The organism is Pseudoalteromonas sp. CNAT2-18.1 (assembly GCF_022347865.1).
GTDB lineage: Bacteria > Pseudomonadota > Gammaproteobacteria > Enterobacterales > Alteromonadaceae > Pseudoalteromonas > Pseudoalteromonas ruthenica.
This window is the reverse complement of record NZ_JAKRFR010000005.1, coordinates 1-57671: the sequence shown is the minus strand read 5'-3', so window position 1 is coordinate 57671 and position 57671 is coordinate 1. Positions and strand designations below refer to the sequence as shown.

The following is a 57671-nucleotide window of genomic DNA, read 5'->3' as shown; positions in this document are numbered from 1 at the left end:
ATTTTTACTATATGGGTATGGCGGTGTACGGTTGGTGGGCATGGCGCTATGGTCGCCAAAATAGCGCCCGCCAAGGCATTACTTCATACACCGTCCAGCGTCATGCAGTAGTAATCGCAGCGACGACGGTGGTCGCTCTCGTGGCCGGGTATGTGATGGATAACTACACCCATGCTGATTACGCCTACCTTGATAGTTTAACCACCTGTTTTGCGGTGGTAACGACCTATTTAGTGGCACAAAAAGTGTTGGAAAACTGGCTATATTGGGTGGTTATTGATGCCGCGTCTATCTATTTATATGTTGCTAAAGGGTATTATCCGACAACGGTGCTATTTGTGTTTTACACGGTGATGGCGGTGGCCGGCTATCTGCGCTGGCGGGCGCAATACCAGCATAAGAGCACCACAGGAACGGCCTATGCCTAAATCTGTTGCCTCAATTAATAGCCTAGTGCGGCGGTATAAACCCAGCACGCGCATTGAGCAAATTACCTATTTGCCACAAGGTGTGAGCAACGAAAACTATCGTGTTGATACTGCAGAGCAATCGTGGTTGGTTAAATTTTATGCCAAGCCATTACCCCACGAGGCAATTGCGGCTCAGCGCCGCTTAGCCAAACAGGCTGCTTGTCCGGCGCCCTTGTACGTAGATGAAGCGCATCAAGGAGCTATTTTTCATTATGCGCCGGGAAAGGTGCCAGAGCAGTTTGATGTCAGCCAAGCTGTGAAGTGTTTACAGCTCATCCACGCCCAGCCATGCAGCGGGCCATACCTTGATTTGCATGCCGAGCTCAAGCGCTATGAGCATCAGCCTTTTTACCAAGCATATGCGCAAGCGCTGCATCAGGTTGTCACTGATACTAAAATGCAATCTGAAGATATGCGCTTTTGTCACAATGACTTAATTCGGCAAAACATTATTAGTTACTTAGGATGTTGGCAGTGCATTGATTTTGAATATGCTCAGCCCGGCGACCGATACTTTGATCTCTCCATGCTGAGCATTAGTTTCTCTCTGACTGAGGCACAACAGCACGCGTTGCTAAGTGAGTACTTTGGCAGTGAGCAACGCATCGACTGGGTTAAGTTTACGGCTATGCAGAAGTTAGTCGCGGCGCTGAATTATTTTTGGTATCGAGCGAATAACACTGCGCATCGAGTGGATGAAGCCAAACTACAACTCGATGAGATTCTAAATGCCACCTAGGCGCTGTGCCAACTCCTTATATCTTTCCACGTCGCTTTTATCGAACATTGGGTCACCGTTATCATCTTGGCTTTTAGCGATGAGCAAATGCTCACGGGCAAGGCGTTTTACGCGTTCAATTTTTACACCAAGGTATTCGGCGACTTGTTCTGCAGTCATCAAGTTCATAGGGGCTCCAAACAGCATATAAATAGTAGTGTACATACAGTGAAACAGACGCTGTTCTTCTCAATAGCTGTGCGCTTTTATAGCGGCAGCAAGCCAACAATACTGAAATAAAAAGATGATGATATCTCAGCCCAATTACAGCTTGTTGAGGGAAGTTAACAGCAAATTTGCAACACAGTAGATATAAGTAAAGTTCAAGATAGCAGGATTGCCAGAGAAAATAACGCAAAAGTATGAGTCAAATGTAAATACCTTGAATGCCAAGGCGAAATTGCATCATGAATGAGTGAAATTTAATCGTATTGCTCGGTGCTGAGCGACAGCTGCTGAAAATATCGCCATATGATCGGCTAGGGCTAGTATTTACCTTGTGATGCCTTTACTATAAGCGCTGTCTGAACACATAGACACTGCGCTCTCGTGGTGAAATGGATATCACGTGGCCCTCCGGAGGCCAAGTTCTAGGTTCGATCCCTAGCGAGAGCGCCATTTCTTTCTGTTAATATTACCGCCCTTAAATCAATCACTATCCCTCTTTCATATTGAGCATGTCATTTTTATTTTGTGTGGCAGTTATGAGCTATCAGCCTATGCCATGCAGTTAATATCATGCATTAGAACAACTTTGCATGGCGCTGCGCTAAGTCCACGTGCAGTTATATTCGCATGAGTCGTTCATCGCTTCAGTGCGTCTAGATACCATCAAAGCGATTAACGCGCTTTAAAGACGCTTAACAATCGCTTGCCTAAGGTATAAATCACTTGCTTAGTATGGATGGGAATAATCACAAATAGTCCCATGTCAGCATGAAAGTCAGGATTCATTTTGCAGTAAAAGGCAATCTCTTTTTTGTCACTGGCGTGAAAGGCCGCAAGCTCCGAGATGCTGTAGTTACTTGCACGGTTCACAGGCTTTAAACAGCGAAGAGAGCCGCCAGGGCTTACTATTCCCTCCGCGTTAAAGTGCTCAAACAGCGCGTTGGGACTTCTGCAATCTGGGTGTGGCCAGATAATTGCTACATGCTTGGCGATGGCCCGGTACATTGCTGGACTGAGCATTGTATCGGCATAATACACAGCGCACCAAGGACGTGTAAGCCAGTAGCGAATACTGTGATACAGGGAAAAGGAGAAGGTATTGCCACCGTTTCTATATTGTGGGTAAAAAGCTGCAGAGGCTCGTATTACCGTCCTTTTGTCGTGCTGTGTGAAGGTTAACAGGCAATAGCCAACCAGCGTGCTATGGTCAAAATAAAGCCTGAGCTTACGCTGACATGCCTTGGGGTCATCAAAATAGTATTGCATGTACTCATCAGGGCTGACCCCGGCAAAGCTAGCGGCGATCACTTCTTTGAGCGCTAGCCGCTGCGCGCTACTAAGCCACTGGGTCTGCTGATCTAAATCGCGTATTTTTAAGCTCATACGTGGGCTACATCCGTGTGTGAAGGGGTAACGTGGCAAGCTAAGCAGACCACGTGGGTAGGCTTTTTATAGCCATTTTTTCATACGAAAATATAAAGCGACGGCGGCGGTTAATATCACTAGAGCGAGAACAAACAACGGGAATGCTGCTGCTGATTCTGTTCCAGGAATTCCACCAATATTGACGCCCAGTAAACCGGTAAGAAAGCCCAGGGGTAAAAACAGCGCTGCTACCACTGACATCACATACATACGCTTATTAAGTTGGTCGGATACTTGGCTGGCGACCTCTTGTTGGATTATTTGGGCCCGCTCAATATTCAAATCAAGTTCTTCTAAGTAGCGCAGCAGATGGTTAATGGTTTCATTGATGCGCGGCGTATCACTGTCAGCCAACCAACTTGGCTGTTGACTCACAAGCGCGCGCAGAGCCTCCTTTTGTGGTCTGATATAGCGCTTTAAGCCGATAGTTTGGCGGCGCACCTGTGATAGCGCATTGTGATCATGTGCTCGTTGGCTATCAACATCTTCTTCAAATTGGTCAAGTTTATCTTCGAGTTCATCTATCACACCTTGCATTCGCGAGGTTAAATTTTCGCACAATTGGCATACCAGTGCTGAGGTGGTACTCGGCCCTTTGCCTTTACGTAAAGATTCAGCAAGGGCATTCACCGACAGCAGGCGGCGGTGACGCGTAGAGACGATAAGTTGTTCACTAACGAACACGCGAATCGATACCATATCATCAGGACTATCTGCCGGGTTAAGATTGACGCCACGCAAAAACAATAAATGGCCACTGTCATCGCTGACAATACGAGGGCGTGTTTCATCGGCAATAAGGGCATCATGTGCAAATTCACTTAATGGTACCGCTGCCAAGTATTGCTCAATATCATCTTGGCAGTAATCAAGATGTAGCCACAGCACACCATCACTGGGCTTCCACTGCTTAATCGCTGATTTTTCAGTTAATTGTTCAGCGCCGCCTTGAGCGTCTAACACTAAGGCATGAATCAAAGCTGACATAACACCTTCACTTTCAATACAGAATGTTTCTTCTATCCTTGTCTATTATCGCTACAAGATCAATGAATAGTCTTTATCGACGCGAGTAATTTAATTCACTGTTCTTTATCGATAATTACCGTATAAAGCGGCTTTTACTATTGCGCTCCTCGCCGTTGGAGCATACGAGTGACTTCGCATATGACAAATAAAATAACAGTAGGTTGGCGTGAGTGGCTAGCCCTGCCTGAGCTGGGGATTGATAAAATCAAGGCTAAGGTCGATACCGGTGCCCGTACTTCATGTATTCATGCCTTTCGAGTTGAGGAGTTTACACAAGAGGAGCAGGTCTGGGTGCGGTTTTGGGTTCATCCCATTCAAGACGACAATAACACAGAGATACAGTGCCAAGCGAGGGTGATAGACCAGCGCACCGTCACTGACTCTGGTGGGCACCAGGAGCAGCGTTATGTCATACAGACGCAGTTACTTATTGGCGGCCAACAATGGCCCATTGAAGCAACACTCACAAATAGAGACACCATGAAGTTTCGTATGCTATTGGGGCGTACAGCCATGGCAGGGCGTATTGTTGTAGACCCTGAATTGTCATACCAAATACAATTATAAGGTTTATTATGAAAATCGGCATTTTATCACGCAACAAGTCGCTGTATTCCACTCGCCGTTTAATTGAGGCGGCACAACAGCGTGGCCATGAAGTACAGGTATTGGATGCTTTACGCTGTTATATGAATATCAACTCGCAAGAGCCGGAAGTACACTATAAAGGTCAAAAACTAGAGGACTTCAACGCCATTATTCCGCGCATCGGGGCTTCTATTACGTTTTATGGCTGTTCAGTGTTACGGCAATTCGAGATGATGGGGGTGTACCCTGTGAACGAATCTGTTGCTATCACCCGCTCGCGCGATAAATTGCGTTCTTTACAGCTACTATCACGCAAGGGAGTGGGTATGCCGGTAACCGGTTTTGCATCCAAACCCGATGATGTCAAAGACTTACTTGAGATGGTGGGTGGAGCCCCGGTTGTTATCAAGCTGCTAGAGGGGACACAAGGGATTGGGGTGGTGCTTGCTGAAACACGCAAGGCGGCCGAGAGTGTGATTGAAGCTTTTATGGGCCTGAAAGCACACATCATGGTGCAGGAATATATCAAAGAAGCGGGTGGGGCTGATATTCGTTGCTTTGTCATTGGCGATCGCGTTATTGCGGCGATGAAGCGCCAAGCCCAAGAAGGTGAATTTCGCTCCAATTTACACCGTGGCGGCAGTGCCAGCTTAGTACGGATTACTCCAGAAGAGCGTAAAACAGCAGTGGCCGCCGCTAAAGCAATGGGGTTAAATGTCGCTGGGGTTGACTTACTGCGCTCTGAGCGTGGCCCTTTAGTGATGGAAGTTAACTCTTCACCAGGACTCGAAGGAATTGAGTTAGCGACAGGAAAAGATATTGCTGGCATGATTATTCAATTTATAGAAAAGAATGCTAAAGAAAAGAGGACCAGAACCCGTGGCAAGGGCTAAAAAGAATCAGGCGTTTACGCTGTTAGGTGAGCAAGTCGCACCTGGGCAGCGGCGCACCTTTGAGCTTGAAGCGGCCAAGCTATATACCCATTCACCACTGACCATTAATCTTGAGGTGGTCAATGGGGTAGAAAGCGGCCCGGTATTGCTGGTGTGTGCAGCAATTCACGGTGATGAGCTCAACGGTGTTGAAATCGTGCGACAAACCTTAGCAAAGGTTGATGCCACGCAACTGCGTGGCACCTTAATTGCTGTGCCTGTTGTCAATGTGTTTGGTTTTATCCATAAATCTCGCTACCTTCCCGATAGGCGCGATCTCAATCGCTGCTTCCCGGGCTCGCAGCGAGGATCTGTGGCGGGGCGTATGGCGAATACTTTTTTTAACGAAGTGGCGATGCACTGCAGCCATATCATTGATTTGCATACAGGCGCCATCCACCGCACCAATTTACCGCAGATCCGAGCCGATTTAAGCAATGAGGAAACGGCTAAAATAGCCAATGCCTTTGGTACGCCAGCGGTGATCAATGCCTCGCTACGAAACGGCTCACTGCGCAGTGAAGCGGCAGAGCTTGGGATCCCGGTGATCACGTACGAAGCTGGAGAGGCGCTACGTTTCGATCCCATCGCTATTGCTGCGGGTGTGCAAGGGGTGGAAAACGTCATGCGTAAACTGAGGATGCTACGAGGTAAGCGGGTTCGCAAGCAGGCGGAGCCGGTTATCGCCAGTTCTACCAGTTGGATCCGGGCCGAAACAGATGGCATTATCCGCGCTCAAGTATCCCTTGGCGAGCGCGTGAGTAAAGGCCAAGTGTTGGCTTATATCAACAGCCCGCTAGGGGATAGTGAATGTGCGATTTTAGCGCCGCGCAGTGGCATTGTGATTGGACAACAAACCATGCCTTTGGTGAACGAGGGCGATGCTATTTTTCATCTTGCTTATTTTGCGCATGCCAACTCGTTGGTTGAGCAACAGCTAGAGACGTTTATTGATGAAATCAGTGACATGGATGATGAGTTAAAAACACCTGAGCTCAACAATGAATAACAGGCGCAATTGCGCCTGTTGGCATTTGCTTTAAGATTTATTTTTAGGCGCCAGTATGCGCCGTGTAGGCTTGGTTTTTTGTGGCGGTTTGTTCAATACCATCACTGGTCGGGTTACAAATAAATTGTTGGGATAGAGAACACGATGACCCTCTAGGTGCTCTAACACCACGTTCATCAACCCCATTTCAATAATCCGTCCTTCTATGAAGTTGGCGCCATCAATCACCTTGACCCAGTTGCCGACCCGGCAATCATTTTGTACAAACATCAGCAAAAACGATGTCAGGTTCGAAAGCAAAGACCAACCCGCAAACATCGCTACGCCAAGCATTGCAAACAGACTTGAGCCGACCACTAATAGCCCGCGTAACTCGATGCCCCAGAACACCAATAGGATGCACAGCAGGACAAAAGCAAGCAGCACTTTGAGTAACAATTGCGCGCGTTGTTTACGATGAGGGTCGACTCGACCCCGGATCGTTTTGTTAAAAATTTTCAGCTGCAAGCGCACCAATAAAGGGAAAAGCAGCAGCACCACAAGGGTAACCAGCCACTTATAATGTTGAGTAAGAAGATCAACCAGCGCCACAGATATGTTCCTTATAAAAACAAGTTGTTAAAGCCGCTGTATAGCATGGAAACAGCCATCAGCAAAGTGTATTTAGAAGGATTTCTTCACGGTCACCAACCACTGGACGGGGTCGACATCATCCGGGCGGTTGATAGCTCTGGCGACATCGATATGAATAACCGTTCCGGCGTTGGCGCGACTTGGTGCTAAGCGTAAACCTACCCCATAGTTGTGGCGAAAGTGGGTGTCATTGGCGGGATTGCTGTTGGTAAACCAGGCTTGTCCTGCGTCATAAAAAGCAGCCCCACCGACGCGAAATAACTGCCATAGGTTATATTCCCAATAATAGCGCTTCTCAATGCTAAGCAGTGCTCGCCGATCCCCTTGCTGATAATGCTGCGGGTATCCGCGCAGCCCGGAATCGCCACCTAGTGTAAGCTGGCGGTCTAAAGTTAACCCTTCAGCGCCATCTATACGCGCCTTTACATACCACGACTGAGCATCATCACTATTAAAGAAATACTCAGCTTGGGTGCCAAAAAATAGATTCTCAGCAGTAAACCCATCTTCGCGTAGCTGACCTTGTACATCTACTGACCAACGCCACAGACTCTGCTGATTAACGTAGTGGCTGCGCTGCACACGAAAGTCGAGCACCAAACGGTTGGTATCGCCACCCAGAGATTCGCCTGAGTAACCTAAAGTAGTATCGATTTGCCAGCCTAGGTTCAAATCTTCGGTGCGCGTGATAGAGTCGATATTGTGTACTTTTACATAATCGTCTTGTAACCAGCTGACTCGCAAATAGGGATAGGAAAGCGTACGCTCTTCGGCAAGAGGTAACACGGTTTCATCTATCGCATCAAACCGGTCTTTTTGGTAGCGATAACCGACGATGGTGCGCTGTGTCCAATTCGGGGCTGGGGAGCTTGAAACCCCATAAAAAAGATGGCTAGAAGAGGTATGTTGCGAGAACTCACTGATCTCTTCACCGCGATCATAGAGCTTCTCCTGACGGCGGTTACTGCCATTGGCAACCCCATAACTGTGTTTTGTAGACAGCGCATAAAAAGGATAAGTGACCGACAGCCAATGGCGCTTACCGTCACTGTTATCTGCATACTCAAGACGACCGCGATAACGACTGCCGAGAATATTCGGATCGTCATAGGTAAATTCGTAACCACTGCGCTCTTCATCATTGGTGCGTACTAAGGATACGCGCTTACCCCAACCAAGGAAGTTACTGTCACGAAAACCAAACGTGGATCGGTTCTCACCTCCGCTGCGGCTAAAGCTAATCTCTGGCAACAAAGTCCAGAGCTCACGGGTTTCGACTTTCACATCCACAAACTCGTCGCACCGCGTTTGCGCACTGATCCGAGCGTCATATAAATAGCCTTGTTGACGCAGCAAACGTTCTGACTCGCGTAATTGTTGTGGGCTGTAGCGATCGCCTGGTTGGAACAACAAAATATTCTCTAACACTTGCTGTTCAGTCATCACATGCATGTCGTTGGCAAGGCGGAACAGCCAGTTATTTTCGTCGTCTAATTCGGTGTTAAAGATATTTTGCTGGCTAAAGCTAATGTCTCCAATCCGTCGGCTAGGATTGGCATCAGGAAGGGGAGCTTTGTCCTCGAGTTGACGCGATAGTAAGTGGTTACTTTGCACTTGGGACTGTTCATTCTTGCACTTTTCCTGCTGCGCGGGAACAGCACTGGAAAAGGCGGCTAGGGTACTCAGTAGAACGAATAGTCGATTCATTTAACTCACTTTTTTCCATATCGTGAATTAAAGTGTATCGCACATTTATTAACTTGCGCTTAAATAATTTCCTAACTTGGTTAACTTACCTTGCGCCTCAACCCCTGTCGCGCTGATCCAAATATTATCGCCATAATGTTCAAAATGCAGCTCAAAAGGAAGCTGTTCAAAGCTAAAGCGCAGCATGTGCCTGTCTACACCTTGTTCAAACTCACCGATGGAGATGGCGTCATAATGCAAGAAAATACGGCCCCAAAAATCGAATTCATCGGCGCTGGGCATCACATCTGGAGTAATGATAATAACGTGGTGTTGGCTATCTATAGCGAGTTGGGTCACAGTTAAGCTCTTATATGGTGTTGGCGATTATTCGGGTGACAGATGATTACGAATTAAAGTCATAAAGGCACTGCCGTACTTACTGAGTTTAGTGAAACCCACACCCGATACTTTTAAAAACTCGGTGTCATTGGTAGGCATAAGTTGCGCCATTTCCGCTAAGGTTCGGTCATTGAATACCACATACGGCGGCACATCATCATCGTCCGCTAGTTGCTTGCGCAAGGCGCGCAGTTTAGCAAACAGCTTTTTATCGTAATTGAACTGGGCCAGCTTATCTTGATAAACGTGCTTGGCTTGTAAACGTGGTTCAGCAAGTTGTAACTGATATTCGCCCTTGAGCACCGGTCTGGCTGCTTCGGTAAGGTGTAGTACCGAACCTTGGGTAATATCTTGATGCAGTAAGCCCTGATGAATGAGCTGGCGCAAAATACTGAGCCAATATTCGCTGCTGTGCTCCTTGCCTATGCCGTAGGTGCTTAAGGTGTGATGATTGAGATCTCGGATACGCTGAGTGTTGGCGCCGCGCAGTAACTCGACGATATAGCCCAGCCCGAATTTTTGTCCGGCGCGATACACACAGGATAGCGCCTGTTGCGCCACCACGGTGCCATCAAAACGCTGCGGTGGATTTAAGCAGATATCGCAGTTACCGCATGCTTCGCGCTGGTATTCACTAAAGTAATTGAGCAATATTTGTCGTCGGCAGGTTTGCGCTTGGGCAAAACTGGCCATGGCATTGAAACGTTGCTCTTCGACGCGGCGGCGCTGCTCATCGTCAATGTCTTCAAAAAAGCGCCTAACTCGAGGGACATCCGCCGGGTCAAAATACATAATGGCTTCTGCGGCCAAACCATCCCGTCCGGCTCGGCCAGTTTCTTGATAATAAGACTCGATGTTTTTAGGAATATCGTAGTGCACCACAAAGCGCACATTGAGTTTGTTGATGCCCATGCCGAAGGCCACGGTGGCGACCACAATTTGAATATCGTCTTTGGCAAATGCGTTGTGTACAAAGTGGCGCGATTCGTTACTCATGCCAGCGTGGTAACCGGCGACATTAAAACCTGCTTCACTGAGTTTTTGGGCCAAATCATCAACGCGCTTGCGGCTAGTACAGTAGATGATGCCGCTTTGCCCACTTTGGGTGCGCAAATAGCGCAGCAACTGAGTGAAAGGTTTAAACTTTTCTTCCAAGGTGTAGCGAATGTTTGGCCTATCGAAGCTGCCAATATGGATATAGGGCGAGCGAAGCCCCAGTTGATTGACAATATCGACACGAGTGGCGCTGTCGGCAGTGGCGGTAAGTGCCATCATCGGTACATGGGCAAAGCGCTGTTTGAGTTCACTAAGGCGGAAGTAATGGGGACGAAAATCATGCCCCCAGTGAGACACACAATGTGCCTCATCAACCGCAATCAGGCTGATATTTAAATAGCCAAGACGCTGCATAAACTCATATTGTAGCACTTTCTCCGGAGCAACATAGAGTAGTTTTATTTCGCCGTCATGGAGTTGCTGATAGATGAGCTGCTGCTGTTCACGAGTCAGAGAATTATTAATATAGGCCGCTTTGACCCCTTGGGCGTTGAGCTGAGTCACCTGGTCTTGCATCAAGGATATTAATGGTGAAATGACCAAGGTTAGCCCGGGTAATAACATTGCCGGCACTTGGTAGCATAACGACTTGCCACCGCCTGTCGGCATGAGCACTAAGGCATCCTGAGCGCCAAGCACGGCGTTGATCACCTGCTGTTGGCCCTCGCGAAATTGGCTGTAGCCGAACACGTCGCGCAGGATCTGCTCAGGCGTTTGTTCGGAAAATAATGCGGATACACTGCTCATGGCCGCCTATTCTAGAGTCTTTTATTATTCCTGTCTGCAACTGCCTTGCTCTTTGCTTAAAAATGCATCTTCAGATAGGCTATAACTCATCTTACCAGTTGAGAACAGACTATGGATAAAGCTCAAGCCCTGAATAAGCTAAGCCAGTTATTTGCGCAAATGCCGTTCAACCAGTTATTGGCAATGGAGATCAAGGAGCTGGACGGCGAGTCGGCGAGCATCGAATTGCCATGGAGCGCGCAGTTAATCGGTAACCCGCAACAGCAAATACTCCATGGCGGAGTCATTTCGTCGTTGTTAGACACCGTGGGTGGATTGCTTGCTGCGGCATCGGTGATTGATAAATTTGGCCCGGCAGAAATGCTCAGCGCACAATCCCGGCTGGCAACCTTAGGCACCATCGATTTGCGCACAGATTATTTACGCCCGGGTAAGGGTGAGCGTTTTATTGCTACGGCTATGTTGATTCGCTCGGGTAACAAGGTGTGTGTATGTCGTATGGAGCTGCATAATGACCAGGGTGTGCAAATCGCTTATGGTACAGGCACTTATTTAGTCGGATAAACTAGCCCTTCAACAATGCGAGGCGTAGAATAGCGTTTTTACCGTTTGGGTTAGTGTTATGTCATCCGATGCTCAAGCCAAAAAAGGCATGCTATTCGCAGCCTTGGCGTTCACTATGTGGGGAGTTGCCCCGGTTTATTTCAAACAGTTGCTCGCTGTACCCGCTCTGGAAATCCTTGCCCATCGTGTGATTTGGTCGGTGCTATTTTTGTTGTTAGTGGTGGCAGTGTTGCGTCAGTGGCGTAACGTCCAAGTGATCATTAAGCAGCCAAAATACTTACTCATGCTGGTAGTCAGTGCCACCTTATTAGGGTTCAACTGGGGCTTGTTTATTTGGGCGGTGAACAATGACCACATGCTCGATGCCAGTCTTGGCTATTACATCAACCCGTTACTGAACGTATTGCTAGGTGTAACCTTTTTATCTGAGCGCTTGCGCAAGTGGCAGCTATTTGCGGTGGCTTTGGCGCTCACTGGGGTGGCCATTCAGCTGATCAGTTTCGGTTCGTTTCCGGTGGTGGCCTTTGCGTTGGCTGGCTCCTTTGCCACCTATGGTTTAATTCGTAAAAAGATGCCCGTTGAATCATTACCTGGGTTATTACTTGAAGCGGTTATCTTATTCCCGGTGGCACTGGCTTATTGGTACTTCTCAACGCCCACAGCAAGCTCCGATTTAATGGTCAATAGTTGGCAATTAAACACCTTGCTGGTTAGCGCCGGTATTGTGACCACCTTACCGCTACTGTGCTTCACCGCTGCTGCTAAGCGGTTGCAATACACCACTATCGGCTTTTTCCAATATATTGGCCCAAGCCTGATGTTTTTATTAGCCGTGGTCTTTTATGGCGAGGTATTTGATGCTGAGCGCATCGTTACCTTCGCCTGTATTTGGGCTGCGTTGCTGGTGTTTAGTTGGGATTCATGGCGCTTTAGCCGCAACGCTCGCGCGCAGCAGCAAGGCACCGTCAATCGCGCCAGCTTGCGTTAGTTTTTTAAACTCGCCCACGCCTGCTAATGGCTGGCATGGGCGTAAAGTGCGGTTTAATCGAGATCGTCGCTATCGATTTCTACTTCCACTTCAGGCGCGTCAAAGCTGCGTTTACGCCCAAACAAGGTGAAAAAACGTGCCTTACTGGTCGTCAGTTTTAAGTACTTTATCCACGCGTTCTCGACCGGGTTGATGGGCGTGGATACGCCAGTCGTGGCTGCAACGAAATGCGCTTGTGTGTCGTTAATGGGTTCAACCGTTTTTTCTTGCAAAGCTTTTAATAAGCGTCCATGTTCTTCTAAAATCTCCGATTCTAGTAGCGTAAAGTGGCCACTGCGGCTGAAACCGCGTGGGAACTTTTCATCGTTATAGAATTTGTGATCGCAAGCAAAAGCTTTGCGTAATTCGAACAATTGGTGCGCCGTCATAGCTAGCTCCTAATACAAGGGAAATCGGCTGGAGTATGGTACACAAGCGTTGTTTTTTTAAACAAAAAATTTTTATCGTGAGGATAAACACGAGTGGATATCGATTTACTGAAGACGTTCATTGAGGTCGCGCGTACTCGCCACTTTGGCCGCGCTGCAGAAAACTTATATATCACGCAGTCAGCGGTGAGCTTTCGTATTCGTCAGTTAGAGCAAAGCTTGGGTGTCAATCTATTTCTGCGCCAACGCAATAACATCCAGCTGACTGCTCCGGGAGAGCGTCTGTTACCTCACGCTAAGCTGATTGTCACCGGAGTACAGCGTGCCAAGCTGGATGTGGCGCTGGCAGATAACATGCGCCGTCAATTGGCACTCAGTGGCACAGCGAATATTTGGGATGCTTTTTTGCAATTTGGTATTGCCCATATTGTCTCGGCTATGCCGGGCATCTCCTTGGTCGCAGAAGTTAAAAATCAGCAGGAGAGCACCCGGCTATTACTCGAACGCACCTTAGATATAGCGGTGCTGTTCGATTTACCTAAGGTCGATGAGTTGTGCGTTGAACCAATTTGCACACTGGATATTATTCCGCTGTCGAGTTATGCCGATGCGACTGCTGAGTCTTTTTTTGATAACCAATATGTATTCGTGGATTGGGGGACGGCATTTTCGCTGTGGCATGCCCGCAATTTTGCCAATTCGGCACCGCCTTATTTTCGCACCAGTACAGGACGTATCGCCTTAGAGTTGATTTTACGTTGTGGCGGTAGTGCCTTTGTGCCAAGAGTGCAAGCGCAGCAATATCTGGAATCGGGAGAGCTCTTCTTAGTTGAAGGAGTGCCGCAGACCTCGCGAGAAGTGTTCGTCGCCTTTCATAAAGACAATGAACAAAAAGACTTAATTGAAAAGCTGCAACAGCAGCTACAATTAATCGGTGAAGAACTCACATAAACATCATTATTAAAGCGTTGAATGTGAAGCTTAAATGTCACCTCGGTGACACTTTGTTGAACTTTAAATGTCATTTGTCATATTTCTGTAATTTAACACTGGCAGACTGCAGGCGTTTTAATTATGTGTTGCGATTTTTAACTGAGGAAACGACTATGAGATTTGCTCCTTCTGCACTAGTGCTCGCTGTGGCGGCTGGATTGCCTTTTTACGCATCGGCTGATGTCAATATTTACGGTAAAGCGAATGTAACAGTGCAATCATCTGATGAGGGTGAGGGATCATTCACTGAAATCAAAAGTAATGCGTCTCGCCTTGGCTTTAAAGGCTCAGAGGGGATTGCTGATGGCTTGGACGTAGTTTATAAACTTGAGTTTCAGGTTGATTTGTCTGACGCTGATTCAAAAGGCGATAAAGACAACATCACTGCACGTAACCAATACGTCGGTCTTAAAGGTAACTTTGGCCAAATCGTGATTGGTCGTAACGATACCGCGCTAAAGCAATCGCAAGGTAAAGTTGACTTGTTCAGTGACCTTGAAGGCGATATTAAAAACGTATTCAAAGGTGAAAATCGCTTAGGTGACTCGGTTACATATACCTCGAATAGCCTCAATGGTTTTAAAGTTATTGCCAGTTATATTGCTGAAGACGATACCGATGCCGACAACGGCTACTCGGTTGCCTTGACTTATGGTGATAAAGGCCTGAAAAAATCCAACGTGTACGCCGCAATTGCCGCTGACAGTGAAGTAAAAGGCTACGATATTTTACGTGCTACTGTGGGCACTAAAGTCGCAGGAATAAAGCTCGGTGCCATGTACCAAACACAAGAGCCCGCAGCAGGCGGTGAAGACAGCGACGGCTTCTTAGTAAGTGCAGCATATGCGATTGATAAAACGGTATTAAAAGCGCAATACCAAACCATGGATTTTGCTGGCAACGACCGTAATGCGATGACCGCTGGCGTTGATTACAAGTTTAATAAAAGTACCAAGTTATTTGGCTTTTATACCAAATTTGATGACGATGCGAGCGCTGATGAAGACTATTTAGCTGTGGGCATGGAATACAAATTCTAAGCTTTTGCAGATGAAAAACCCGCCCATTTGGCGGGTTTTTTGTTGTCTAAATACAGTGAGTCAGCACACTTATAATGCTTTGATACAGGTATAGCTCCATCAGGCCTGGGCGTAGGCAGAGCGATCGCCTAACCAACGCCAACACAATGCCTTGGCTACCTCTGGATGCTGTATTAGAAGCTGTTTGGCGAGCGGACGAAGGTTGTTGATTAAGGCTTTGTCGCGCTCTAAATCCGCCACTTTAAAATCGGTCATGCCGGTTTGTTTTGTGCCCAACACTTCCCCTGGTCCACGAATTTGCAAATCGCGCTCGGCAATAACAAAACCATCGTTGCTATCACGTAACACTCCTAGGCGCTGCTGCGCAGTATGTGACAAAGGGGCATGATAGAGCAGCACACAATGGGAGGCTGCCGCGCCCCGGCCAACACGACCACGGAGCTGATGTAATTGCGCCAACCCTAAGCGCTCGGGGTTTTCTATGATAATTAGGCTGGCATTGGGGACATCAACACCCACTTCAATCACTGTCGTTGCCACTAGCACATCAAGTTCGCCGTCTTTAAACTCACTCATAACGCGCTGCTTTTCATCCGCCTTTAGACGACCATGAACTAGGCCAATACGCAGCTCAGGGAGGCGCTCACGAAGCTCTTCGGCGCTTAATTGCGCGGCTTGACACTGCAGCGCATCAGACTCATCAATCAGGGTACACACCCAGTAAACTTGTCTACCTTGCTCTTGTACCGCTTTGTGCACACGCGTTATGACATCGTCACGTCGGCTGTCGGGAATAGCAACGGTGGTAACTGGCGTGCGCCCGGGGGGCAGCTCGTCGATAATCGATGTTTCCAAATCAGCATAAGCGGTCATCGCTAAGGTGCGAGGGATGGGGGTGGCGGTCATCACCAATTGGTGTGGGTAGCAATCGCCAAAGCGGCCTTTCTCACGCAGTGACAAGCGCTGGTGGACGCCAAAACGGTGTTGCTCATCAATTATGATCAACGCCAGGTTATTGAATTGCACCTGATCTTGGAATAATGCGTGGGTGCCAATAATCATTTGCGCCTGGCCACTTTGAATATCGCTCAGGGCGTGCTCACGTGCTTTGCCTTTGGTTTTACCGCCAAGCAGGGTGACTTGAATACCTCGCGGGGTAAACCAACGGTTGAAGTTTAAAGCATGTTGCTCGGCGAGAATTTCTGTCGGCGCCATGAGCGCCACTTGGTAACCTTGGGCGATGGCACATAAGCTTGCCAGTGCTGCCACTAAGGTTTTCCCTGAGCCAACATCGCCTTGTACCAAGCGCATCATTGGATACGGCTGCTGCATATCCGTTTTAATCTCTGCCACTACGCGTTGCTGTGCTGACGTCGGCGTAAACCCTAAAGACGCTACAAATGGCTGCTCTAAGGCATTATTTGGCGCCAAGGCCACGGCCTTGTGAGCTTGCCCCTGTTGCCTTAGGGCCAACAAGCTGAGGTTATGGGCCAGTAACTCTTCAAATGCCAGACGTTGCTGCGCTGGATGTTCACCGAGCTCTAAAGCTTGGGTATCGCTATCAACCGGTGGTTGGTGAATAAAGCGAATGGCATCGGCGAGTGACCAACCTGCGGGACGATACTGTTGTGGCAGCAGCTCTTCTATCGGCGCGCGATTCAAGGCTTGCAGCGCTTGAAGCATTAGGTTACGCAATGACAGTTGTTTTAGTCCGTCGGTGGTCGGATAAATAGCGCTTAAATGTGTTTGTGTGGGGAGGGCTTCGGGGCTGTCGCTAATACTGTACTCAGGGTGCGCCATTTCCAGCCCGACTTTAGCGCGGCGCACTTCACCAAAACAGCGGATCACTTTGCCCTCTTGCATGGCGTTTTTTTGCGCTGCAGAGAAGTTAAAGAACCTGAGTGTCATGCGTCCACTGCCATCATTAATATGGCACACCAACATCCGCCGGCGACCAAAGGTAATGTTGGCGGATTCAATGGTGGCCTGCACACACACATGGGTATGGGGCAGAAGCTCGCAGATGGGAACAATGCGGGTGCGGTCTTCATAGCGCAGCGGCAAATGAAATAGCATGTCTTGCACGCTGCGAATGCCAAGCTTGGCAAGGCGCTCGGCCATTTTTGGGCCAACGCCTTTGAGCTCGTTAATGGGGTAGGTGTTCAGGCTTGGCAAATGGCATGTCCTTCAAACAGTTATAACCTAAGTGTACTGACTGCAGGGCCTTGCTTTCAAGTCACTTAGCGCTGACGTTTGTAGCGTAAGGTATCCCAGAACTGTTCATTGGCAATAATTTCACCGTTCTCGTCAAGAGCTGGGTAGGGGAGACCCTTTTCTTTGCATTGCTGGGCAATAATAGGGTGGCATCCTTCGAACAGTAAAGTGTGCTTGATTTGTGGATTGAGCATATCGCGTTCATACAAGCCAGCGGCTTCGCGTTGGCGCTGTGCTTCATAAAGGATTAACGCTGCAGCCACAGAGACATTTAGAGACTGCACCATACCGCGCATTGGAATAACGATATGTTTATCAGCATGGGCAAGCGCTGCATCGGAAATACCCTCGCGCTCTTGGCCAACAATCACGGCGGTGGGTTGGGTGTAGTCAATATCACGATAGTCGACGGCGTCGCTACTGAGGTTGGTGGCCAGCAACTGCACCCCAGGGATCTGCTCGCGAATACTGCCAACAGCCTGGTCAATATCGTCATGCATATGGGTGTGCACCCAGTTTTTGCTACCGCCGGAGGTGTTATTGGTGAGACGACGCTGCTCTTTAGGCCAGACCGCATGAATATGGTGACAACCGACAGCGTCGGCGGTGCGCACGATGGCCGAAAGATTATGGTGCTTATGCACTTCATCTAAGCACACGCTGAGATCGGTTTGTCGTCTATCTAAAACTTGTTTTACTCGGTGGTAACGCTTTTCGCCCATAGCCCATCTTTGCTGTTACAAAAAAGTGCGCCGATTATACGCCAATGTGGCTATGGGGTCACACTACGATTAATAGGGTTTTGCAAAGAAATCAGCGTTTCGGTTGACTGAATTGCTTCAATCGCTTGCACTTTATTGATCAGCACGTCTTGTAAGTGCTCGATGGAGCGCGCCATCACCTTAATAAAAATGCTGTAATTACCTGTGGTGTAGTAGGCCTCGACTACTTCTTCGAGCTCACGCAATAGCTCTAAAGTATGGGGGTAGTCGCGGGCATTGTTGAGGTTAATGCCAATAAAGCAACACACATCATACCCCAGGCGTTTAGCGTCAACACGTACCTGGGTGCCGGTGATCACTCCGGCTTGGCGCATTTTTTCTATGCGCACATGAATGGTCCCAGCACTGACTCCGCATTGTTTCGCCAATTCGGCGTAAGGGGTGCGGGCATTACTCATCAAGCTCTTAAGGATGGATTTGTCTAAATTGTCGAATCGATAATTTTCCATAGTTAAAACACATAAAAAATAAATGATATCTAATATATTTCAGTTAAATTGATTTTTATTTTTAAGTAAAGCTCTTTTTGTTGGATGCTATTGAATAAAACGCTCGCTGAGGTATGGTTTTTATATCGAACAAAGCAGCAGCAATGGGAATGAGGACCATGAGCACAGAGTATATTCAACAACAGCAGCAAATTAGTACGGTTAAACAGGTATTTTCACAGCACTTAGCAGCGGCTTTGAATCTTGTTGAGGTGCAGGCGCCGATTCTTGCCCAGGTAGGAGATGGCATTCAAGATGAGCTCAGTGGTCACGAAAAGGCCGTCGCCGTGCAGGTGAAAACCCTGCCTGAGCAACGTTATGAGGTAGTGCATTCATTAGCGAAGTGGAAGCGTAAGACCCTCGCTGATTACGGCTTTGCGGTGGGCTCGGGATTGTACACACATATGCGGGCCTTGCGCCCAGACGAAGAGCGTCTAAGCCCTATCCATTCAGTGTATGTTGACCAGTGGGATTGGGAAAAGGTGATTTGTGAGCGTAGCGAGCGCAGTTTAGCGACGCTAAAGGCCACTGTTGAGCAAATTTATGCTGCCATTAAAGCGACAGAAACCTATGTCGGTGAGCAGTTTGATATTGCTCCTTACCTACCTGAAAAAATTCATTTTATTCATGCCGAGAAGTTGCGTCGGGCATACCCAGATCTAAGCGCGAAAGAGCGGGAGCGTGCGGTTTGTAAGCAGTATGGTGCAGTCTTTCTCATCGGCATCGGTGGTAAGCTCGCAGACGGGCAACGTCATGACGTGCGCGCCCCGGATTATGATGATTGGTCTACTCAAGGAGATGAGGGGTTGCCTGGACTTAACGGCGATATCTTAGTGTGGAACAAGGTACTTGAAGATGCATTTGAGATTTCTTCCATGGGCATTCGGGTTTGCCCCGAGTCATTACTCACTCAGCTGGAGTTGAGCGAGCAAAGCCACAAAACGCAACTGCCTTGGCATCAAGCCTTGCTTCATAAAAAGCTACCACAAACCATTGGTGGCGGTATCGGCCAGTCTCGTTTAGCGATGTTGCTTTTGCAAAAGAGTCATATTGGTCAAGTGCAGGTAGGAGTATGGCCTGAGCAGCTAAAACAACAGCAAGCCTTATTGTAAATCTTGTGGTTAGCGTGCAGAGCCTCGTTATGAATAATGGGCTAGGCACGCTTTTTTGCTGTTTAGGAGGTTTTAAACTCAACCTCTATTTTGCTTTTCTCTAGTTTTACAACGCAGGGTGGGTACTGTCTGGCTGTTTTCAGTACCTTGTCAAAGATATGAATCTCAACGCCGGAATTTAAGCGTTGATGGGCGACAAGATTGGCGCCATCAAGCAGTGAGTGTAAGGTGTTATCTAAGCTAGACAGCTTAGTTTCAAGCTCATCTGCTTGTTGTACTAGAGCCAGTTGTGTGGCGCCAATTTTTTCAATGAGTTGCTTTTTCTTTTCCGCGTCTTTAATCGCTTCGGCTTTCTCTAATGCATCTTGCAACGACGCGAGTTTATCGTCAGTCTGCGAAAGTTGCTGCACACAGGCGTCATTGTCAGCGGTAATATCCGCGCCTCGGGCAACTAGATTAATGCGCATCTTGGCCCCCGACTCACTACCAATTTCACCGGCTTCAAGGCGGCAGGCATCGAGTACTTCACCGCCAAAGAGCTTACCATTTGGGCTCTCTTCTGGCCCCACTATGAGGCTTTCTAGGGCTTTTAATTGGCAATGGCTAGCTTGGCGTTCGATATAGATATTGGTGGCTTCTAGGTAGCAATATTGGGCGTGGCTGATATGTAAATTACCGCCTGCATTAATCTGGCAAGTAAGCTCGGCGTCATTTTGCTGGTGATTAGGGTGCCCAATGGTGCCTTGTTTGATGGTGATATCACCGGTGGCATTGAGAATGCCTGATTCCACCGTGCCCAGTACGCTAATTTCACCCTTAGCGGTCACCCGCATACCCGGCTCAACGTTATGGGTGATCACCACAGAGCCATCAAAATCGATATGGCCACTTTTAACGTTCACTTCTTTAATCGTGAAAATATCGTCAACGCGCATGCCATTGGGAGATTCCACGGGCACGCCAGAAACAGTCGCGCGCAGCTCCAGTGGGTTATCCGGATTGAGTTCGGTCCCCTCTCCGGGGGTTAAAGACAGTTGCTCACCAGGTTTGGCTTCAAGTACATCGCCGGTGACGGTGAACCCCTCTTTCCCTGGAGTTGCAGGCTTTTGGATCATTAGAACAGTGCCGGGCTGAACGCTGGCAAGTTTGCCAAAGTCGCGCATATCAACCGTGCCGTCTTCGCGGCGTTTAGGTTTATTAATGCGATCTTTTAGGGTTTGTGTTTGCTTGATTAGTTCGCTGGGCTGCCCATCTACGGGTAAGCGTCCACGTGCTAATGTGCCTTTCACTGAGCTACCAGGGGCCAATTCGAATTGCTGTTGTAAAAGCTTTTCTAAAAGCGCTTGCTGGTAGCCTCGGCGTACACCCGCCACCACAATGGCCTTTTTGCCGGCTTCCAAATCGAGGGCTTTGCCCCCTTGCGCTGTGGTTAGCCGTCCCATCGCTGACATTTTATCGTCGCTGATGGTGACCTCTAACGTGGCATCTACGCGCTTACCGACTACGATACTCGGACCTGATTCTTCACCGCTGTAAAACTTATCGAGGTGCTCGTCGTCCACTTTACAGCCAGCAAATTCGGATTGCTGTAATGCTTCTAGCATGGCTGCTTTTGATGGTGGCGCCGGTGTCTCCTGCGTCACATTAAACAGCACATTGCCATTGTGGGCCAATTTAAACACAAATAATTCCTTGCAAGCACACGACTTTATTAAGTTTTATCCTACTTTATGAGATTTACAAGGAGAATGGAAGAGAGGAGAGGGCAGAAAACTCTGCCCAAAAAGTATACCAGTGAGGTGGGCTGTCTAATTAGTGGATGGCAGCTCCATAATTCCGTCGATTTCAACTTGCGCGCCTTTAGGTAGCTCTTTCACGCCAATAGCGGCGCGAGCAGGGTAAGGCATCTTGAAATGTTGGCTCATAATTTCATTCACCGTGGCAAAGTTGCTCAAGTCGGTAAGGAAAATATTGACCTTAACCATATCTTGTAACTCACCCCCAGCGGCTTCACAAACGGCAGCCAGGTTTTTAAATACTTGCTGTGTTTGTTCCGCGAAGTCATCAGAGATCATTTCCATGGTCTCTGCCACAAGTGGAATTTGCCCCGAAAGGTATACAGCGGTGCCTACCTTAACAGCTTGGTTATAGGTGCCAATAGCTGAGGGGGCCTGGTCGGTTGATATAATAATTTTATTCATGATTGTCCTTTACTTTTTACGGTAGACCTTTTGTACATCTGGCATCACCCGGATGCGGCGCATGATATTTGCTACGTGAATACGGTCTTTCACGGTCACGCCAAGGTCAATAACATATAAATTGCTTTCTTTTTCATCAGTTGTTAGTTCAACAATATTAGCGCCTGTTGACGCCACTAAGTTGGTGAGCTTAGCGAGCACACCTTGGTGGTTGATGATTTCCACACGTAAAGCGGCAATGTATTCTTTTTCTGGGTTATCTTCCCACTTCACAACAAAGTACTTTGATGACTCGCTTTGCCAGCCGCGAATATTTTTACATTCTTGGCGGTGCACGGTCAGGCCTTTGCCTTGGCTAACATGAGCGACAATGGCATCACCTGGGACCGGACGACAGCACTTAGAGTAATTGACCAGCATGCCTTCGGTACCAATAATGGCCGCCTTTGCCGATTTTTCTAAGTCGTCGATTTGTTCCTCGTCTACTTGCAGTAGGCGTTTGGCAACCAGCATGCTCATAATGTTGCCACAGCCTATTTCGACCAATAGCTCCAGCAAGGTGTTGAGTTGGTGCTCTTCAAGTACACGCGTTATCCGCTCTTCACCTATCTCGTCTAATGCGTGCTCGCCCAAAGCCGAATCAAGCAGACGACGCCCTAATTGCATAGCCTCTTCTTGGCGTTGGCTCTTAAGGTAATTACGTACACATAAACGTGCTTTTGCGGTAACAATAAAGTTGAGCCACGTGGCGTTGGGGTGTGCCCCTGAGCTGGTGATCACCTCTACGGTTTGCCCGGTATCAAGCGGTCGACTCAAGGGGTGCGGTTTGCGATTGACGCGGGCACCTACACAGGTGTTACCAACATCGGTGTGCACCGCATAGGCAAAGTCGACGGCGGTGGCCCCCATTGGCAACTCGATAATACGGCCATCAGGAGTAAATACGTAAATCTCCTCAGGGAACAGTTCGGTTTTAACGTTTTCCACGAACTCAAATGAAGAGCCTGCACTTTGTTGCAGCTCGAGTAGGCTTTGCATCCATTGACGGGCGCGCTGCTGAGCCGTGTGCCCGGTATTTTCTCCCGCCTTTTTGTACATCCAATGTGCCGCGACCCCTTTATCGGCCATGTGATCCATATCTAAGGTGCGAATTTGAATTTCTACGGGAATGCCGTGTGGCCCCACCAGCGAGGTGTGTAGCGACTGGTAGCCATTAGTCTTTGGTACAGCAATATAATCTTTAAAACGTGTTTCGATAGGTTTATAGAGATTATGCGCCACCCCAAGCACGCGGTAACAGGTATCCATGCTATCAACAACAATGCGAAACGCATAAATGTCCATCACCTCGTTAAACATCAGCTCTTTGTTGAGCATTTTTTTGTAAATGCTGTAGAGGTGCTTTTCTCGCCCTGATACTTGCGCTTGAATGCCAGCATCTTCCAAGCGTGATTCAATCTCACCCTGAATATTGCTGATCACTTCTTTACGATTGCCTCGTGCTTTCGCAACCTCTGATTTCAGGGCGCGATAGCGCATCGGGTAAAGCGCTTGAAAACCTAAGTCTTCGAGCTCGTTTTTAATGTCGTGGATACCTAAGCGGTTAGCGATGGGAGCAAAGATTTCTAAGGTCTCGCGGGCGATGCGACGACGCTTGTCAGGACGCAGTGCCCCCAGGGTGCGCATATTATGAGTACGGTCCGCCAATTTAATTAAAATAACGCGGATGTCTTGAGTCATCGCCATGATCATTTTGCGATAGTTTTCAGCTTGGAATTCTTTTTTGTCTTTGAAGCTGAGTTTATCGAGCTTACTGACGCCCTCGACGAGTTCGGCGACCGTCTCGCCAAATATCTCCGCCAGGTCTTGTTGCGAGAAGTCGGTGTCTTCGATGACATCGTGCATAAGCGCCGCCATAAGGGTCTCATGGTCGAGCTTCATGCTGGCTAAAATCTGCGTTACTTCAACGGGGTGTGTGATGTACGGCTCACCACTTGAGCGAAATTGTCCTTCATGGGCTTCACGGGCCACCACATAGGCTTTTTGTACCAATGCCACATCAGCCGGAGGCAGGTACTCGGATATTTTTTTCTTTAGACCTTCAAAGAGATACATTCACACTCCAAACACAGCGAGGCGAAATTGAACAGTTAAGGTGAATATACGATGAAAAGAGGGGAAAGCCAACGGCTGCGCGAGTATTGCAGCCGTTTTGAGAGCGTTAGAGGCCGCTTATTGGTTGCCGCCAACGATAGCCGCAACAGCTGCCATTTCAGCAGCTTCTTGGTTTTGCTGCTCTTGGCGTTCAATGGCCTCTAGGGTATCCACAGTAATGTGGCCTTCCTCGATTTCACGCAAAGCGAGAACCGTTGGTTTGTCGTTTTCAGCATCAACCATAGGATCTTTACCACCTACGGCGATCTGGCGCGCACGACGGGCGGCGACAAGGATTAAGTCAAAACGGTTGCCAATTTTATCTACTGCATCTTCAACAGTTACGCGAGCCATGCTTCACTCCAAAATTTAATTCTGTAAACGCATAGTTTACTGCAAGGTTAAGTTTAGGCCAATAGTTATTTTAACAAGTCGTGGATTAGTTCGTTATGTTTTACACGCTGAGCGCTGATGCTTAAGCGCTTGGCTTTAACGATGGTTTCAATCTCTGCTAAAGCGGTGTCAAAGTCATCATTAACGACCAAGTAATCATACTCATCAAAGTGTGAGGTTTCCGATTGCGCCTTGGCCATGCGCCCGGCAATCACGTCTGCGGAATCTTGGCCGCGATTGGTTAGGCGATTTTCAAGCTCTGCTTTGGACGGTGGCAAAATAAAAATAGTGGTGACGTCCGGGGCTAATTCTCGCACTTGTCGCGCGCCTTGCCAGTCGATATCGAGAAACACATCAATGCCGTTGGCAAGTTGCTGTTCTATCGCCGCTTTTGAGGTGCCGTAATAATTGTCGAACACTTGCGCCCATTCAAAGAAATCATCATTGTCGATCAGTGTTTTGAACTCAGCTTCGCTTACAAAATGATAATGCTTGGCGTTTTGTTCGCCAGGGCGAGGAGCACGAGTGGTGTGCGACACTGATACTTGCATATCACTATGTTGTTGGAGTAACGCATTGATCAAGCTGGACTTACCCGCACCAGATGGGGCGGATAAAATAAACAAATTACCACGAACTTGGCTCATGATGTCTCTCTAAATACTGGGGTTTAAAAAAGAGCCGCGTAGTATAGCGGATTTCTCAGCCTAGGTTAACTGGCGCATAAACCTGTTGTCGATTCATGCGCCACAATAGCTTTAGTGTTTAAGCTTAGCCTGAGAAAAACGTGGATACAAAGCTGGCAACACAAACAAAGTTAATAAGGTGGATGTCAGTAGCCCGCCGACAATCACGCTTGCCAAGGGGCGCTGAATTTCGGCGCCCACACCTTGAGAAAGCAGCATGGGGATCAAGCCTAATGCCGACGTGATGGCGGTCATCAGCACCGGGCGCAGGCGCTGTATGGCCCCCTCAAATACTGCGCTGGCTAGAGCCTGGCCGCTATTGATACGCTGATTGATGCTCTCGACCATCACCACTCCATTGAGTACGGCAACGCCAAATAAAGTAATAAAGCCTACCGAGCTTGGCACCGATAAATACTGCCCACTTAAATATAAGGAAAACACCCCACCAATGACTGCCAATGGGACGTTGATTAATATCAGCAAGGCTTGACCGACGCTGCCAAACGCAAAATACAGTAACAGCGCGATGGCAGCCAGTGACAATGGAATAACAACGCTGAGGCGCTGCTGTGCCCGCTGTTGATTTTCGAATTGCCCGCCGATGGCCACAGAGTAACCGCTGGGCAGCGCCACATCATTTGCGATTTGCTCACGAATTTGCGCCACCACCGAGCCCATATCCCGGCCTTGGACATTTGCTTGGACTACAACTCGGCGCTGTACATCGTCGCGGCGCACCTGAGGAGGCCCCGATTCAATGCTAATATCGGCCACATCGGCTAAGCGCACCCACGCCCCGTTGCTAGCTTGTAAATATAAATTGCCAATGGCTTGTGGGGTTTGTCGGTAGGGTTTATCAATGCGTACGTTAATATCATAGCGTTCATTGCCATTAATAATTTGTCCGGCTCGTACACCGCCAATGCCGTCGCGCACCAAGCCCATCACATCGGCGACTTGCAAGCCATAACGAGCCAAGGCTTGGCGTTTTGGTTTAACGATCAGTTGTGCTTCGCCGGCAATTTGTTCAAGCGCGACATCGCGGGTGCCTGGCACCGCTTTTACCGCATTGGCAATGGCCTCGCCCTGAGTCGCTAGCACTTCAAGTTCGGGGCCAAATAGTTTGATGGCCAGCTGCGCTTTTACTCCAGACAGTAACTCATCAACTCGTGTGGCGATAGGCTGAGAAAAGTTAAACAACAACCCTGGGTGGGCGCTGAGCTTTTGCTCCATCAAGGCTTGTAGTTGGTAGCGGTTTTCTGCACTTTGCCACTGACTGGGGGGCTTTAAGCCAATATAGATTTCGATGTTATTGACCGGCTCGGGGTCACCCCCAATTTCGGCCCGACCGATACGGCTCAAAGCGTACGTGACCTCGGGAAAACTTAATAGTTTGGCTTCGAGTTTGGGGGCCACCGCAAGCGCGGTTTCGAGGCTTGAAGAAGGTGCCAAGGTAACGCGCAGGTTAATGGTACCTTCTTCGAGCTCGGGAACAAATTCGGTTCCCAACTGCCCTAGGGTGGCAACAGCGCCAGCAACGAGTATAAGCGCCGTGACTACCACCGCTTTGGTATGCGCTAGGGCCAGGTGCAATGTTTTTCGATAAAGCACATCCAAGGGTTTGAGTATCAAGCTGGGGCGCGACGTGATTTGACCGGTAAACAGATAGCTTGCTAGTGCAGGAACGATAATCAACGCCACGAAAATGGCACTGATCACCGCTAAAATAATGCTTATCGCCATCGGTTGGAACAGTTTGGCTTCAACGCCTTCGAAGCTAAAGAGCGGCATAAACACGACTAAAATAATGGTTGCGGCGAAAAACACCGGTCGAGCGACCTCTTTACCCGCGAGTAAAATACGCTCGCGTGCCGTTAACGTGCTGTCTTGGCGGCTTAAATGCTTAAACATGTTCTCAACCATCACCACTGAGCCGTCGACCAGCATGCCAATCGCCACAGCAAGACCGCCAAGTGACATTAAATTAGCGGAAACGTTAAGCCACGCCATCATCATTAAGGCCATAGCAATGGCAATAGGGATGGATATGAGCACTAATAACGTGGCGCGTAGGTTCATTAGAAACAGGGCGAGCACAACAACGATAAAAATAAAGGCGAGAGTGAGTGCATTCACCACCGTATTCACGGCTTTGGTGATAAGGTCTGCTTGATCATAAAAAGGTTGAAATCGCACTCCTTGTGGCAGCGCTTGATTGATCATTTGCACCCTTTGCTCGATCCCATCGATGGTGGTTTTGGTATTGGCACCCATGCGTTTGAGAACAATGCCAGAGACCACTTCACCTAACTGCTCGACCTCGCCCTGGGCGTTTTTACGGCTCATGGTCACCGCACCTTGGCGAATCTCGCTGCCTAAGCGTACCTCAGCAATATCACCGACGGTAATGACCGTGCCGGCGACGGTTTTTACCGCTACTTGTTTTATTTGCTCAATGCCTTGGCGTGAGTGAGCAAACCAGCCGGTACCGCGCACCACCAGCTGTTCTTGACCACGGTCCATATACCAACCGCCCACATTGTCATTGCTGGCATTGAGCGCGGCAACAAGGTCTTGCTGCGTTAATTGGTAGGCGAGTAATTTATTCGGGTTGATGGCGACTTGATATTGGCGCACACGACCACCAAATGACAGCACATCAGTGACGCCGTCAATCGGCATAATCAGCAGCTTTACCACCCAATCATTGAGTGAGCGCAGGGCCATCGTATCGAGCTCGACCTCTGCATCGGCTATAAGTAAGTACTGATACACTTGCCCCAAGCCTGAGGTATTGGGGCCCATCTCAGGGCTGCCAAGACCGTCAGGGATAAGCTCTTTGGCGGCTTGTAAACGCTCAAAAACCAGCTGTCTAGCAAAGTAAATATCGGTGTCCTCGTTAAACACGATGGTCACTCCAGAAAGGCCTGTTTTAGATATCGAACGCACTTGCTCGACATTGGGAAGTGCATACATAACCGCTTCGATAGGGTAGGTGATCAGTTGCTCTACCTCTTCGGCGGCCAGACCGGGGGCTTCGGTGTTTACCGTTACTTGTACATTGGTGACGTCGGGAAAGGCGTCTAAGTTAAGTTTAGGGATCACTGTGATGCTGGCAGCGATCAGGCTCACCAACGCCAGCACGACAAGGAGGCGGTTACGCACCGCCCAAGCAATAATATAATTAAACATTGTGCCGCTCCAGCTTAGTGGTTATGGGGGTCAAAGCCACTTTTGGCCAGTTGAGAAGAAATAAAGAAAGCCCCGCTCATCGCGACATTGACACCCGCAGGCACGCCGGAGATTTGTTGGTAGCGACCAAAGCGTTCACCCAATTCAACCTCTACGGGTAAGAACTCGCCGGGGCTTTGTTGCACAAACACCTGCCAATCGCCGTCACTGCCGCGCATGAGCGCGCTCTGCGGAAGAGCTAATACAGGCGTGGTGCTGGCAAAGGTGAAATGCACATCGACGAACATGCCGGCATGGAGTTTATCTTGCGGGTTATCTACTTTTAGCCGGATCACCCGCGTCCGTGTAGTTGGGTCAATCACATGGGCTTCTTGAATGACTTTCGCTGGGTAAGTGCGGCCGTTGACGACGATATTCACCGCTGTGGCTTTATTGATGGCGCCGTCGCTATAAGGCGCAACTTTGGCCTCAACCCATAGGCTAGATTCATCGGCGATGGTCATAATGCTCTGGCCAGCTTCCACTCGTTGGCCTTGAGTGAAGTCGTCGTTAAGCACCACTCCTGAGGTTTGGGCCACCAAAGAATATTGGCCAAATGACGCAATGTTGTCCTTACTAATCGTATCAATGGCTTCAATGGTTAAGCCGAGGGCAATTAACTGCCCGTAGCTGGCGTTGTATTGTGACTGTGCTTTTAAGCGAGCACTTTCACTCACCGCTCGGTTATCAAGTTGCTTTACCCGTTGCCACTCACTCGCCGCTACTAGGTAGTCGGCCTGAGCATTGGCCATTGTTTCACTGAATAAGGTGACCAGTGGTTGCCCTTGATTGACGTGCTCGCCAAGCATTGCGTGGCGCTCAATGACAACCGACTCAGTACGTGCAGAAACGATGTAACTTGAGTACCCATTGGCTTTGAGCTCTCCAGGTGCATACAGCGTTTTGTTATGTGTACGTGCTTGTAAGGGCGCTACTTTTATTTGCGCTAGGGCCATGCTGCGCTCACTGAGAGCAATACCTTGACCATGGTCACTGGGTGATGATTTTGCTGTATTGTTGGTATCATTATGGTCGTGACCTTCGCCCGCGAAGGTGAGCGACGACACGCTCAATACTAACAATGTAACGGTTTTGATAAACACCGTGAAAAAGGTGTCCAAGGCGCGATAAACACACGCGCCACTGAGTGCCTGCGCGCTGCGCGCAAAGCAAAAAATAGAAAGCTTCATAAACTGTTCTCTAACTGCAAATGTTAAGTTAGCCACAAGCGCAGTGTGCGCGTTGGGCATGGCGGATAAGTGCAGTTAGACGATGGGAGGGCGGAAAGTTGGGTAAATGACCTCGCCCACAGCGCGGTGGCGCCAGTCCGGCAATGCGAAATCAACATGGTCATTGGCAAAACAGGGGGCCGGCATGCTCCCCCAAGTGAGATGTGAGCCTGAGCAGTGGCCGCAGTGATGACAATCAGCAGTATCGTGCAAGTTATCGCTTGCCTGTGGTTGCAAGTCATCATGTTGTTGGTGCGAATGTACGCTCTGTAAATGCTCGCTGTCGATTTGATGTACAGGGGTGGGATCAGCACTCGCTGCCAGTGATTGCAGCACAATCACTAGGGGTAAAAGAATGCTAAATACACACTTAAGCACCGGGAGCACACCTGTTAGTTATCAAATTAGGGTCTAAAATACCGACAGCGATACATAAAATCAATGAGTATTGTGCTTAACTGGCACGCAATTTAAAGCGCTGCACAGACTCACTAAGTTCACCGGCTTGAGAATTAAGCTGTTTCGCAATCTCTAAAGCCCCTTGCGTGTCGTTCAGTGATGCTTGGCTCGCGCGTTCAATATCAGACACATCCTTGGCCATTTCCGCAGCGACCACTGATTGCTCTTCGGTGGCCGTTGCGATTGATTGAATCATACTGGCAATGTCGCTGGCACTTTGCATGATATTGCTAAGTTGTTCCCCGGCCTGCTCCGCCATAGATACACTGCTGTTTACTTGCTCTACGCTACTATGCATAGACTCTACCGCTTGGTGAGTTTGCTTTTGGATGGCGGTAATTGTCTGCGCGACTTCATCGGTGGCTTTGGTCGTGCGCTCAGCCAAGGTGCGTACTTCGTCGGCAACTACGGCAAAGCCTCGGCCCTGCTCACCGGCTCGTGCGGCCTCAATGGCAGCATTAAGTGCCAACAAGTTTGTCTGCTCGGCAATGGCACTGATCACACTGATGATATTGCCAATTTGATTACTAAGCTCACCCAGTTCGGTGACTGAGCTGGAGGTGTTCTGCACTCTGCTCGAAGCGCTTCTTATTTCTGCTACCGTTTGGCTTACTGCTTCGGCACCATGAGCGGCATACTCTCTTGCTTGCTCACTATTGCCAGATGCTTGTTGTGATTGTCTGGCGACCTCTGAAACCGTTGAGCTCATTTCTTCAATGGCAGTGGCTATCTGTGTTGATTGGTCTGCTGAGTTTTGGCTGCGATTAGCTATTTGCTCGTTTGTTGAGCTAATTTCCAAGCTGGATTCCCTAACCTGAGTAGCCAGTGACGTGATCAGAGCCATTAAATCATGCAGAGATGACGACATTTTATTGGTTGCCGCAGCAAGGCTGTCGATTTCATCCTTGTTAGCATGAGCAATAGCCGGGCGCGATAAATCGCCGATACTGACACTTTCTGCTGTCTCTAGCACATTGTTTAAGCGAGTAATGATTGAGTGGCTAATGAGATAGGCAATAATGCCTGCGACAACGAAGGCGATTAAGGTAATGATCACAATAATGATCAAGGTCAGGTTTAAGCCCTCGACAAGGTGGTTTAAGGCGCTAATAGCGTCTGCTTGCTCTTCCCGCGCTGAGGTTTGCAAAATAGTGTTTAGTTTATCAACAACCTGGGCTTCTAGGTTATTGATAGTACTTCGAGCATCAATATAGTCTTGTGGACTATAGCGTGTAAAAATGCTGTTGGCCGTGCGCACAATATCATCGCGATAAGACTCAACTTGACGTAGCGCTGCAACTTCATCAGGTTGTTGCTCAAGTGGCCGAAGCGCCTCAAGGTATTCATTGAAACTGGTTAAATCGTCTTTAAAGCGTGCTTTAGCTTCGGTATCACCGCGAATGTGTGCGTTCACACCCGCGACTAGGTCACCGGCCTCATCTATCAGTTCGAGGTAATATCTGACACCCGGTAAATTATCCTGCAAGCTGGTTTGTAAGTCGCTTGCTTGCATGGCCTGTGCATACTCTTGATCTTTGAGCTCGTCGAGTAAGTCACCTAACTTCTCACCGGTGTCTTGTTCTAACTGTGCCACTTGTGATTGTACGCTACGAAACAATTCAGGGTCGTATCGATTAAATACGCCCTCAGTGATGCCGCGATTGTATTCCTTCACTAAGTTTTCTATGTTTGCCATCTTCTCTATGTCTGATGGCTTGTTAGACTCATACTTATAAAGCTCTTGGTGTTGCGTTTGGAATTGTCTATACAAAGCCGCAAAGCTGTCTCGCTTTTGTTGCTCGCCGCCTATGTATTCAAGGGCTTCATTTTGCATTTGATAAATAGTATCGGAGATCGATAGATAGGCTAGTAAACCGGGAAGGTCGTCGTTTTTAACTTCCTCAGCTTGCAGGGTTTCGGTGGAGACTTTAAGCCAAACGATAAGGCTTGAGATAACCATTAAAGCAATAACGGCGGCAAACGACAAAGACAACTTTGTTTTTAGTTTCATAATGTACTCACTGATAAGAGCCTGTTAATTAGGATAGCTGACAGGCTTAGTAATGCTCACAAAAGTTTGGCATAGTGTTTTTACACAGATATAACGCACGAGAAAAAATGTGCTTAATCGCGCTTAAGTTAAAGGGAGCGCGATAAAAAGCGGGAAAGACGGTAAAGAGATTTTAACCCAGAGTGTAGGTACACGCAGCAAAAGGATAAGAAAATGGCGCATCATCACGATCATTCCCATGACATCGCTTCAGAGCGCATTGGTTGGGCATTCTTTTTAAACCTTGGGTTTACTATTATCGAGTTTATTGGCGGATGGCTTACAAACAGTACCGCGATAATGGCCGATGCCGTGCATGACTTAGGGGATAGCCTGTCAATCGGCAGCGCCTGGCTGCTCAACAAATTCAGTAATAAAGGTGCCAATCAGCATTTTACCTATGGTTATCGGCGCTTAAGCTTATTTGGTGCGTTTATTAATTCGGTGGTATTAGTGGTCGGCTCGGTGTGGGTACTGGTGTTATCGGTGCCGAGGTTGTTCGACCCAGTGATGCCGGTAACGGAAGGCATGTTCGCACTGGCGATACTAGGTATTGCGGTGAACGGTTATGCGGCGGTTAAACTGAGCAGTGGTAAATCACTCAATGAGAAAGTGCTTAATTGGCACCTTCTTGAAGACGTGCTGGGTTGGGTGGCAGTGCTGGTGGTCGCAATCGTGTTGATGTTTGTTGATTGGCCGATTTTAGACCCTATTTTATCCATTTGTTTTACCTTGTTTATTTTGGTCAATGTGGTGCGCAACCTAGTACAAACCGTACGGCTATTTCTGCAAGGGGCGCCGGATAAAAAGACGCAAACAAAACTCACTAAGGTACTGATAGAGCCGCAAGAAATCAGCACCGCTCACCATGTGCATTACTGGTCGTTAGATGGCGAACATCATGTGCTGACAGCGCATTTGTGTCTTGCTCAAGAGCTTAATGCTGAGCAAGTGATAGCGTTAAAGCAACGTTTGGCCGACAACCTGGCAGAGTATGATTTAGCACACACCACCTTAGAATTTGAGTACCCGCAAGAGCAATGCCGAGATGGTTAAGCAAAAAAGCCCCTGGAAAGGGGCTTTTAAGTGTTAGGTGAGGGGGAATTTATTTGATTTTTCGGGTTTGCTCACAAATAGAGTCAATACCAAACCCCTTGGGTTAGGATCTGGCCTATTCGAAGAATAATGAAATTATCTAGCATTGAAGCTTTCAATACCACCAGGTTCGAAAATTAGATAAATCATATTTCAACAGGCGGTGCAATGGCTTGACTGCCTACTATGACTCTCTGAACAGTCCTTGCTTGGAAATTTACAGGCTCTAAAGCTTTATAATCGAAAAAAGCGTAGTTCCTATGTAAAGCGTCTTTATTATATACCGAAAATTGTGATTGATAGGCAATGCCGTCATACCCCTTGCTTTTAAAATATTCAGCAATTATTTGAGTTGGTATGTAATCTCTCCTACTATCATCAACTGTAAGTGGTTTCGAAAAAGCAGCACCAATTTTTAACAAGCAATCTCTTTCATGAAACTCTTTCTTACTAACCATATCTTCATTACCGTTTAGGCCAAAAAAATTATCCCACCCAGGCCTTTCTTTGGCGAAGTCTATTATTTTCAAATCATGATTAACCACTAAAGTTGCAACTAATACTTTTTCAAGAGCTATAGCTCTTACTTCCGCTACGGCTATATCCACATTATCAGCCGCATATAACACATTTATATTATAAGCGTTTGCTCTTCCTTCGGAGCCCACATTCTTTGGAGGGATAAATGTGTTTTTATCAATTTTACTCTCTAAACAGACTCCTTTTCTTGCACGATAAATTTTTGTTCCTTTGTTAACCACTTTTTCATGCTTATGACAAAGTACTTCAAGCCTTTCCAAGAAATCTAAGCTATCCGATGACAAGAAAGTTCTATTCGTATGCTTTACTTCATTAAAAAAGCGTTCAATGTCATCGGTTGTTAAAAAGTTATCGTTTGTCATAGATGGTTTTAGATGTGCGGAGATAGTGCTTGGAGTTTAGGGTTATTCACTATTTAGATCTATAAATATTGTAGTTAACAGATATAGGATCCAAAAATTAGATGAAATACAATGAAAAAACACGGAGTCATAACCAATTTAAAAACCCCGCTTCATCGCAGGGGTTTTAAATTGGTTATGACTATCTTTGAGCGCTAGTGAGCTTTACTCAATATTCTGGATCTGTTTATCGTTTTAAATTTCATTATTACAGCTATACCAAGGCCTGAAAGGTGGTTTTGGTATGTGTGTAAGCCCTCTTACTCACCAGTGTACTCACCATAAGGAAATCGAAAAAAATTTATAAAAAAAATTAAAAAATGCTCAATTTATAACTGGGAAGGTTGGGATATGGGAAACATAACTAACTATCTGCATCAGTACAAACACAAAATGGTGAGTGCAGAGAAACATTCACAGACAACAAGCAATCATCACGAGTGATCCAGAATTGTAACTTACTGCCAGCTTTAACCAGGTAACATTTATCGTTAGCCCGAACGTGTTTAAGAGTGGTACGTTCAATCGGTTTTGCCGACCTTGCTATATCAGCAAATTCTACTTTTTTAGCTCTGTTTATAAAGTCCATATATTTCATATAAGCCCCTTTCGCTATGAGGTTGGTAAGTTTTAGGCGCTTGCCGCCTAAAGGCGCGCCATACCTCATGGCCAACATGGACTACGTAGAGAAAAGCCAGTCAAGATAGAAATCGCCCGAAGGGTTGCGAAGCAAGGGGGCCCCGCTTGCGGGGTTCCGATTTATGGCTTTACGGGATTTGAACGAAGTGGTTTAGGGCTTAGTGTGTAATTTTGTCATTTCAACTTAAAAAATTGCTTCTTAAGTGCTGAGTGTTATTCTAATGAAAGTAAACATATTTGTTTGGAGCAAACAGTGATCAGGTGTCACCTCGCAAGGCTAATGGGCGAGCACAAAATGCGAATTGCAGACGTTGCCAGAGAGACAGGGTTGAGTAGAAATACTATAACTCTGCTTTACCGTGAAACCGCGCTCAAGGTGGACTTAGAAGCGCTCGATAAGCTGTGTGATTTATTTAACTGCCCATTGAGCGACATATTGGAAAAAATACCAAGCGATAGACAGGGCTAAAAATTATCAAGGAGTGACGACATGTCGTCAGAAGCAGATACAAGAGCAAATTACATTGACCCAGCGTTAAAAGCCGCTCATTGGCAACCTAACAATATCATTCGGGAGCACTACTTTACCGATGGTCGTAAGCTTGCAGGTGGTGTACGTGGTCGTCGTTGTTTTGTCGATTATCTGCTTCACAAAGACAATCGCTACCTTGCAGTTGTGGAGGCAAAGAAAGAGTCTGAGCACGCAACCAAAGGCCTTCAACAAGCTATAGACTATGCCAAAAAGCTACTCGTTCGCTTTGTTTATTCAAGCAACGGTAAGCAAACGTATGAGTTCGACTTGGAAACAGGCAAAGGCGACTACGTTGAGTTTTACCCAACTCCGCAAGAGCTTGAGAACCGCTATGCAGACGTTAACTCTGATCTAGGCCAGCAACTTCGTAATGTGCCCTTTCACTTAGAAGGCGCAATGCAGCCACGTTACTACCAAGAATTAGCGGTACATGCTGCTACAGATGCCATTGGTAAAGGTAAACCACGAGTGCTTTTAACGCTTGCTACCGGTACAGGTAAAACCTTTATTGCCTTTCAAATAGTTCATAAGCTTTTCCAATCTCGTTGGAACAAAGAAGCACCTGGTAGTCGACGGCCACGAATATTGTTTTTGGCTGATCGTAATATTTTAGCCGACCAAGCTATCAATACTTTTAACCCCTATGAAAAAGATCTTATCAAGATAAACGGTGAGGAGGTACGCAAGCGTGGTGGAATCGTACCAACCAATGCACACATATTTTTTGCTATTTACCAAGCTATTGCTGAACGTGAAAATATCGAGGGTTATTACAAAGCTTACCCAAGAGATTTTTTTGATCTAATAATGATTGACGAGTGTCACCGAGGCAGCGCCAATGAAGCGGGTTCATGGCGAGCTATACTCGATCATTTTGGCAATGCAGTGCACGTAGGTTTAACAGCAACACCGAAACGAGAAGCCAACGTTGATACCTATGATTACTTTGGGACACCCGCCTTTGAATACTCATTAAAGGACGGCATAAACGATGGTTTCCTAACGCCTTACCGCGTAAAGCGGGTGCGCACCAATCTCGACGAGCTGGTGCTAACTAAAGATGATCAGGTGGTCGAAGGTGAGTCTGGGCAAGACGTCTATCAGGTGGAAGATTACGATAAGAAGATCATTGTTGATGAGCGTACAGAGCTTGTCGCAAAAGCGATTTTGGACAATATCAATCCACTAGAAAAAACCATCGTTTTTTGTGAAAACCAGAATCATGCTCTCACCATGCGCGACATGGTCAATAAACATAAAAAAGTCAAAGACCCACACTACTGCGTTCGTGTTACCAGTGATGAAGGCAAAATTGGTCGCGAGTTGTTAGAGAAATTTCAGGATAACGACAAAGACATCCCCACTATTATTACCTCCTCGCAAATGCTCACCACTGGGGTAGATGCCAGAAACGTGCGAAATGTTGTGCTTGATAGAACCGTAGGTTCAATGGTGGAATTCAAACAAATTGTCGGTCGCGGAACTCGCGTTTTTGATGGCAAAGACTATTTCACCATTGTTGATTTTCGAGGTGCAACCAATAAGTTTTATGACAAAGATTGGGATGGAGAGCCTGAAGCACCGGAGCCAGGTGGAACTGGTGAGCCTAAACCACCTCCATATACTCCAGAACCACCTGGAGAAGGTCCCCTCCCCGAGCCTGGAGAGCCAAAGCCTCGACTAAAAGTGAAGCTAGGGAAACATCGTGAGTTAAAAATAATCGACGTTGAAACCCGTTATATTGATGAAAATGGAAAGCCACTCACTGTTCAGGAGTTTATTGAACGCCTGATAAGTCAACTACCGGGGCTGTTTAAATCGGTTGAAGAATTAACAAATATTTGGTCAGACCCAGATGAGCGCGAAACTTTGCTAAGCAAACTTGTGCAAGCTGGCTTCGACAAGGAGCAACTGACCACTCTACGGCGTATGTTCGAGGCTGAAGACTGCGATATTTTCGATTTGTTGGCATTCTTAGCTTTTGAACAACCCATGGCCACACGCAAGGCGCGTGCTGATAACGTGCGTGAAAACAGCCAATTTTTCAGCCAATACCAGCAAGAAAAAGCGCAAAAGTTCCTGCATTTTGTGCTGAACCGCTATGAACAAACAGGCAGCACCGAGCTGTCACGAGAGCGTTTACCTGCACTAATCGAATTATCAGGCTTAGGTACAATTAAAGATGCCTCTTCTGCTTTTGGCGGCAAACCCGCCTACTTGCTAACAGCATTTAAACAATTACAACATCAGCTTTATCATGTGAATTAAAATGGAATTAACATTAGCACCAAACCCGCTGCACAATGAGCAGCAAACATTACATATCAACAAGGTGGCAACCTTAATTGGTGAAAATGGCTGCGGTAAATCCAGCATTTTACAATCGGTTTTCGAGCAACGATTAAATAGACTTGCTCACCAGCACTTAAGCGTAGTTTGCTTTTCTTCCGGTCAAAATGAAAATTACTCGGAGAAATTTAGTAATTACCTTAGCAGAGAACGTCAGGCGGGCCGAGGCCTGAATCTAGAGTGCCTATATTTCGACAAGCCTTGGTCAAAACTATTAATCTTCTTAGCGACAGCTATCAAACGAAATGGCAAAGTTCGTTCGTTTTTAAATGATAGGGGTTATTTAACCGAATCCGAGGATAGGCGCGACGATACAACTACTGTTTTAAAATGCTCGTTTAAAGTCACCAAAGATTATGCCGAGCGTGTACAGCGTGCGTTAAAGGAAGAGGAAAGTGGCGAAATAAATACACTTCGAAACACACCTTATTTTAGATCTTTAGATAGCTTTATCACTGAATTTTATTCGGATGATTACAATTTTGACCAACCCATACGCAAGCATTCGATTGAAATACCAGCAAACCGCCTTATTAATGTTTCTTTTGATTACCCGAGACAAGCTGAAGCTGGCGAAGATGCAGTTGAAGCAGGGGAAGTAAATGCTCACGCTCAAAACACAACGTTTGACCCTGAAGTCAGTTTTTTCACTCAGGCCGCAGACAATGACTACTTTATTGATAAACAAGGCTACAAGCTCGCTTTTAAAGATGGCTTAGAACTTGATCAACTTAGTGATGGTGAATATCAACTCCTCTTTCTTTATGCATTGATCGACCTTTTCGATGCACCAAATACCTTATTTTTATTTGACGAAGCTGACTCACACCTTCATTACAAAAACGTAGAGAAACTGTGGTCACTATTGCACAGCATACAAGGCCACGCGATTACTACTACCCATTTGCTGGACTCTATTTCTGCAAAAGAAAATCGCATAGAACATCTCAAAGTCGTTGAAAATGGTCGCATCAACGATGACAACAAAATTAAGCAATTGATTAACAGACTTAGTGTTCTGTCTCGTGCAAAGTCTGTTGAATTTGAAGTGTGTGGTAAATTGCCAAATATAGCTTTATTAGACGACTACAATGACTGGATTATATTCACCAAACTCGCTGCACGTGCTGGTTTAGATGTAAGCAGGCTAACTCCCGTCCATGCAATGAAGAAGTCTTCAAGTTATGCGACAGCGAGCGAAACATTTGCCAAAGGCAAAATAGATTGGCTACATGGCTTGAGTAAGGTTGAATCCCAACTAACCACAACTAAAATATTTCTGATTTGTGATAGAGACGAAGCAGCATTAGAGTGGAACGCGCGCGATGGTGTGCAAGTTAATGGACGAACTTATCGTGATTTACTGGCGGCAATTCAATGGCCGCGTGGCACCAACATATCACCATATTTGTTGGCTTGGAAACGCCGTGAAATTAAAAATTATTTACTTTCACATACAGCGTTGCTGCACCAAGGTGTGTTAGAGCAGATCAACAATACAGAGCTATTAAGAACGCCATTCTATTTACAGCCAAACAACCCAGGTGATAACGACGACATTCGCCGCTTGAATGCCAAAGTCGTCATTGACCCTTTAATTAACACCGAGGGTGTAGGGCTCGACATTGAAAAGCTCCAAGCCTATATCGACTTGATTCCGCCAGAAGAAATCAGCGAAGACATCACCAATATGTATAATTTTATTATCGGAAAACTATAAGCCATGTCATTACAACAAAAGATTGACCGAATTACCGACATACTACGCCGCGACGATGGCATTAGTGGTGCTATGCACTATACCGAGCAAACCTCTTGGGTGTTGTTTTTAAAATTTTTAGATGATTACGAGTCTGAAAAAGAAGACGAAGCCGTGCTGTCTGGTAAAGACTATCAACCTGTATTAGATGACGAACATCGTTGGTCAAATTGGGCCTGCCCCAAAAATGCCGAGGGCAAGCTAGATATCAACAAAGTTCGCACAGGCGATGACTTAACTGATTACGTTAATAACGAGTTATTCCCTTACTTAAAAGGCTTCGCCAATGCCGCCGCTACAGGTTCAGATCCTAAGTCCTTCGCTTATAAAATTGGTGCCATCTTCCAGTATTTAGACAACAAGGTGGCTTCTGGCCATACCTTGCGTGAAGTGCTGGATATTATCGATACGCTGAATTTCCAATCCAGTGATGAAATGTTTGAGCTGTCGTTAGTCTATGAAGGCTTATTACAAAACATGGGTGATGCCGGTGGCTATGCGGGTGAATTTTACACCCCGCGCCCAGTAATACGTGCCATGATCAAGGCCATTGACCCGCAGGCCGGGCAAACCATTTACGATGCAGCGGCTGGCTCATGCGGATTCCTAGTCGAAGCCTTTGACCACTTAAAAGCCAAAAAGAGTGCGCTTTCTACTGAGCAATGGGACTTTATCCAGCGCGATACCTTCTTTGGTTTCGAAAAAACCTCGCTGGCTTACGTGATGGGTATGATGAACATGATTTTGCATGGCATCGAGTCACCCAACCTGTTCCGTGGTAATACCCTGACCCAAAATATCCGTGATATTCAGGAAAAAGACCGTTACGACATTATTCTGGCTAACCCGCCATTTGGTGGTAAAGAAAAGTCGCAAATTCAGCAAAACTTCCCCATTCAGAGTAACGCGACCGAATTGCTGTTTTTACAACACTTTATGAAAACTCTAAAAAGTGGCGGCAAAGCGGCTATCGTAGTGCCAGAAGGTGTGCTGTTCCAAACCAACAGTGCGTTTAAACAGGTCAAACAAGAACTGCTGGAAAACTTTAACCTACACACCATTTTAAGCCTACCCGCTGGGGTATTTTTGCCCTATTCAGGTGTTAAAACCAACGTGCTGTTTTTTGAGCGTAGCGGTGGCACAAGCGATGTGTGGTATTACGAATGTGAGCCTGAGCAAAAGCTCACCAAAAACAAACCGATCACCGATGATCACCTAAAAGAGTTTGTTGAGCTGTATAACAGCCGAGAAACAACCGATCGCTCTTGGACAGTTTCAGCTAGTAAATTGGCTGAAGACTATGACCTATCGGCCAAAAACCCAGCCAAGCAGAAAGATGCCGAACATTTAGCGCCAAGCGATATTCTTAAGCAGATCCGCATCAAAGAAAAACTGGTGTCAGGCCTGTTGGATGAAATTGAAGACCTGTTGGCGGAGAAATAAGAATGGAACAGGCTTTATATAAACTACCGGATGGGTGGGAGTGGCGAACCATTGAAGAAGCTGCGCAGATTGGAGCCGATAGGGGATTTGCTCCAACTCCAGATTCTGAAGGCAATGTCCCATTTATTGGAATGACAGATATTGATCAAGAAACGGGTCAAAAGAGCACCTACGAACTACGAAACTTTGATGACGTAAAAAAGGGATACACAAAATTTCAACGTAATGCGGTACTGTTTGCCAAAATCACACCTTGTACAGAGAATAACAAAACAGCCTTAATCGCAAATGTTGAGGGTGGCTTCGCAACAACAGAAGTTTTTCCAATTCATGCGTTGGATAGTGTTGAACCAAAATATTTATTGCACTTCTTTAGGTCGCCATCGGTTCGCCGTTTTTTAATAGATCAAATGGAAGGTGCGACTGGTCGTCAGCGAGTACCTTTAAAGGCTTTAAAAAATGTTAGCGTTCCTGTTTGTAAGCTCAGAGAACAAAAACGCATCGTCGAAAAACTCGATGCACTGCTAAGCCGCATTGACACTGCCGTCGAGCATTTGCAGGAAAGCGTCGCATTGGCTGATGCGTTGTTTGAAAGTTCACAAAGTGAAATATTTAATGATGTCCTTAGCAACTATCAGCACAGCACAATTGATGAAATCTGCATCGTCACATCAAGTAAGAGAATTTTTAAAGCTGATTACGTTGAATCAGGCATTCCATTTTACAGAACAAAGGAAATCGTAGACCTATCCAAAGACAAAAATATATCCACTGAACTGTTTATTGATAAAGAAAAGTTTTCCGAAATATGTGGCAAATTTGGAGCCCCTAAAAAGGGTGACTTATTATTCTCTGCCGTGGGTACGATTGGTGTCATGTGGATAGTTGATGAACGAGAGTTTTACTTTAAGGATGGAAACTTACTTTGGCTAAAAGACATGAACGGGGTTACCCCAGAATATCTTAAATCAGCAATTAGTGCGGTGTTAACCGAGAAAATTAAAGATAGAAGCCAAGGTGCTGCATATAAAGCCATATCGATCACTAACCTGAAAGCATTTGAGATTCCCCTTCCTTCAATAGAGGAGCAAAAATCAATTGTGGCTAAAATTGAGCATGTTAGTTCTGTGACAAAAAAGACAAAACAAGAACTTAGCCTGCAAATAAACGATTTACATAACCTAAAAGCATCAATTCTCGATTCCGCCTTTAAAGGCGAGCTCTAAGGAGGGAGTATGGCATTCGATACCACAATTTTTGAACAAAAGGAGTTCAGAGAAGCAATCAATAAACTCGAAGAATTGCTCTCACACTCAAAAGCGGTTCTGTTAGGTGCAGGGGCGAGTTTTTGCGCTGGGCTTCCATTAACAAACCAGCTAACACAAAGAGCACTAATAAGTGACAAGCTCTCCGACGATTCAAAGCAGATATTGACTACCATACAAAACTCTTTTGCTGGCGCAAATCCAGCTTCGCACATAGAAGACTATCTAAGCGAGCTAGTCGATTGGCTTGCTATTACAGCTCGTCGAACAAATCGTAATGTAACCGCTAGCAGCGTATTGATTGGAGGTACTGAATACAGCAACGATCAGCTAATGCAAGCGATAAAAGAGATAAAACTCGCTATTTTTGACGTCATTAATGTTGAAGTAGACTCTGCTGTACATGAGCGTTTTGTTCAGGCATTACACCGACCAATACGACCAGGGAAAGAGAGCCTACCGAGCACCATTGATTATCTGGTGATGAACTACGACACGTTAATTGAAGACTCACTCGCACTATCACAATTGAGATATGCCGATGGTTTAGAGGGCGGTGTATCAGGATGGTGGAACCCTTTGACGTTTGAACAGAACAATCTTGATGCGCGAGTATTTAAGCTACATGGTTCCATCAATTGGGCTGAACATAGTTCTTCATCAACACCATTGCGTATTGCTCCGCATTTGAAGCGCAGCCAAGATCAAGCTGCGAAGATTATGATTTGGCCTGCATCGACTAAATACCGTGAAACTCAACTCGACCCCTACGCAAATTTAATGCACAGAGCAAGAGCTATTTTAAACCCGCGAGGTGGTAGCCAACGAGTTTTATTGATTGCAGGTTATAGTTTTGGCGATGCCCATATCAATCTAGAAATCGAACGTGGTTTAAGGGCTTCAAATGGCAATTTAACCGTGATTGCGTTTACGAGCGACCCTGTACCTAGTGGCGCGCTGAAAATTTGGTATGAAGACAGCTCAATCAACGAACAAGTACTTATTTTTGCCGATAAAGGTTTTTATCACGCCGACCACAAGGCAATCTCAACCAATAGCATTGAATGGTGGAAGTTTGAAAACCTAACCCAGATCCTTGAAGGAGGTATTTGATATGGATAATAAATACATAAAACCCATTGAGAATCTCTCTATCGGGAAAATTATTGAGGTCGATGGCTCGCGTATTATCGCCGAGCTCGACCCTACTATTTCAGACTTATCCCGCGTATTTGCTGGTGAAAACTATCCAATTGGCCAATTTGGATCAATCATCAAAGTCCACTTTGGCCGCCGCTCTATTTACGGTTTAGTCAGTCGATTACGTATGAAGGCTGACTACCAGCTAGAAAAGGGCTTGCCTGCCGCATCTTCAGATGAACGCATTATTGAAGCTGACTTGTTTGGAGAGGGTGAGTGGCGGAGGAAAGGTGAAGATGAGTTTGCCCTTGAGTTTGAACGCGGTGTTGCTACTTATCCACTACCGCAGCAGACCATTTATCTGACACCCAAATCAGAGCTTAGGTTTATTTACGGTGACGCCAAAGGTGCGGTTATTCAACTTGGCGAGCATGTTGGCTCTGGCGGTGCACCTTGTTACGCTGAGTTGAATGAATTATTAGGTAAGCACACTGCCATCCTTGGCTCCACCGGTGCCGGTAAATCAGGTACTGTGGCGGCAGTTATTCACAGTATCCTCGAACGCGGTCAGATCGCCAATCATGAGCACTGGCATCCGCAAATTATTATCCTTGACCCTCATAATGAATACGGCAAAGCGTTCCCTGCACACCAACGGTTATCGACCGATGAAGGTTCACTAAAACTACCGTATTGGTTACTCGACTTAGAAGAGTCGTTGAGTTTGTTTATCGGCAAGACCGAGTTTGCAGCAACTTCACAATCAAATATTGTTAAAAATGCCCTAATAGCGGTACGTGAGCAGGCGGCTGAGCAGCTTGAGCTTGATAAAAGCCAATTAACGGTTGACTCGCCGATCCCTTACATTATTGGAAGTGCAGAAGGCTTAGATCATTTCGGATTCAAAGATGGAACACGCTACGAAGAAGGATTAATCGGTGCCATCAACGCGCAGCGACCAGAAAACAAAGATAAAAAGCAGCATGAGGATTTTAGTCGAGTTATTCGAAAGATAGATTCATTGCTAAAAGATGGTCGACTCAAATTCATGATGGAAAGTTGGGATGGTGACAAAGATCCGTTACCTACAATCGTCAATCAGTTCTTAACGCAGCAAACCACAGTGCAGATTGTTGACTTGTCTGGTGTACCCAATGAAGTGGCAGGGGTAGCTAGCGCCGCAATCGCGAGAATCGTGTTTCAGCTTAAAGTCTGGCAAACCGAAGCTGAACGGCAAAATAGCCCTGTACTTTTGGTGTGCGAAGAGGCACACCGATACGTACCGAATCGTGGTGAAGCTCAGTATGAGGCAGCGCAGTCTGCAATTCGTCGAATTGCGAAGGAAGGCCGTAAGTATGGCGTTGGTCTGTTACTCGTTTCTCAGAGACCTAGTGAAGTTGAGGCAACGGTGTTATCGCAATGCAACTCATGGATTGTACTTCGAATAACCAATGATGCCGACCGTGAACATGTTCGTAGTGTGTTACCGGATTCGATGTCTGGCTTAACAAAAATGCTCTCCGGTTTAAGGCGTCAGGAGGCCATATTTGTCGGACAAGCAGCAACGTTACCAACTAGAGTGATGATTCGCAGCTTATCTGATGACCAGTTGCCTCGCTCAAATGATGTCGATTTTGACAAGGGTTGGCAGCAACGAGCAATGACGGTAGAGCAGATTGGTGCGGTGGTTACGAAGTGGCGCTATCAGAGTAAGTAATTTATTGAGTACGAAGAATGACAACCTATAATGTCTATTGCGACGAAAGTCGCCATACATCAGACCCGTCTCAACACTATATTGTTATCGGTGCACTGCAATGCCCTCGTGAAGAAAAACACCGTATTGTTGGGCGCTTACATGGCCTGATGACTAAATATGGTATTAAGACCGAATTTGGCTGGAAAAAGCTATCGCCTAACAAGGCTGATTTTTATCGAAGCCTTATACAATTGTTTTCTGAAGAAAACTCACTTTCATTTCGATGTATTGTGGTCGACCGCAGGCAACTGAATCACGAACAGTGGAACGATGGGGATAAAGAGCTTGGTTTTTACAAGCTGTACTATCAATTGCTAGTCCACTGGCTTCAACCTGGCGACAGCTATCATGTATATCTTGATTGGCAGCAGAACGCGTGCAGCACGCGCTTTGAAGAGTTACGTCAGATCTTGGTTCATAAATTGTCTGGCCGCGCTAAGCTTGCTTGTTTAGAGCCAGTTGAATCACATAACCAACCACTGATACAACTCTCTGATTTATTAATGGGAGCGGTAGGATATAGCTGGAACGAAATGCAGAACCGACCTAATGCAAGTGCATTTAAAGCTGCGTTTGTCGATGAGCTTGCGAGATCGTTAGGTAAGGGTAGCCTGCGTTACACCACAACCAAAGGCGAGCGAAACTTTAATATCTTCAATTGGCAGGGACGATAGCAGTGACAGAAAGTCTGTGGCCGCAATTGCGGTTAAAAGCCGATAGCGAAGACGAGCTGATTGAGAAATACCGTCAGGTATATCTGGAAAATTATGTTCATGATGAAAATGGCAATGCTAGAGTGTTTACCGATTGGTGTGGTGTAACCTACCAGTTTGGTGCGGGTGCTTTTGATCACGCCTTTACGGAGTCTACCAATTACCGAACCAGTGCAGGCATTCACGATGGCGGTTTCTCCAAAAAGCGTGCTAGACGAATAATGTGGATTAAAGAAGTGTTGGCTCTATCAGCCGGAACCATTCAGCGCTACAGTCAATCTCGTCAAACCGATCGTGGTAAAACAGCAAAACGTAGAACACTGGTTGTTGTTGAGGAAAAATATGTGGTTGTGTTTGATAACCCAAGGAAAGCCGGTGATCCACATTGGTTTGTAACTGCATTTCCAGCGGATCAAGCCTATCTTGAGCGAATAAAGAAAACTAGCTTTCTCGTTGAAACGAAAAAAGGGAGATAAGCCCCAGTCTTACGGCGACTGAGGCGCAGCCACGAACCAAAACACTAGGTAAAGGTTCAACCAGCTCAAAAAGAGCTTGCCAGTATTATGGTGATGAAGGTTTGAAATAGCAAGTATTGTGGCTAAAAAGTTATTCGTTTAAAAAAGCAACACACACCAATTCTTAAGAAAAACAGCCCAATATAATGGGCTGCGCGTGTAGGAACTACACGACTATCCTCGAAGACTACAGACGATAAACCCTAATGTCTGTTGGATTACACGCCTCCAGGGTCGCACCCTGATGCACCATAGCCCTGTCTCATGCACCCAGGTGTGGGCCGTTACTATCGATAACGAATCGCGGTGTGCGCTGCCAATCACAAAGATAAACCACTTTCAAAAATAATGTTCGGAAAAACCCTGGTAAGATTGCCGGGGTTTTATTTTAAGGCGGATTGGCGACGAGTCGTCCCTACTCGAAAGAGGTAGGGACGACTCGCAGAGTCGCCCATCGAGGCCACTGCTCATGATGCCTCGACACCCAATCCGCCTTGAAAAATTGCAGGGCCAGAAGAGGGATGGAGATTTGGGCGCGTCAAAAAGGTGTTGCAATCTCTGATCACTGTGATAATTTATTTATGAACTAGCTCGAAATGAGCACCAAGAAAAAGGGCGTATACACTGCCCGCAACACGTTCCTGAGGAGCTGCATTCGCAGTATTATGGGTCACACGACCACCCCACTATAAACAACACATATATAAACCACAGTAGTTCGCGCTGTATTTCAACAGAAATCACACGGCTCAGCTTTGTTGCTTTAGAGCAGTTAGCCTTTATGTCCTATGACAATATGCTCGGTTACGCACCGTTCATATGGCTTTAAAACTTACCTATTTTGGCATTTCGCCCCCTGGTCTTCGGTTTGGTGTTTTTCTCAATACTTTCGAAATTAATTATTAAATTTGTGAGGTACATGAAATGAGCCAATTAGGATATCGTCTTCATCAAATGGTGAACGACACTCACCGCGAAAGTAGCTTTAGCACTAGAGCTACCCGTAGCAAAGTATTAAACCTTGCTGCAAAGCAGCTACTCAAACATGGTTATAGATTAAAAGACCCGTCCGGCCTTAAAACCAAGCATATCCATCATCTTGTTACACGTTGGCAAGATGAAGGTCTAGCAGCAAAAACAATAAAAAACAGAATGGCCGCATTGCGTTGGATTGCCGAGAAAATAGGTAAACCTAATATTTGTTCACGTAGCAATGATGATTACGGTATTCCAAGAGTTCGCAACAACCCCATTGGTAAGTCAAAAACGTTAGACATGGATAAGCATGCGAAGATCAAGAGTGACTTAATCAAGCTTTCCCTGCGTTTGCAGCAAGAATTTGGGCTTAGAAAAGAGGAGTGTATGAAATTCAGCTTATCTTACGCTTTGATAAACGCTAACACTCTACAAATTAAAGGCTCATGGGCCAAAGGTGGCAAATACCGCAAAATTCCGATTTTAAAAGAATCTCAACAACAGCTTATTCGTGATATTGCCGCTGTTACTAAAGGCGCACTTATCGAACCTGATAAGAACTATAAGTCACAAATGGAACAGTACGACCGCGAAACAATTCGAGTTGGATTAAATAAAAATCACGGACTGCGTCATCATTACGCAAGGGAGCGTTATTTAGAGCTTACAGGTTGGAAATGCCCTGCCGATGGCGGCCCGCATAGAAGAGAGCTGTCGCCCACTGATTATGAGCACGATACCAAAGTTCGTGAGCAAATTAGCCAAGAGTTAGGTCATGAAAGATTAAAGATCACCTATGCTTACTTGGGTAGTTAAAATTAGGCATGCCTAATTTTGAATGGGCGAATAAGCTAACTTCGCCCTATTTTATTGCTCTACTAATCCTCAGTTTTTACATCCATTTTTATCGCAGTTGATTTTAGAGTGAGATTCTACCCAGTGGCTAGCTTCCTTTTTAATATCAAAACCACATCCTGTTGTTCCACCTTTACTTCCTTTGTGAACAATTCCAGTTGGCACATGTTTAACAGCCATAATTCTACTCCATCAGATCGATTTAAAAATTAATGCTTATAAGTTAAGCATTAATAGGATGGCAATAATCGAGTAAAAAGCTAGTTATTTATTCTTATTTTTTGAAAAAAAGTAAAAGTGTAGATTTTGAACAATTTACTATAACCACATGAAAGTTATTGTTTTTAGTGTTTCAAATTTTAACGTGTGAGACATCTTCCATATTGATTCAAAAGGATTTATTGGCTTAACTAAAAGTAAGCTCAATTATCGGCCAAATTAGGCATGCCTAATTTTAGGAGTCTCCTATGTGGAAAAAAGCGTTAAAAGTAACAGGGTTGGTGGCACTAGGTGTTGTTGATGTTTTGCTATCAGCCTCTGAAGAAAATGACCAGCTAGATGAATTGGATGATGGTATGGGTAACATTATTGCTGATGGTGAAGAGATGACTCGAGCAGAAGCAGAAGACGCTAAAGCGCGTGGCGAGCTCTACGATACTTACCTGTAAATTAGGCATGCCTAATCTGAAAGGGGAAATGATGACAAATAAAGAGCTTTGGCCATTTAAGCCTGTATACGATGAGTTGAAGATCCGCTTAGCCGGTATCGAGAACGAGTGTAAGCCATTAGGTTTAGAGCTTAATCTTCGCAATGAAACGGAAGAAGAGATGTTCATAGCTTTAACCACACAAAAAGCGTTTGCATTTGATGTTATGAATGAACATGACGATATTTGGGATATTCGACTGGAGTCCTTTTCCACATTTAAAAATCGTAGCGCTCAGGTTTTCTTTCCTTTCACAGGTTTAAACCCAACTAAACGGTTGAAAATTAGTAACTGGATTTTAGAGCTTTGTAATTGGGAAGGTAATATCTACTTGAGTAATACGAGACATTAAGGTGTACTTATGACTGATTATGAATGGTTTCAAATGTGGGTGTTAATGGTGCTGGCTATTCGCGCTACTCACCACTACGACAAACTAAAACACGATCTATTTAAAGCAATTAAAGAAGGGAGAATATAGCGATGGCTCCTTTGCTTACCGGATGCGCCATGGTTTTGGCGCTGGTCATTTTTTTTGCTTTGCTATTTCATTTTAATCGCGACAACATCAATAAATTCGACTGATAATCCACTCTTTTGAGCCAAGGAGTTACATGCCTAATTCTTGGCGCCCAAAAACAGCTGTTTTCTTATACTTTACGTGAAAGTCAAACCCCTGAAATGGGTAAATTTCAGCGTATTTTCCAAGCTTAGAAAAAACCCTCCTAAAGTCACCCTAGTTTTTCGCGCTCACTCTGAAGGACTTTATGGCAGCCTGTTCTAAACAGTTTCACACGCTCATATAGCGTTTCGAATTATAAGGAACAGCACCAATGCTAAAAGCAAAACCTGACGGGATTTACGCCCTTAACAAAGATGGTGAAGAGAGAAAGATTTCCGGTCCGATAGAAGTGAAGGCTATCGTCTCTTCGCACGATAAGCGAGATGACTTTGGCCGACTTTTAGAGTGGAAAAACTACTTTGGCTTACCGATTCGTGAAGTACTACCAATGGGAGAAGTTGATGACAACTTCGCGAAGAAATTTAAAAAGAGGCTGCTTAGGTCAGGCTTTCAACTTTCGCCAGGAAAATACTCGTGGGAATCTCTTTTAGCCTACCTAATCGAAACTCCATGTAATAAGCATGCATACAGCGCGAGACAAAGTGGTTGGGTGGACGGCCAATTCGTGACTCCGGATTGGAGTATTGGCCGATATGAGACTCCGGCAGTTTATGTTGGTGATTTTGCTGGTGACAGCTTAGTTGAATCCGGCTCATTGTTGGATTGGCAACAAAATATAGGAAAGTATTGCCGAGGCAATCCAATCATGATTCTGGCTGTATGTGCTGCACTTGCGGCCCCTATTATTGGATGGACTGATTTGGAGAGCTTTGGAATACAAATCGTCGGCAGCTCAAAATCAGGCAAGTCTACAGTGATGAAAGTGGCAGCCAGTATTTATTCAGATCAAACCTACTGGGAGACTTGGAGCTCAACATCTAACGGTATTGAATCTATCGCTCGTGCGCGAAATAACATGTTGCTTTGCCTTGATGAATTTAAGCAGTGCCCCGCGCAAGAGATAGGTCAGTTAATTTACCATTTGTGTAATGGCGTATCAAAGCTAAGAAGCCAACAAGATGGCGCCCTAGATAAGCGTTATCGTTGGCGCACAATATTTCTTAGTACTGGGGAGCTTACCCTTGAAGAGCTTTTGTTAGGCATTAATCAAAGTGTTAGTGCAGGGCAGTCAGTCCGGTTAATAGAGGTTCCAGTATTTAGCAAATATGATGCTTTTGAAAATACTCATGGGTTTACTTCAGCTAAAGAGTTTGCTGAGCACTTATCATCCTGCGTAGGTAAGTACCATGGCACTTTCATTAAATCGTGGGTGGAAGCTCTCTCAAAATTTGATTGCCCCAATAATGAGGTTATTAAAGAGTACAAAGATATTCGGGAGCAGTGGCCTTGGCCAAAAAACATTGAGAGCCAAGCTAATAACGTTTTAGATAAATTTGCTCTGCTAGCGGCCGCGGGGGAAATTGCCATAAATTTAGGATTGTTGCCATGGCACTTGGGTGAAGCTAAAGATGCATTAGAGCAAGTAGCAACAATTTGGTTAGATGACCGTAATAGCACTGAAAATTCAGAAAGTAAGAAAATTATTAAGAAGCTTATCAAGCTAATCAATAAGTGGCGCCATAGTCTGAGTCCTCGGGGGGAGTCACATAACGGGAGCATAGGATATTTCGAATCAGAGCCTGAGCTGGCTTGGTACATCCCTCAGCAGTTATTCAAATCGGAAGTAATTGAGTCTGTTGCTCATGAATACAGTCAAACAGTCCATTACATGCTTCAAAAGGGTTGGGCCCTTTCCAATGAGGGCGCGCGACGCACATTTAAAATAGGAGGAGAGCGGTTTATTAAGTTTTTTCCCGAGAAAATCTGTCGCGAATGCGGTGAAAGTGTGGATCTTTCCCACTTTCACCAAAATGATAACTCATTGAATAGTAATGCTAATCCCACTTTCCCAGTTTCCCAGAGCGAGAATTACTAATGCTTACTGACGAACTATTTGACGAAATAAAATGCGTTATTGAAAGCCAACTTTGCAAAGTAGCGCTCAACAGCAAAGAGTTTCTTACATTTGACGAGTGTGTCCAGTACACAGCACTGAGCCCGAATTTCTTGCGTCAGCAAGTTAGAGAAGGGTTGCCCTACTACAAGCTTGGAGGCCGGCGAACCTTTTTCAAGAGAACAGAAGTTGATACTTGGATACTAAAGAATCGCGTGGAACTTGGAGACGAACATGAATAACGAGCTATTTGAAAAACGAGCGGGCATTTTAAAGCTTTATGGCGAAGAAGAGCGACTGATAAGTGAGACTGAGCGCTGTCGCAGAACCGGCATAAGCCGCACTACCTGGTGGCGTATGCAAAAGGCGGGAGAAACCCCGCCAGCCTCCAGCGTTGGCAAGGGGAAAGCCCGTTGGCTGCTGTCTGATATTTTGCTTTGGATTAATAATGTAGAGCTCGGTAGCTAGAAAAGTGTACCAATTAATAACTTTTACATGTATTAATTAGGACATAAAGTTAGTTATAGTCTCAGCGTCAGATTAATCCATAACGCTTGGTATTCTGAGTTAAGTTTCAATTTAGTGGTTATGTAACAATAGATAAAGTTTGGTGGTGTTTACTGCTTAACTGACGTTATATTTTTATTTGAGGTCATATGTCGGATAGAACGGATAAATTGGAAGCTGATGCGCTGCTCGATCTGCGTTGCGAGCTAGAACAGTGGGATATTGCAAGTAAAGCATCAGCACTAGAACAGTGCATGTATTTGTTTGTTGAAGGGGAAAGTGAAGAACTTGCTTTCCGTATTTTACTCGAGGAGGGGCTAGGAGTTAACTTTGAGGAGTTAGGTATTGTGATAGCTAACTACAATGGTATTGGTAATTTAAAACACACCTTACGCTTGATGAATTTAACCTTGAGCCACGAAAGACCAATGATCGTCACATTTGACGATGATAATAAGTCTTTAATCGCTGGGCTAGGACAGCAACCAGACAATATTCACTTATTCAAAATCCCATATTCGCCAGTAGTTACACTTCCTAATGGTGATGTTGGAGGTTCGTTTGAAGAATCGTTTGAAGCTTCTGATTTTATTGATGCGCTTTTTGAAACTGCTTTGTTTAAGCGTAATCCTCAAATCAACAAACAACAGTTCACTGCAAGTTTTGACTCCAAACTTCCATTCTATGACCAGACGGTTAAATACCTTCGTAAGCAGAATTTACAAAACTATTTACCATCAAAAGTAGAAATTGCTGAGTATTTGGCAACTCATTGCGACCCAGAGCCTGAAACTTATGTAAAACTTGCTGGGTTGATAAGACGAATTAGGTCAGATAAACCCATACAAGTGAAAATTTAACAAGCTTTTAAAATTGATTCTGAAAGTTAGTACTTTTTATACCACCTTTGGGTATAGCTTTTACCCTGACAGGGGAATTGTCGTGGTAGCGTTGCTCACACCTTAATGATGAGTTAGCCAACAAGGCTGGTTTCTAATAAAAATGCGATTGTCAGAATTGATACAACACTACTAACGCTAACTGACAGTTAATTAACTGTCCAATGCTTCTTTAAGAGCGGAACATACGGCCTCGTGAACTTCTCGCCTTTCATTAAAATAGTCACCTTGATCGTAGACTTCAGGCATATTTCCTATTTTATGATTTAAACAGCGCTCTAAAGCATCCTGCCTGAAACCTAGCTGGCCTGCGATGGTTCGAAACGTTCTTCTAAAGTCATGAATAGTAAAGTGTTCTAAGTGTCCCATACGATTCGGAGGCGGAACCCTCTTACTTTTATCTATTCCAAATAGGCTGTTTACTGCACTATTTACTGTGTCCTTTCCCATATAAGGCACTTTGCTTTTACGTCTTGCTGGGAATACATATTCAGAGCCATAGGAGCGTATTTTCAGCTCTTCTAGCCAACACACAACCTTTGGTGGAAGCGGTATGCTGATATCGCTCTCTGTTTTCGTTCTTTTTTCTGGTAAGTGCCAGACTGAGTTAGCTAGATCGAACTCCTTCCAGGGGGCTTGAATTAACTCTGATTTTCTAACACCTAGGGTAATAAGCAGGCAGCAAACTAAGTAATTATCGCGTGTGAATGAATCTGAATGTTTTCTAAATACCGAAAAGGCATGTTCAACCTCTTCAATACTCAGGACTCTTCTTCTTGGCTTTTCAACTCCACCTGCATCTATACAGGAAAAAGCTGAAGCAGGGTTATTTGATGTAATACCAAGTTGAATAGCATGCTTAAAAAGTTGCTTTAGGAGGCCCAATACATCATTTGATACTGTTCGACGACCACTGTTTGTAATGCTATCCAAGATATTTCGGACATGGATTGCAGTTACTTGTTCAACCTTTAAGTGGCCGATATGAGATGAAACGTTATTTTCATACTTACTTTTTGGAATATCCGGATGCTTATTACGTTTTAACAGTTTGCTTTGATACATATCCTTGAATAATTGATCAAATGTCATACCTTCTAAACTTTCAACAGATCCGATGGAAAGCGGATCGATGCCATCTCGAATTAATGCTCGAACTTTCTCTGCTTCACCGCGCGCTTCAGCCAGTGTCAGTTGTCCGAATTTACCCAGCGACTTTTCCCTCCTCTTTTCGTTAAAGGTATATCTCAAGGACCAGTATGGTTCGCCACGTTTCGGAACGACGAAGGACAATCCATTGCCATCGGATGTTTTACTATGCAGACCTTTAGCAAGTATGTTGACTTGTTTAACTGTTAAATTTGGCATTTTTTCACCTCTTGTACTCACCAGTAGTTTGAGACTAGCAGTGGAAAATACTCACCACAATACTCACCAACTGGATGAAACAGAATGAAAAAATACGGAACGATAAAAAACAAAACCCCGCTATAAAGCGAGGTTTTTCAGTTGGTTGTGAGTTTTTTTGAGCGTTGGTGAGCCTTATTCAATATTCTGGATCTGCTCACGCATTTGCTCAATCAACACCTTTAACTCAACGGCGGCGTTGGTTACTTCGGTGTTAATGGATTTGGAGGCCAGTGTATTGGCTTCGCGGTTAAACTCTTGCATCATAAAATCAAGACGACGACCACAGGCGCCGCCTTTTTTCAGAATTTTACGGGTTTCTTTTACGTGCGATTTTAAGCGGTCGAGTTCTTCGGCAACATCTTGCTTTTGCGCCAAATAAATAAGCTCTTGTTCAAGCCGGGTCTCGTCGATTTCGGCTTGCAGATCTTCCAGTTTCTGCGATAGCTTCTCACGTTGCCATTTGATGACTTCGGGCATTTGCGCTTCGACGATTGCGACTTGCTCTAAAATCGCGTCTAAGCGAGTTAATATCATTTGCTCAAGGTTCTCGCCTTCGCTAGCACGGGCGGCTTTAAAGTCATCTATAACGCCATTTAAGCCTTTGAGCAATTCACCTTGCACGACGTCCATATCCATTTCCTCGGCTTCCATGACGCCTGGCCAGCGAAGAATGTCTACGGGATTGATGTCGCCTTGGCTTTGTGCTTGCACCCATTGTGCGCTCTTTACTAATTGTGAGGCCAAAGACTCATTGATTTGTAACTCGCCGACATGGGCTGGGTTAGCGGCAAATTTTAAGAAGACTTCAACCTTACCGCGCTGTAAGTTTTTACGCAGCCGTTCACGGATCACAGGTTCTAAACCGCGAAATTGCTCGGGGGCGCGAATGAAGGTTTCCAGATAACGTTGGTTTACAGAGCGGATCTCCCAAGTTCCGGTGCCCCAATCGCCTTTAATTTCTTGGCGAGCATACGCAGTCATGCTGTGGATCATGAATGATTTCCTAATTTAAAACAGATATATCGGCATGCATTATACCTTAACAAAGAGTGAGCTCTAGCGGAAATTTCCAGCACAATTAGGGAAATTCATAAAAGTGCCGTGGCATCGCAGCGGGTGAACACATATAATGAACGGAAATTTTTAATGAAGGGGATAGTGAATGCGTCCAAGTGAAAGAACACCTAACCAAATTCGTCCAGTGACCTTTACTCGCCAATATACCATGCATGCTGAAGGCTCAGTGCTGGTTGAGTTTGGCAACACTAAGGTATTGTGTACTGCGAGTGTTGAGGCGGGTGTACCGCGTTTTATGAAGGGCCAAGGTAAAGGTTGGGTAACCGCAGAATATGGCATGTTACCGCGCTCGACCCACACCCGTAATAACCGCGAAGCAGCGCGTGGCAAGCAAGGCGGACGCACCATGGAAATTCAACGACTGATCGCCCGTGCATTGCGAGCAGCCGTTGATTTAAAAGCCTTGGGTGAAAACACTATCACTATCGATTGCGACGTGATTCAAGCGGACGGCGGTACACGTACGGCATCTATCAGTGGAGCCTGTGTCGCCTTGGTTGATGCATTAACCTATATGCGTGCCAAAGGAATGATCAACACTAATCCTCTGCAACACATGATAGCGGCTATCTCTGTGGGTATCTTCAACGGCGAACCTATTACCGACTTGGAATATATCGAAGACTCACAAGCCGAAACAGATATGAACGTGATTCTTACCGAAACGGGTAAAATCATCGAGGTGCAAGGCACTGCTGAGGGTGAACCGTTCTCATTTGATGAGCTAGAGCAAATGCTAAGTTTAGCTAAGCACTCTATCCGCGAAATTATCGACATCCAAAAGCAAGCTTTGGCATAAGCACTAAGCGACTAGTTAAGAGACATCTAATGAAAGAATATCAAAAGCAGTTTATTGAATTCGCATTAGCCAAGCAGGTATTGAAGTTTGGTGAGTTTACGCTTAAGTCTGGCCGCACTAGCCCTTACTTCTTTAACGCTGGGTTGTTTAACACCGGGCAAGACTTGGCCAAGTTAGGCCGCTTTTATGCAGCTGCACTTGAAGATGCCGGTATTGATTACGACTTATTGTTTGGTCCTGCTTATAAGGGGATCCCCATTGCTACGACTACAGCGGTGGCGTTGGCAGATCATTACAATAAAGACGTACCTTACTGCTTTAACCGCAAAGAGAAAAAAGACCATGGTGAAGGAGGCAACCTAGTTGGCTCTGAACTTAAAGGAAAGGTGATGTTAGTGGATGATGTGATCACCGCTGGCACCGCCATTCGCGAGTCTATGGAAATCATTGCCGCCAATGGCGCTGATTTAAGCGGGGTGCTGATCGCTCTGGATCGTCAGGAAAAAGGCAAAGCAGAGCTCTCGGCTATCCAAGAAGTAGAGCGAGACTTCAACACCCAAGTGGTATCGATAGTTAAACTAGCAGATTTAATCACCTATCTTGAGCAGCAGGGCAATATGGATGAGCACCTGCAAGCGGTCAAAGCCTACCGCGACCAGTATGGTGTTGCATAGCAATATTGAAAAGCCCCGCTATCGGGGCTTTTTTTATGGCTGATAATAAGGTGGCAAGCGTTATGACAAGCTTAAAGTTAAACGGCCAAGGGCTAGGGCGGATAGTTAAAGCATTGCGTTGTACCTACTGGGGACTCAAAGCAGCTTATAAGGGCGAAGCCGCATTTCGCCAAGAGCTGACCTTGGCATTCATCCTTTTTCCTATCTCCTTTTTCATTGCCGATACCGCGATGCATTGGTTAGCACTGATTGTGGTTATATTATTAGTGTTGGTTGTTGAATTACTGAACTCAGCCATTGAAGCGCTCACCGATAGGGTGTCTACGGAATTACATATTCTTTCTGGGCGCGCTAAAGATATGGGCTCGGCTGCGGTAAGCTTGGCATTGTTGATTGCCGCCTTGGTATGGGGAGTCAGTATTTACCAAGCAGTCAGACCCTACTGGTAATGGTTACCTTTTAAACTGCTTTTCAGTTAACAACAGAATTAAAGCCATTAATAAGTGAATTAATGGTCTTTTTTAGTGCGTTTTGAGTGTAAAGTGCGCAAACGATCCATTTTTTGCAGTTTTCTTTAAAAAAGGGGTTGCGTGGAAATCGAATCTCCCTATAATGCGCATCCACCGACACGGCGGGCTGCTTACAAACAAGCACTTCAACGAGTTGGGTGAGTCAAGTAAAACTGAGTTTTAAACAGCGCATTGAAAAATGCAAACTTCTTAAAATAAAGTGTTGACAATAAAACAGGGTTGAGTAGAATGCACAGCCCTCGAGACGCGAAAGCAACTCGAAACCGGGTAACCGGACTGTTCTTTAAAAATATGAAGCAATCATCTGTGTGGGCACTCGTACAGATTGAGTTCTAACAGCCGATTCTAGTTCGCTAGATGACGCAAACAAATTTAGAGTCTCAATTGAGCTGAGTGACCAACGGCAATAAATTTAATTTATTGCAGCACAGTCAATTCGATATCGACAGATATCAAAATCAGTATTCATTGAGCATGATTCTTCGCCTTTCATTAGGTAGAGAATAAAAAACTTTTAATTGAAGAGTTTGATCATGGCTCAGATTGAACGCTGGCGGCAGGCCTAACACATGCA

The 57671-nt window shown here is 46.0% G+C and carries 53 protein-coding genes and 1 tRNA gene (1 of these 54 running past the window's edge); 30 read left to right on the top strand and 24 right to left on the bottom strand.

Annotated features, from left to right (window positions below):
* Together pnuC and MHM94_RS11750 are read left to right on the top strand one after the other, a co-directional pair.
* A protein-coding gene (pnuC, locus tag MHM94_RS11755) for a nicotinamide riboside transporter PnuC (protein WP_235419597.1) crosses the window boundary here: on the top strand, window positions 1–428 show its 3' portion. The gene continues 196 nt to the left of window position 1, outside the view; the window shows 428 of its 624 coding nt (coding positions 197–624); its start codon lies beyond the left edge, outside the window; it ends in the stop codon at window positions 426–428.
* The gene (locus tag MHM94_RS11750) at window positions 421–1209 is read left to right on the top strand and encodes a phosphotransferase (RefSeq protein WP_235419598.1); all 789 of its coding nucleotides are present in this window, start codon (window positions 421–423) and stop codon (window positions 1207–1209) included. Before pnuC ends, MHM94_RS11750 begins: the two co-directional genes overlap by 8 nt.
* Here MHM94_RS11750 and MHM94_RS11745 read toward each other — a convergent pair.
* On the bottom strand, window positions 1195–1377 hold the full coding sequence (locus MHM94_RS11745; protein WP_022943453.1) for a helix-turn-helix domain-containing protein: 183 nt from the start codon (window positions 1375–1377) through the stop codon (window positions 1195–1197). The genes MHM94_RS11750 and MHM94_RS11745 overlap by 15 nt on opposite strands.
* 414 nt (window positions 1378–1791) lie before the next feature.
* Between MHM94_RS11745 and MHM94_RS11740 the strand changes: the two genes are divergently transcribed.
* Window positions 1792–1866: transfer RNA gene (locus MHM94_RS11740), tRNA-Arg, on the top strand.
* Window positions 1867–2088: 222 nt separating this feature from the next.
* On the opposite strand, the gene MHM94_RS11735 is transcribed toward MHM94_RS11740, so the two are convergent.
* Complete coding sequence (locus MHM94_RS11735) at window positions 2089–2799, bottom strand: hypothetical protein (protein ID WP_235419599.1); 711 nt, start codon at window positions 2797–2799, stop codon at window positions 2089–2091.
* Between the two features lie 66 nt (window positions 2800–2865).
* Window positions 2866–3828, bottom strand: a complete 963-nt coding sequence (gene zntB / locus MHM94_RS11730; protein WP_022943456.1) for a zinc transporter ZntB — start codon at window positions 3826–3828, stop codon at window positions 2866–2868.
* 180 nt (window positions 3829–4008) lie between these two features.
* Between zntB and MHM94_RS11725 the strand changes: the two genes are divergently transcribed.
* The 3 genes from MHM94_RS11725 to MHM94_RS11715 are packed head-to-tail and all read left to right on the top strand — an operon-like array spanning window position 4009 to window position 6399.
* Window positions 4009–4437 carry an ATP-dependent zinc protease gene (locus tag MHM94_RS11725; RefSeq protein WP_235419600.1) on the top strand — a complete coding sequence of 143 codons (429 nt, stop codon included), beginning with the start codon at window positions 4009–4011 and terminating at the stop codon, window positions 4435–4437.
* 8 nt (window positions 4438–4445) lie between these two features.
* Window positions 4446–5351 carry a 30S ribosomal protein S6--L-glutamate ligase gene (gene rimK / locus MHM94_RS11720; RefSeq protein WP_022943458.1) on the top strand — a complete coding sequence of 302 codons (906 nt, stop codon included), beginning with the start codon at window positions 4446–4448 and terminating at the stop codon, window positions 5349–5351.
* Window positions 5338–6399, top strand: a complete 1062-nt coding sequence (locus MHM94_RS11715) for a succinylglutamate desuccinylase/aspartoacylase family protein (protein WP_045979321.1) — start codon at window positions 5338–5340, stop codon at window positions 6397–6399. Before rimK ends, MHM94_RS11715 begins: the two co-directional genes overlap by 14 nt.
* Window positions 6400–6429: 30 nt before the next feature.
* Here the strand turns inward: MHM94_RS11715 and MHM94_RS11710 are convergent, their stop codons facing one another.
* The 4 genes from MHM94_RS11710 to recQ all read right to left on the bottom strand — a co-directional run bounded on the left by MHM94_RS11710 (window position 6430) and on the right by recQ (window position 10923).
* Window positions 6430–6990: a mechanosensitive ion channel domain-containing protein gene (locus MHM94_RS11710; RefSeq protein ID WP_053909719.1), complete on the bottom strand. Its 561-nt coding sequence runs from the start codon at window positions 6988–6990 to the stop codon at window positions 6430–6432.
* A 72-nt stretch (window positions 6991–7062) separates the two neighbouring features.
* Window positions 7063–8739: a POTRA domain-containing protein gene (locus MHM94_RS11705; protein ID WP_022943461.1), complete on the bottom strand. Its 1677-nt coding sequence runs from the start codon at window positions 8737–8739 to the stop codon at window positions 7063–7065.
* Window positions 8740–8787: 48 nt separating this feature from the next.
* Window positions 8788–9078 (bottom strand): DUF3630 family protein, encoded by a 291-nt coding sequence (locus MHM94_RS11700; protein ID WP_235419601.1) that lies wholly within the window; start codon window positions 9076–9078, stop codon window positions 8788–8790.
* A gap of 27 nt (window positions 9079–9105) precedes the next feature.
* Window positions 9106–10923 (bottom strand): DNA helicase RecQ, encoded by a 1818-nt coding sequence (recQ, locus tag MHM94_RS11695; protein ID WP_022943463.1) that lies wholly within the window; start codon window positions 10921–10923, stop codon window positions 9106–9108.
* Window positions 10924–11034: 111 nt separating this feature from the next.
* Between recQ and MHM94_RS11690 the strand changes: the two genes are divergently transcribed.
* Together MHM94_RS11690 and rarD are read left to right on the top strand one after the other, a co-directional pair.
* Window positions 11035–11487: a thioesterase family protein gene (locus MHM94_RS11690; protein ID WP_022943464.1), complete on the top strand. Its 453-nt coding sequence runs from the start codon at window positions 11035–11037 to the stop codon at window positions 11485–11487.
* A gap of 58 nt (window positions 11488–11545) precedes the next feature.
* On the top strand, window positions 11546–12475 hold the full coding sequence (rarD, locus tag MHM94_RS11685) for an EamA family transporter RarD (RefSeq protein WP_045979326.1): 930 nt from the start codon (window positions 11546–11548) through the stop codon (window positions 12473–12475).
* A gap of 53 nt (window positions 12476–12528) precedes the next feature.
* On the opposite strand, the gene MHM94_RS11680 is transcribed toward rarD, so the two are convergent.
* Entirely contained in the window at window positions 12529–12903 is a 375-nt protein-coding gene (locus MHM94_RS11680; protein WP_022943466.1) for a DUF413 domain-containing protein, read from the bottom strand.
* Between the two features lie 93 nt (window positions 12904–12996).
* Between MHM94_RS11680 and MHM94_RS11675 the strand changes: the two genes are divergently transcribed.
* Window positions 12997–13854: a LysR family transcriptional regulator gene (locus MHM94_RS11675; RefSeq protein WP_022943467.1), complete on the top strand. Its 858-nt coding sequence runs from the start codon at window positions 12997–12999 to the stop codon at window positions 13852–13854.
* A 155-nt stretch (window positions 13855–14009) separates the two neighbouring features.
* Window positions 14010–14936: a porin gene (locus MHM94_RS11670; RefSeq protein ID WP_022943468.1), complete on the top strand. Its 927-nt coding sequence runs from the start codon at window positions 14010–14012 to the stop codon at window positions 14934–14936.
* A gap of 99 nt (window positions 14937–15035) precedes the next feature.
* Here MHM94_RS11670 and recG read toward each other — a convergent pair whose 3' ends face one another.
* The 3 genes from recG to asnC form a co-directional block, all read right to left on the bottom strand.
* Window positions 15036–17111 (bottom strand): ATP-dependent DNA helicase RecG, encoded by a 2076-nt coding sequence (gene recG, locus MHM94_RS11665; RefSeq protein WP_268838280.1) that lies wholly within the window; start codon window positions 17109–17111, stop codon window positions 15036–15038.
* A 65-nt stretch (window positions 17112–17176) separates the two neighbouring features.
* Window positions 17177–17872, bottom strand: coding sequence for a tRNA (guanosine(18)-2'-O)-methyltransferase TrmH (gene trmH, locus MHM94_RS11660; protein WP_022943470.1), 696 nt, complete (start codon window positions 17870–17872; stop codon window positions 17177–17179).
* A gap of 50 nt (window positions 17873–17922) precedes the next feature.
* Window positions 17923–18381, bottom strand: coding sequence for a transcriptional regulator AsnC (asnC, locus tag MHM94_RS11655; RefSeq protein WP_022943471.1), 459 nt, complete (start codon window positions 18379–18381; stop codon window positions 17923–17925).
* A 158-nt stretch (window positions 18382–18539) separates the two neighbouring features.
* Here asnC and asnA point away from each other — a divergent pair, with 158 nt between their 5' ends.
* Window positions 18540–19532 carry an aspartate--ammonia ligase gene (gene asnA, locus MHM94_RS11650; RefSeq protein ID WP_235419602.1) on the top strand — a complete coding sequence of 331 codons (993 nt, stop codon included), beginning with the start codon at window positions 18540–18542 and terminating at the stop codon, window positions 19530–19532.
* Between the two features lie 62 nt (window positions 19533–19594).
* Here asnA and MHM94_RS11645 read toward each other — a convergent pair whose 3' ends face one another.
* The 9 genes from MHM94_RS11645 to MHM94_RS11605 form a co-directional block, all read right to left on the bottom strand.
* Window positions 19595–21214, bottom strand: coding sequence for a FapA family protein (locus MHM94_RS11645; protein ID WP_235419603.1), 1620 nt, complete (start codon window positions 21212–21214; stop codon window positions 19595–19597).
* A gap of 126 nt (window positions 21215–21340) precedes the next feature.
* The gene (locus MHM94_RS11640; RefSeq protein WP_022943474.1) at window positions 21341–21733 is read right to left on the bottom strand and encodes a RidA family protein; all 393 of its coding nucleotides are present in this window, start codon (window positions 21731–21733) and stop codon (window positions 21341–21343) included.
* A gap of 9 nt (window positions 21734–21742) precedes the next feature.
* Window positions 21743–23848 (bottom strand): bifunctional GTP diphosphokinase/guanosine-3',5'-bis pyrophosphate 3'-pyrophosphohydrolase, encoded by a 2106-nt coding sequence (gene spoT, locus MHM94_RS11635; RefSeq protein WP_022943475.1) that lies wholly within the window; start codon window positions 23846–23848, stop codon window positions 21743–21745.
* A gap of 117 nt (window positions 23849–23965) precedes the next feature.
* Window positions 23966–24241, bottom strand: a complete 276-nt coding sequence (gene rpoZ / locus MHM94_RS11630; protein WP_022943476.1) for a DNA-directed RNA polymerase subunit omega — start codon at window positions 24239–24241, stop codon at window positions 23966–23968.
* A 65-nt stretch (window positions 24242–24306) separates the two neighbouring features.
* Entirely contained in the window at window positions 24307–24927 is a 621-nt protein-coding gene (gene gmk, locus MHM94_RS11625; RefSeq protein ID WP_045979328.1) for a guanylate kinase, read from the bottom strand.
* A gap of 111 nt (window positions 24928–25038) precedes the next feature.
* Entirely contained in the window at window positions 25039–28161 is a 3123-nt protein-coding gene (locus tag MHM94_RS11620) for a CusA/CzcA family heavy metal efflux RND transporter (protein WP_235419604.1), read from the bottom strand.
* A 14-nt stretch (window positions 28162–28175) separates the two neighbouring features.
* Window positions 28176–29390 (bottom strand): efflux RND transporter periplasmic adaptor subunit, encoded by a 1215-nt coding sequence (locus MHM94_RS11615; RefSeq protein ID WP_235419605.1) that lies wholly within the window; start codon window positions 29388–29390, stop codon window positions 28176–28178.
* Between the two features lie 75 nt (window positions 29391–29465).
* On the bottom strand, window positions 29466–29807 hold the full coding sequence (locus tag MHM94_RS11610) for a hypothetical protein (RefSeq protein ID WP_053909709.1): 342 nt from the start codon (window positions 29805–29807) through the stop codon (window positions 29466–29468).
* Window positions 29808–29883: 76 nt separating this feature from the next.
* A complete protein-coding gene (locus tag MHM94_RS11605; protein WP_138508659.1) occupies window positions 29884–31899 on the bottom strand; it encodes a HAMP domain-containing methyl-accepting chemotaxis protein in 2016 nt (671 codons plus the stop codon).
* A 213-nt stretch (window positions 31900–32112) separates the two neighbouring features.
* Between MHM94_RS11605 and MHM94_RS11600 the strand changes: the two genes are divergently transcribed.
* Complete coding sequence (locus tag MHM94_RS11600) at window positions 32113–32994, top strand: cation diffusion facilitator family transporter (RefSeq protein ID WP_235419606.1); 882 nt, start codon at window positions 32113–32115, stop codon at window positions 32992–32994.
* 185 nt (window positions 32995–33179) lie between these two features.
* Here MHM94_RS11600 and MHM94_RS11595 read toward each other — a convergent pair whose 3' ends face one another.
* The gene (locus tag MHM94_RS11595; protein WP_235419607.1) at window positions 33180–33935 is read right to left on the bottom strand and encodes an RES family NAD+ phosphorylase; all 756 of its coding nucleotides are present in this window, start codon (window positions 33933–33935) and stop codon (window positions 33180–33182) included.
* Window positions 33936–34866: 931 nt separating this feature from the next.
* Here MHM94_RS11595 and MHM94_RS11590 point away from each other — a divergent pair.
* From MHM94_RS11590 to MHM94_RS11545, 10 genes are all read left to right on the top strand, one after another.
* Entirely contained in the window at window positions 34867–35082 is a 216-nt protein-coding gene (locus MHM94_RS11590; protein ID WP_235419608.1) for a helix-turn-helix transcriptional regulator, read from the top strand.
* A 21-nt stretch (window positions 35083–35103) separates the two neighbouring features.
* Window positions 35104–37413 carry a type I restriction endonuclease subunit R gene (locus MHM94_RS11585; RefSeq protein ID WP_235419609.1) on the top strand — a complete coding sequence of 770 codons (2310 nt, stop codon included), beginning with the start codon at window positions 35104–35106 and terminating at the stop codon, window positions 37411–37413.
* Between the two features lies 1 nt (window position 37414).
* On the top strand, window positions 37415–39214 hold the full coding sequence (locus MHM94_RS11580; protein ID WP_235419610.1) for an AAA family ATPase: 1800 nt from the start codon (window positions 37415–37417) through the stop codon (window positions 39212–39214).
* 3 nt (window positions 39215–39217) lie between these two features.
* Window positions 39218–40696 (top strand): N-6 DNA methylase, encoded by a 1479-nt coding sequence (locus MHM94_RS11575; protein WP_235419611.1) that lies wholly within the window; start codon window positions 39218–39220, stop codon window positions 40694–40696.
* Window positions 40697–40698: 2 nt separating this feature from the next.
* The gene (locus MHM94_RS11570; RefSeq protein WP_235419612.1) at window positions 40699–41922 is read left to right on the top strand and encodes a restriction endonuclease subunit S; all 1224 of its coding nucleotides are present in this window, start codon (window positions 40699–40701) and stop codon (window positions 41920–41922) included.
* 9 nt (window positions 41923–41931) lie between these two features.
* Window positions 41932–43074, top strand: coding sequence for an SIR2 family protein (locus MHM94_RS11565; RefSeq protein WP_235419613.1), 1143 nt, complete (start codon window positions 41932–41934; stop codon window positions 43072–43074).
* 1 nt (window position 43075) lies between these two features.
* Complete coding sequence (locus tag MHM94_RS11560) at window positions 43076–44818, top strand: ATP-binding protein (RefSeq protein ID WP_235419614.1); 1743 nt, start codon at window positions 43076–43078, stop codon at window positions 44816–44818.
* Between the two features lie 17 nt (window positions 44819–44835).
* Window positions 44836–45534, top strand: a complete 699-nt coding sequence (locus MHM94_RS11555) for a DUF3800 domain-containing protein (RefSeq protein WP_235419615.1) — start codon at window positions 44836–44838, stop codon at window positions 45532–45534.
* A 2-nt stretch (window positions 45535–45536) separates the two neighbouring features.
* Complete coding sequence (locus tag MHM94_RS11550) at window positions 45537–46049, top strand: hypothetical protein (protein WP_235419616.1); 513 nt, start codon at window positions 45537–45539, stop codon at window positions 46047–46049.
* A 963-nt stretch (window positions 46050–47012) separates the two neighbouring features.
* Complete coding sequence (locus MHM94_RS11545; protein WP_235419617.1) at window positions 47013–47879, top strand: phage integrase N-terminal domain-containing protein; 867 nt, start codon at window positions 47013–47015, stop codon at window positions 47877–47879.
* Window positions 47880–47948: 69 nt separating this feature from the next.
* Here the strand turns inward: MHM94_RS11545 and MHM94_RS11540 are convergent, their stop codons facing one another.
* Complete coding sequence (locus MHM94_RS11540) at window positions 47949–48098, bottom strand: hypothetical protein (protein ID WP_235419618.1); 150 nt, start codon at window positions 48096–48098, stop codon at window positions 47949–47951.
* A 287-nt stretch (window positions 48099–48385) separates the two neighbouring features.
* Here MHM94_RS11540 and MHM94_RS11535 point away from each other — a divergent pair, with 287 nt between their 5' ends.
* From MHM94_RS11535 to MHM94_RS11515, 5 genes are all read left to right on the top strand, one after another.
* Entirely contained in the window at window positions 48386–48586 is a 201-nt protein-coding gene (locus MHM94_RS11535; protein ID WP_235419619.1) for a hypothetical protein, read from the top strand.
* A gap of 31 nt (window positions 48587–48617) precedes the next feature.
* Window positions 48618–48977, top strand: a complete 360-nt coding sequence (locus tag MHM94_RS11530) for a hypothetical protein (protein ID WP_235419620.1) — start codon at window positions 48618–48620, stop codon at window positions 48975–48977.
* A 481-nt stretch (window positions 48978–49458) separates the two neighbouring features.
* Entirely contained in the window at window positions 49459–51183 is a 1725-nt protein-coding gene (locus MHM94_RS11525) for a DUF927 domain-containing protein (protein WP_235419621.1), read from the top strand.
* A 252-nt stretch (window positions 51184–51435) separates the two neighbouring features.
* The gene (locus MHM94_RS11520; RefSeq protein WP_235419622.1) at window positions 51436–51669 is read left to right on the top strand and encodes an AlpA family phage regulatory protein; all 234 of its coding nucleotides are present in this window, start codon (window positions 51436–51438) and stop codon (window positions 51667–51669) included.
* Window positions 51670–51857: 188 nt separating this feature from the next.
* Window positions 51858–52568: a TOPRIM nucleotidyl transferase/hydrolase domain-containing protein gene (locus tag MHM94_RS11515; RefSeq protein ID WP_235419623.1), complete on the top strand. Its 711-nt coding sequence runs from the start codon at window positions 51858–51860 to the stop codon at window positions 52566–52568.
* Window positions 52569–52760: 192 nt separating this feature from the next.
* Here the strand turns inward: MHM94_RS11515 and MHM94_RS11510 are convergent, their stop codons facing one another.
* A complete protein-coding gene (locus MHM94_RS11510) occupies window positions 52761–53975 on the bottom strand; it encodes a site-specific integrase (RefSeq protein ID WP_235419624.1) in 1215 nt (404 codons plus the stop codon).
* A 174-nt stretch (window positions 53976–54149) separates the two neighbouring features.
* On the bottom strand, window positions 54150–55010 hold the full coding sequence (locus MHM94_RS11505; protein ID WP_022943483.1) for a YicC/YloC family endoribonuclease: 861 nt from the start codon (window positions 55008–55010) through the stop codon (window positions 54150–54152).
* Between the two features lie 169 nt (window positions 55011–55179).
* On the opposite strand from MHM94_RS11505, the gene rph reads away from it, so the two are divergent.
* The 3 genes from rph (at window position 55180) to MHM94_RS11490 (ending at window position 57016) form a co-directional block, all read left to right on the top strand.
* Window positions 55180–55893 carry a ribonuclease PH gene (rph, locus tag MHM94_RS11500; protein ID WP_022943484.1) on the top strand — a complete coding sequence of 238 codons (714 nt, stop codon included), beginning with the start codon at window positions 55180–55182 and terminating at the stop codon, window positions 55891–55893.
* 29 nt (window positions 55894–55922) lie between these two features.
* Window positions 55923–56567: an orotate phosphoribosyltransferase gene (pyrE, locus tag MHM94_RS11495; protein WP_138508657.1), complete on the top strand. Its 645-nt coding sequence runs from the start codon at window positions 55923–55925 to the stop codon at window positions 56565–56567.
* Window positions 56568–56629: 62 nt separating this feature from the next.
* Entirely contained in the window at window positions 56630–57016 is a 387-nt protein-coding gene (locus MHM94_RS11490) for a diacylglycerol kinase (RefSeq protein ID WP_026110905.1), read from the top strand.
* Window positions 57017–57671 lie beyond the last annotated feature (655 nt).

What these genes read in the sequence shown, in the direction of transcription:
- rpoZ (WP_022943476.1), bottom strand. Translation starts at nt 24,241, where the DNA reads ATGGCTCGCGTAACTGTTGAAGATGCAGTAGATAAAATTGGCAACCGT.
- gmk (WP_045979328.1), bottom strand. Translation starts at nt 24,927, where the DNA reads ATGAGCCAAGTTCGTGGTAATTTGTTTATTTTATCCGCCCCATCTGGT.
- MHM94_RS11620 (WP_235419604.1), bottom strand. Translation starts at nt 28,161, where the DNA reads ATGTTTAATTATATTATTGCTTGGGCGGTGCGTAACCGCCTCCTTGTC.
- MHM94_RS11585 (WP_235419609.1), top strand. Translation starts at nt 35,104, where the DNA reads ATGTCGTCAGAAGCAGATACAAGAGCAAATTACATTGACCCAGCGTTA.
- MHM94_RS11575 (WP_235419611.1), top strand. Translation starts at nt 39,218, where the DNA reads ATGTCATTACAACAAAAGATTGACCGAATTACCGACATACTACGCCGC.
- spoT (WP_022943475.1), bottom strand. Translation starts at nt 23,848, where the DNA reads ATGTATCTCTTTGAAGGTCTAAAGAAAAAAATATCCGAGTACCTGCCT.
- MHM94_RS11535 (WP_235419619.1), top strand. Translation starts at nt 48,386, where the DNA reads ATGTGGAAAAAAGCGTTAAAAGTAACAGGGTTGGTGGCACTAGGTGTT.
- rph (WP_022943484.1), top strand. Translation starts at nt 55,180, where the DNA reads ATGCGTCCAAGTGAAAGAACACCTAACCAAATTCGTCCAGTGACCTTT.
- MHM94_RS11520 (WP_235419622.1), top strand. Translation starts at nt 51,436, where the DNA reads ATGAATAACGAGCTATTTGAAAAACGAGCGGGCATTTTAAAGCTTTAT.
- MHM94_RS11490 (WP_026110905.1), top strand. Translation starts at nt 56,630, where the DNA reads ATGACAAGCTTAAAGTTAAACGGCCAAGGGCTAGGGCGGATAGTTAAA.
- rimK (WP_022943458.1), top strand. Translation starts at nt 4,446, where the DNA reads ATGAAAATCGGCATTTTATCACGCAACAAGTCGCTGTATTCCACTCGC.
- MHM94_RS11600 (WP_235419606.1), top strand. Translation starts at nt 32,113, where the DNA reads ATGGCGCATCATCACGATCATTCCCATGACATCGCTTCAGAGCGCATT.
- MHM94_RS11560 (WP_235419614.1), top strand. Translation starts at nt 43,076, where the DNA reads ATGGATAATAAATACATAAAACCCATTGAGAATCTCTCTATCGGGAAA.
- rarD (WP_045979326.1), top strand. Translation starts at nt 11,546, where the DNA reads ATGTCATCCGATGCTCAAGCCAAAAAAGGCATGCTATTCGCAGCCTTG.
- recQ (WP_022943463.1), bottom strand. Translation starts at nt 10,923, where the DNA reads ATGAGCAGTGTATCCGCATTATTTTCCGAACAAACGCCTGAGCAGATC.
- MHM94_RS11705 (WP_022943461.1), bottom strand. Translation starts at nt 8,739, where the DNA reads ATGAATCGACTATTCGTTCTACTGAGTACCCTAGCCGCCTTTTCCAGT.
- MHM94_RS11525 (WP_235419621.1), top strand. Translation starts at nt 49,459, where the DNA reads ATGCTAAAAGCAAAACCTGACGGGATTTACGCCCTTAACAAAGATGGT.
- MHM94_RS11640 (WP_022943474.1), bottom strand. Translation starts at nt 21,733, where the DNA reads ATGAATAAAATTATTATATCAACCGACCAGGCCCCCTCAGCTATTGGC.
- MHM94_RS11735 (WP_235419599.1), bottom strand. Translation starts at nt 2,799, where the DNA reads ATGAGCTTAAAAATACGCGATTTAGATCAGCAGACCCAGTGGCTTAGT.
- MHM94_RS11670 (WP_022943468.1), top strand. Translation starts at nt 14,010, where the DNA reads ATGAGATTTGCTCCTTCTGCACTAGTGCTCGCTGTGGCGGCTGGATTG.
- asnA (WP_235419602.1), top strand. Translation starts at nt 18,540, where the DNA reads ATGAGCACAGAGTATATTCAACAACAGCAGCAAATTAGTACGGTTAAA.
- MHM94_RS11510 (WP_235419624.1), bottom strand. Translation starts at nt 53,975, where the DNA reads ATGCCAAATTTAACAGTTAAACAAGTCAACATACTTGCTAAAGGTCTG.
- MHM94_RS11745 (WP_022943453.1), bottom strand. Translation starts at nt 1,377, where the DNA reads ATGAACTTGATGACTGCAGAACAAGTCGCCGAATACCTTGGTGTAAAA.
- MHM94_RS11565 (WP_235419613.1), top strand. Translation starts at nt 41,932, where the DNA reads ATGGCATTCGATACCACAATTTTTGAACAAAAGGAGTTCAGAGAAGCA.
- MHM94_RS11680 (WP_022943466.1), bottom strand. Translation starts at nt 12,903, where the DNA reads ATGACGGCGCACCAATTGTTCGAATTACGCAAAGCTTTTGCTTGCGAT.
- MHM94_RS11725 (WP_235419600.1), top strand. Translation starts at nt 4,009, where the DNA reads ATGACAAATAAAATAACAGTAGGTTGGCGTGAGTGGCTAGCCCTGCCT.
- MHM94_RS11615 (WP_235419605.1), bottom strand. Translation starts at nt 29,390, where the DNA reads ATGAAGCTTTCTATTTTTTGCTTTGCGCGCAGCGCGCAGGCACTCAGT.
- MHM94_RS11540 (WP_235419618.1), bottom strand. Translation starts at nt 48,098, where the DNA reads ATGGCTGTTAAACATGTGCCAACTGGAATTGTTCACAAAGGAAGTAAA.
- MHM94_RS11515 (WP_235419623.1), top strand. Translation starts at nt 51,858, where the DNA reads ATGTCGGATAGAACGGATAAATTGGAAGCTGATGCGCTGCTCGATCTG.
- MHM94_RS11580 (WP_235419610.1), top strand. Translation starts at nt 37,415, where the DNA reads ATGGAATTAACATTAGCACCAAACCCGCTGCACAATGAGCAGCAAACA.
- MHM94_RS11545 (WP_235419617.1), top strand. Translation starts at nt 47,013, where the DNA reads ATGAGCCAATTAGGATATCGTCTTCATCAAATGGTGAACGACACTCAC.
- MHM94_RS11605 (WP_138508659.1), bottom strand. Translation starts at nt 31,899, where the DNA reads ATGAAACTAAAAACAAAGTTGTCTTTGTCGTTTGCCGCCGTTATTGCT.
- MHM94_RS11505 (WP_022943483.1), bottom strand. Translation starts at nt 55,010, where the DNA reads ATGATCCACAGCATGACTGCGTATGCTCGCCAAGAAATTAAAGGCGAT.
- asnC (WP_022943471.1), bottom strand. Translation starts at nt 18,381, where the DNA reads ATGGAAAATTATCGATTCGACAATTTAGACAAATCCATCCTTAAGAGC.
- zntB (WP_022943456.1), bottom strand. Translation starts at nt 3,828, where the DNA reads ATGTCAGCTTTGATTCATGCCTTAGTGTTAGACGCTCAAGGCGGCGCT.
- MHM94_RS11690 (WP_022943464.1), top strand. Translation starts at nt 11,035, where the DNA reads ATGGATAAAGCTCAAGCCCTGAATAAGCTAAGCCAGTTATTTGCGCAA.
- MHM94_RS11555 (WP_235419615.1), top strand. Translation starts at nt 44,836, where the DNA reads ATGACAACCTATAATGTCTATTGCGACGAAAGTCGCCATACATCAGAC.
- MHM94_RS11595 (WP_235419607.1), bottom strand. Translation starts at nt 33,935, where the DNA reads ATGACAAACGATAACTTTTTAACAACCGATGACATTGAACGCTTTTTT.
- MHM94_RS11750 (WP_235419598.1), top strand. Translation starts at nt 421, where the DNA reads ATGCCTAAATCTGTTGCCTCAATTAATAGCCTAGTGCGGCGGTATAAA.
- trmH (WP_022943470.1), bottom strand. Translation starts at nt 17,872, where the DNA reads ATGGGCGAAAAGCGTTACCACCGAGTAAAACAAGTTTTAGATAGACGA.
- MHM94_RS11530 (WP_235419620.1), top strand. Translation starts at nt 48,618, where the DNA reads ATGACAAATAAAGAGCTTTGGCCATTTAAGCCTGTATACGATGAGTTG.
- pyrE (WP_138508657.1), top strand. Translation starts at nt 55,923, where the DNA reads ATGAAAGAATATCAAAAGCAGTTTATTGAATTCGCATTAGCCAAGCAG.
- MHM94_RS11570 (WP_235419612.1), top strand. Translation starts at nt 40,699, where the DNA reads ATGGAACAGGCTTTATATAAACTACCGGATGGGTGGGAGTGGCGAACC.